The following is a 41,658-nucleotide window of genomic DNA, read 5'->3' on the forward strand; positions in this document are numbered from 1 at the left end:
GCGTTGGCGCCGGAGAACGGGCAGGTCTTGCGGCGGCGATGGAACGGGCGCCGGGTCGGGATCTGGTTGATGTCGACCATTATTCTGCACCCCCTTCAACAACGTTCTCGCGCGGACGGCGCGGACCACGGTCGTCGCGGTCGCCGAACGAACGCGGGCCACGGTCGCCGCGGTCGCGGTCGCCGAACGAACGCGGGCCACGATCGCCACGCTCACGATCGCCGAAGCCACCACGCTCGGAGCGCTCCTCGCGCTTCTGCATCATGGCCGACGGACCTTCCTCATGCGCCTCGACCTTGACGGTCAGGAAACGCAGGACGTCTTCCGACAGGCCCATCTGGCGCTCCATTTCGTTGAGCGCGGCCGGCGGGCAGTTGATGTCCATCAGCGTGTAGTATGCCTTCCGGTTCTTCTTGACCCGGTAGGTGAGGGACTTCAGTCCCCAGTTCTCGATCCGGCCGACCGATCCGCCATTGGCGGCGATGACGCCCTTGTACTGTTCGACAAGCGCATCGACCTGCTGCTGCGACAGGTCCTGCCGGGCAAGAAACACATGTTCGTAAAGAGCCATTATGTCCTAGTGCCTTTCTTCGTTTCTCTGGACCGGCCCTCGCGGCTAAGCCTCTGCAACTTGTCTGACCCGGCAAGGCGGGGAAGAAAGGAGCATCGCGAGACGGTCGAGAGCGGAGACACGGGAGGCGGAAGCGCTTCTGGCTTCGCGGCATGGCCTTTGATAAAAAGCCACGGCCCTCCGTTCAGCCCCCAGCAAGGACCGGCAGATTGCGGGCGTCTATACAGCAATTCCCGTGGAAGGCAAGGCGCAAGGCAGGAGCAGCGGGCCGAATACGCGCTCCACGGTGTCGCAGCCCAGGATGCAAGGGGCTGGCGACGCCGCTTTCATCGGTTTCCCGGTAATCCCGTTTTAACCACCATGCAAGGTTGCATCCGGTTGCAACCACTCATTTATCATGGGTGGCGCATCAGGGTACGCGTGGGGCCGCGTTGCGGTTGAAGGTCGGGCAATTCCGGGGGTAGGGAATGCTTCTCAGGCAGTTCTGGCGCTCAAAGAGCGGCAATTTCGCATTGATGCTGGCGCTCGGCGTGCCGGCGGTCCTGACCGCGATCGCCTTCGCCACCGACGTCTCGACGCTGATGCGGGCCAAGAACAACCTTCAGAACGCGGTGGACGCCGCCAATCTCGCCTCCTCGCATCTCGGCGATGCCGACGCGTCGCGCACCGATGTCTTCAACCGCTACTTCCAGGTCAACGTGGCGAACCATGGCGAACTCGCCAATGCGCAGGCCACGCTCACCGTCGACAAGGGCATCAACTTCGTGAAGACCAAGGCCGTCGCCTCCGCCGACGTCAATCTCAACTTCGCCTTCCTGTTCGGCGGCGAAAAGCACATCACCGTCAACGCCTCGGCGGTCGAATCCAACAATCAGCTCGAAGTGGTCCTGGTGCTGGACAATACCGGCTCGATGGCCGGCGCCCGCATCAGCGCGCTCAGGCAGGCGACGAAGTCGCTGCTCGACCATCTCGAGGCGGTCAAGTCGCCGACCCGCCTGGTGCGGGCATCGCTGGTGCCCTTTGTCACCGCCGTCAATGTCAACGGTTCCGGGTTCGATCCTGCCTGGATCGACATGGACGGCAAGTCGTCGACCAACGGCATCAATTTCCCCGTCGTCGACGGCAAGCGGCCGAACCACATGGCGCTGTTCAAGCAGCTAGGCCTGAAGGGCGGCTGGAACAACACGGGCTGGAAAGGCTGCGTCGAAGCCCGGCCCGGGACGCTGAACATCGCAGATACGCCGCCTGACCCGTCCAAGCCAGACACGCTGTTCGTGCCCTATTTCGCGCCGGACGACCCCGATGTCGCCAGGAAGCCCTCGGCCTCCTATGGCAATTCGTCCACCGGCTACAACAACTCCTATCTCGACGACACCATCGACAACAGCAAGCTGAACCGCAACATACTGGGCATCGATCTCAGCGGCTTGCTGACTGGGCTGCTCAATGCGCTGCAGACCGCGGATCTGAAGACGATTGCGAAATACGTCGCCTCGACGAGCCAGGTGATCACCGAGACCGGCAACCCGGTCACCATCGGCCCCAACCGCGCCTGTCCGACGCCGATCGTTCCGCTGTCGGATGATTTCGACAAGCTGCGCACGGCGGCCGCCCAGATGACCGAATGGAATGGTTCCGGCACCAACGTGTCGGAGGGGCTCGCCTGGGGTATGCGGGTGCTGTCGCCGCAGCCGCCTTACACCGATGCCGCGCCATGGAAGACGCCGGGCGTCACCAAGGTCGTCATGCTGCTCACCGACGGCGAGAACGTCGTCTACGGCGCCAGCAACACGCCGCAGAAGTCGGACTACACGTCTTACGGCTACCTTGCCGGCGGCCGCTTCGGCTCCACCAGTCAGACGGCCGCGGCGCGCAACGTCGACGGCTGGACCAAGGATGTCTGCACGCAGCTGAAGAACCAGGGCGTGCAGCTCTATACGATGGTGCTGCAGGCCGACACGGCGGCCAACCGGTCACTCTACAGCGCCTGCGCCTCCAACCCGAGCGACTATTACGCCGTGGAGGATCCGGCCAAACTGCCGAACGTCTTCCAGGCGATCGCCGACAAGTTCTCCAGGCTGCAGCTGACGAATTGAGGGCGCCAAGGTCACCGGGCGCTTTGCTGCCCGGTCGGGCCCCCTTCAATACGCCAGCTTGTAGAGCGTCCCTGCCAGCACCTTTATGGCGTCGACGATGTCGTCGATCGAGGAGAATTCCTCGGGCGTATGGCTTCTGCCGTCCTTGCTCCTGACGAATATCATTCCCGCCCGGGCGATCCTCGACATCTGCTGCGTGTCGTGGCTGCCGCCGCTGGGCAGCGCGCCGAGCCTGATGCCTTGCTCCTCGGCGGTAGCCTTGATCGCCGCCACGACCTCGGGGTGGCAGATCAGGGGCGCCTGGTTTTCCAGCACCGTGATCTTCACGCCGAGGCCACGGCGGTCGGCGACCTCGCGGATCAGATTTTCGTGCAGGGAATAAAGCCGCTGCACGGCGTCCGGATCGGGATGCCGGGCATCGATCATGAAACTGACCTTCGCGGGAATGATGGCCGGCAGATTGGGCTCCACATTGACCTGTCCCACGGTCGTCACGGCTGGCCGTCCCCAGCGCTCGGCCGTCGAGATGACGCCGCTGGCGATTTCGGCAAAGCCCGCCATCGGGTCGCGGCGCGCGTCCATCGGAAACGCGCCGGCGTGATTTGCCTCGCCGGTCAGCTCGACGCGGTAGTGGCGAAGGCCGTTGATCGCGGTGACGAGACCGACGCCGAGCCCGGCGGCTTCGAGCACGGGCCCTTGCTCGATGTGCAGCTCGACGAATGTGTCGATGTCGTCGCGCTCCGCCGTCGCGAGCGCGTTCGGATCAAGCCCGGCGTCCTGCATGGCCTGGCGAATGGAGACACCGTCGTGGTCCAGCAGTTCGTCGAGTTCGCGCGGCTCGATACAGCCGGTGATGGCGCGCGAGCCCCAGAGGCTCGCCGCGGCGAAGCGGCTGCCTTCCTCCTCGCAAAGCGCCAGCACCTCCAGCGTGCGGCGCGGCTTGCCGAATTGCCTGGCAAGCGCGTCGATCGCGACCAGCGCGGCGATGGCGCCGAGGGCGCCGTCATAGCGGCCTCCCGGCTTCTGGCTGTCGATATGCGACCCGGACACGATCGAAGGTCCGGCCTCGCGGCCTTCAAGCCTTCCCCACACATTGCCGACCGCGTCGTGATGCACGGCCAGGCCCGCTTCTGCGCACCAGCCGGCGAAATGCTTGGCTGCCGCCACACACTCCGGCGAATAGACCGTGCGCCAGACGCCGGTGCCGCTATGCGCGCCGAATTCGCCGAGGTCGAGGATCAGCCGCTCGACATGTTCGGGGTCAATGTTGATCGGTTGCGCCACGGCGTTCTCCCTTGCATCCCGTTCAGCCTGCACGGCGGTACCTGAACCGTCGTTTCTCTTTTCCTAAAGGTCAGTTTCCACATCTCATAACCAATGGCGAGCCGCCGGTCTTATGAATGCGTTGCTGGTATCGACGCAGATCGGGGATTGAGCACGATGATAGAATTCATTGCGGGACCCAACGTGGAAGGGCTTGCGATTTCGGAGGCCGTCCGCGCCGGCGATTTCGTATTCCTGTCGGGTCTTGCCGGTTTCGGTCCTGATGGAGAGATCGTCAGCGGCGGCGTGGCGGCCGAGACCGATCGCATCATGCTCGAGGTGAAGGACATCCTGGGCAGGGCGGGCTTGCGCCTTTCGGACATCGTCAAGATCAGCGTCTATCTGCGGGAGGCAAAAGACGCCGGCGAGTTCGAAACCGCCTACGCGAAATATTTCCCGCAATCGAAGCCGGCGCGGATCGTCACGGTCGCCGAGTTGCTCTATGGCGGACTGGTCGAGCTGGAGGTCGTCGCCTATGGGGCGGAGGCGGGAGGCCGCGAGGAGCCGTGAGGCTCAGTTGAACGACCGCTCTTCGCGCAGATAGTCGTCGATACCGGCCAGGCCGCTTTCCAGGTGATGCGGGTCGACGCCGAAGCCGACACGGATATGGCCCTCGATGCCGAACCAGCTACCGGCGCAAACGAAGACGCCCTTGGCCCGGCGCAGTCCGTCCACGAAAGCCTCCGACGGAACATCCATGTCGTAGCGGAGGAATGCCATGCCGCTTGCCTGCGGCACGACCCAGGACCAGCCGTCGCGCCCGTCGAGCCATTTGGCCACCCGCTGGCGGCCGGCAGCGAGGATATGGCGACCGCGCGACAGCAATTTGCCGCGGACAGGTTCGCGCAGCGCTCTTTCGGCAATGAATTGCGAGACGACGCCGGTGCCGATGCTCGTATAGTCCTGGAATCGGTGACACTCCGCCACCAGGGCTTGCGGGCCGATCATCCAACCCATCCGCAATCCCGGACAGCCGAACGATTTCGCCAGCCCTCCGGTCACGATGACCCGCTTGCCCATACCGTAGATCGTCGGCGCGTCGACGGCGTCGATCTCCGAGCCGCGATAGATTTCATCGACATGCAGCCAGACCCCCGTGCGGTCGCTGAGTTCCGCGAGCGCCCGCCGGGACGATTGCGTGAGCGTCGTGCCTGTCGGGTTATTGGGATCGCACAGGGTGATCAGCTTCGTGCGAGGGCCGATTGCCGCTTCCAGCGCGGCGATATCGGGCTGCCAGTCATCGCCCGGCCGCAATGCGACCTGCGTGACGTCGATGCCCAGGCTGTGCGCAAGGCCATCGATCTGCATGAAGTTCGGCACGACGACGATGATGTGGTCGCCGCGTTCGGCAAGTGCCATCAAGGTGAGCAGGTTCGCTTCCGACGAGCCGTGCGCGATCAGCACGTTTTCCGAACCCGCTCCGGGATACCAGGCGGCGACGGCGTCGCGCAGTGATGGTGTGCCGTCCGTATAGCCATAGCCCAGGGGCAGGGCGGCGAGCTCGGCCAGTTCGGCTTCGGACAGGATGTCGGAGATGGCCGCGGGGTGAACGCCGCTCTCCGTCAGGTTGATGGCGACATCGTTCTCGTAAAGCGTTTGGCTTCGCTCGAGGATGAAGGTCGGAATTCGCATGCGGCACCCCTCAGTTTGTTCGCGCGACGACCGCTTTGGCGATCATGATGTCCTGCACGGCGACACCGGTCAGGTCGGCCACCGTGATGTCGTCAGGCGAGCGACGGCCCGTCTTTCCGGAAATGACGTTTCCGAGCTCGACAATGCCCTCGCGCCGCAACACGCCGGCGGTTATCGCGGCGCGTATCTCTCCACGCAACTGGCATTGCTGTATGCTGTCGGCGACCACCATGCCAGCCGACTTCAGGATCATCGGATCGATCTCGTTTTTCTCGGGCGTATCCGATCCCATGGCGGTGATATGCGTGCCGGGCTTGATCCAATCGGCGAGCAGGTAGGGCTCGTGCGCCGCGGTCGTCGTGACGATCAACTGCGCCGACGCGGCAACCTCTTGCGGGCTCGCCGCGACGCGCGCGTCGTAGCCCATGCGTGCGATATCGCGCACGGCTTCTTCCGCCCGACCGCTGTCGCGCGCCCACAAGACGAGGTCCCGGCATTGCGTCACGCGGCGCAGATAGTCGGCCTGCAGGCGCGCCTGCACGCCGGAGCCGCAGATGCCGATGGTCGCCAGCCGCGGTGGCGCCAGGTGACGCGCTACGACCGCGCCCGCGGCGGCGGTCCGGTGGTTCGTGAGCTCGCCTTCCTCGAGAAGGATGCAAACGACCTGTCCCGTCTTGGCGGAAAGCACCAGCATGCAGCCTGAGAATGGCGGCAGTCCCAATTTCGGATTGTTGAAAAACCCGGTTGCGAGCTTCACGACGAACACATCGTCGCCGCGCACGGCGCCATATTTGATGTGAAGCTCGCCGTTTTCATCCGGGAACAGCAGTTCGCCCACCGGCGGAACCTCGACCTTTCCCTCGGACAAGGCGACGAAGCCGCGCTCGATCTCGCCGATAACATCGATGTCCGGCAGTGCTTTCAGGATTTGCTCGAGCGGCACGACCTTCGTCAATCTCGTCTCCCCGGGACCGATCAATTCGATAGCCGACCGCCTAGCATGGGACCGGTCGCCGGTTGGTTGCCTGATTTGGAAAGCTGGCTTGAGCATTTAGGTAACGCATGAAACTTCGGCTGCACTAATTCTGGAGCCGTAAAAGGCCGAATTTGAAGCGACGCAGTCGCGCTATATGCAAACGCTACGTCCGCTTCGGCCGGGAAAAGAAGATCGTCGGGCGGACCTGAGGGATGGCGCTTCGTCAGCTCGCGGCATTTGCCCGCGGAATACAGGGGAACAAGCTATGAGAAACAGACTGCTTGGTTTGATCGGCGCGCTGGGTATCGCCCTGACGCCGGTCATGGCCGCTGCCGAGGACATTACATTCGCCACCGAGGCCGCCTATCCGCCGTTCAATTTCCGCGCCGCGGACGGCTCGATCGCGGGCTTCGAAATCGAGCTCGGGCAGGCTCTCTGCAAGAAAATGAACCGCACCTGCACCTTCGTGGCCCAGAACTGGGACGGCATGATCCCGGGGCTGCTGGTGAAGAAGTTCGACGGCATCTTCGCCTCCATGACCATCACCGAGGAGCGCAAGAAGCAGATCGACTTCACCGATCCCTACTATCGCACGGCCGCCTCCTTCGTCGCGCCCGACGCGACCAAGATCGATCTCGCCGACAAGGCCCTTGGCGGGCTGAAGATCGGCACCATTCCGGGCGTGGCGGAATGCTATCTGGAGAAGACCTATCCGGCCGCCAGCATCCAGGTTTACCAGAATGCCGAGGACATGTTCCTCGATGTCAGCGCCGGCCGGCTGGACGCCGTCTTCTCCGACAGGATCCAGCTTGACTACGGCCTGCTCAAAACCGAGCGCGGCAAGGGTTTCAGCTTCCATGGCGACCCGGTCAGCGAACCCGGCTGCTTCGGCGCGGGCATCGGCATCGGCCTTCGGAAAGAGGACACCGAACTGCGCCAGGCGTTGAACAAGGCCATCAAGGAAGTCCGCGACGACGGCACCTACAAGGCGATCAACGACAAGTATTTCAGCTATGACATCTACGGCAAGTGACCGGCGTGCTCGCACCCGGCCGCGTGTGATCCCCGAAATCTGGACTGACCGTGGCTGATACCCTCGCATACCTGCCTTTCGTCCTGCGGGGCATCTACGTCACGGTCGCGCTCAGCGTCTGCTCGCTCTTGGCGGCGACGGTGCTGGGCCTGCTCGGAGCCTGGGCGAAATCATCGGCATTCTCGGTCGCGCGTCGTGCGGCCGAGACCTACACCACGCTGGTCCGGGGCATTCCCGACCTCGTGCTGATGCTGCTCCTCTACTATGGCGGGCAAGCGGTCGTGAACCGGATCGGCGATGTCACAGGCCTCTGGAAGAGGATGGACCTCGACCCGTTTACCGTGGCCGTCGCCGCCATCGGCGTGATCTTTGGTTCGTACATGACTGAAACGTTCCGGGGCGCCTACCTGTCCATCCCCCGCGGCCAGGGCGAAGCCGGGAAGGCCCTCGGTCTCAGCCGCTGGCTGCTCTTCAGGCTGGTCATCTGGCCGCAGCTCGTGCGCTACGCCCTGCCGAGCTTCACCAACAACTGGCTGAGCCTGATGAAAACGACGGCCCTGGCTTCGGTCATGGGATTGGAGGATATCGTGAACAAGGCCAACGCCGCCGGTCGCACGACCCATCAGCCTTTCTCCTTCATCTTCATCGTCCTGCTCGTCTACCTCGCTCTTACAGCCCTGTCGGACGTGGGACTCGGCATGCTGGCGAAGCGGCTTCGCGCCTCGGGACGTGCCTGAGATGAACGGCGCGTGGTCCCGTCTCCAGGAGTTCATGCCGATCGATGTCGGCGTCATTATCGACAACTGGCCTCTTTTCGCCCGGGGCCTGATCAACACGTTGCTGCTCGTCTCGATACCGCTTCTGCTCGCGGGCGCGCTTGCCATTCCCCTGGCGGTGATCCGGGCGCGAAGGATGCGCGTCCTCAACAGGCTGGTGTTCTCCTACACCTATGTGTTTCGGGGCACGCCGCTGCTCGTGCAGCTTTACCTGCTCTATTTCGGCGCGGCCCAGTTCGACTTCGTGCGCCATTCGTTTCTCTGGCCCCTGCTGCGCGAGGCGTGGTGGTGCGCCTTCCTGTCCATCACGCTCTGCTCCGCTGCCTATCTCACGGAGATATTCCGGGGCGCGATCGAGAACGTGCCGACAGGTCAGGTCGAGGCTGCCAAGGCGCTCGGCCTGTCCGGCTTCCAGCAGTTCTGGCTGGTCGTCTTGCCGTCCGCCTGGCGACGCGCGCTGCCGCCCTTGTCCAACGAAGTGATCTTCACGCTGCATGGCAGCGTGGTCGCGAGCACGATCACCATCATCGACGTCCTCGGCGCGGGCAGGATGCTGAACAACAAATACTACCTCGCCTCCGAAGGCCTGCTCGCCGCCGCCGTCATCTACCTTGCGCTCACCTTCCTGATCACCGCGGCGTTTCGCCGGATCGAGCGCAAATACCTCTCGCATCTCAAAGTATCACGATCCTGAAGGAGCCTGACCTTGGACAATTTCGCGAACACCGAGAGCCGCCTCGCATCGTTGGAGGTTTTTCCGCCGGCACAATCCTACGTCTACCTCGATGCGGCATCGGTCGGCCTGACGCACAAGGGCGCGGCCGAGGCGATCAATCGCTGGCAGACTCAGCTCGCCGACGATGGAACGGTGGCCTTCGACGAGGAAGCCGAGGTCAAGTGTTTCGATGAACTGAACGCGGCCACCGCGGAACTTTTTAACGCGACGCCTGCCGACATCGCGGTGGCCTCCAGCGAGACGGTGCTGATGTCGTCGCTGGCCTGGGCGGCCATGCCTAAGAGAGGGTCGACCATCGTCGCCACGACGATCACGCATCCCAGCACCGTCTATCCCTGGATGCGGGTTGCGCAGCACACTGGCGCCGAGATGCGCTGGGTCAAGCCAGGCGACGGTCTGGCCATCGATCCGGAGGAACTGCTGGGCGCGATCGATGACAACACTTCGGTCGTCTGCATTTCGCATGTCGAGTACGGAACCGGCCAGACCTATGATCTGAAGGCAATCGCCGACAAGGCGCACCGCCATGGAGCGCTGTGCGTCGTCGACGGAACGCAGTCGGCGGGGCAGGTCGTGGTCGATGCCGTGGGCAGCGGCGTGGATGCCGTGGCGACGTCCACCTACAAATGGCTTTGCGGCCCCTTCGGCACCGGCCTGATGTATGTCTCACCGCGAATGCAGGAGATGAATCCCGGCCTGCTGGGCTGGCGATCTCATAAGGACATGTGGGATTTCCAGGCCGACAGGATCGAGCTGCCGGCAGGAGCGAAACGCTACGAGTTCGGCACCATGGCCTATGGCACCGCGATCGGCGCGACGGTCGGCCTGCGCTACCTGCTCGACACAGGCGTGCGCAAGATCCAGGAGCACAATTCGAAGATATCGGCCCAATTGGTCGAGGGGCTTCGTGAACTCGGCGCCGAGGTGCTCGGACCGACCGATCCGGCGCAGCGTTCGGCGACCGTGGCGGCGCGGTTTGCGGGCAAGAACAGCGCCGAATTTGCGAAGACCTTGAAGCAGAACGACGTGATCGCCTCGCTGCGCAAGGATTTCATCCGCTTCTCGCCGCATTTCTACAACTCCAGCGACGATATCAGGCGCGGTCTGGCTGCCATCCGCGCGGCGCTCTGAGCACCTTACGGAGCCGCTTGAAGGCGCCCCTGCAAGCCCCTAACATTGCTCAGGCGGGCGCAGACATTGTCCGCCTTTGCAATGATCAGGCATGAACTGGCCACATCGACTTTTCACCGGTGAGATCGGCGACGCCGAGATCAAGTTGCTCCGCATCTTCCGCACCGTCGTCGATTGCGGCGGCTTCTCGGCGGCCGAGGTCGAGCTGGGCGCGTCCAAATCCGCGATCAGCAAGCAGATGAGCGACCTGGAGATCCGCCTCGGCATGCGGCTTTGCAACCGTGGCCGGTCGGGCTTCAGCCTGACGCCGGAAGGCGAGCGGGCCTATGCCGCAACGAGCCAGTTGCTCGCCTCGTTGGAGATATTCCGCTCCCAGATCAACGATACGATGGCCGGGCTGACCGGCACGCTGTACATCGGCCTGGTCGATACGATCGTCACCCAATCGGACTCGGCGCTGCATCGCGCGATCTCAGCCTATTGCGGCAAGCACAAGGATGTCGGCCTCAGGGTCATTTCCGGATCCTCCGCCGAGATAACCCGCTCCGTCCAGGAGATGCGAATCCATGTCGGCGTGACGGTGCTGGAATCGGAGCATCCCGACATCTCGGCCGTGACCCTCTTCGAGGAAGTAAGCCATCTCTATTGCGGGGCAGGGCACCCGCTGTGGCCGATCGCTGACAGCGGCATCCAGATCGCCGACCTCTCCGGACGGGCGTTCGTGCAGCACGGCTATTCCGAGGCGGAGCGATCCTATGTCGATCGCATGAACATGTCCCTCAAAGCGATTTCGCATGTGACCGAGGGGGTGCTGTTCCTTATCCTGTCGGGGAGCTATCTCGGCTTTCTCCCGACCCATTTCGCGCGGATATGGGAGGAGCGGGGAGAGATCCGGCCGATCCTTGCCGGCGACGTGGTCAAGAAGACGAAACTCTCCGCGATCGCCAACCGCAAGATCGTCAAGAACGCGCTGATAGGCAGCTTCCTCGATGAAATAGCGCGGCAGTAGGCGCACCGCGCTTGGACGCAACCGTCCGAAGCTGCGCCTGCAGGCGACTCAGTTTGTATGTGTGGTAATGCGCTGGCCCCTCCGGGGAAAACCAGCATGCTCTCCAAGGATGCGGCTTGTACTGAACTGCTCCGGCTCATGATTCAGGGAGGCTCGCCCCGTCCGGCGCAAGCATTGCCTTGATTTCCTTCTTGGCCACCTTGCCGTAGCCCGACTTGGGGAGCGCGTTCCAGAACCGAATAAGCTTCGGCTGCTTGTAGCGAGCAATCCTTCCCGTCAGCCAGTTGTCCAGTTCCGCAACGGTAATCGACGAGTTCGCCTTCGTCACGCATACCGCCACGCCAATTTCTCCCCAGACGGGGTCTGGCATTCCGACAACCGCGACTTCGTGAATGTCGGGGTGGGCAAGGATCTTTTCCTCGATTTCGCGGGGATAGATGTTCGACCCGCCCGATATGTACATGTCAGACGCCCGGCCGGTGATATAGAGAAAGCCGTCGCTATCCAGATGGCCGAGATCTCCCGTACGGAACCAGCCGTCGCGGAACGCTTTCTGGTTGGCCTCCGGGTTATCGTAATAGCCCGCGAAGACGGCTGGTCCGATGACGCATATCTCCCCGGTCTGTCCCGGTGGGACCTCATGCCCTTCCGGCGTTCGAATGGAAACCTGCATGGCCGTACGCTCGAACCCGCAGGTCCCGATCCTGGCTCCGTGACCGTCGTCGATGTGGTGGTGGTTCGGCGGAAGGACCGTGATGTTCCCCGTCACCTCGCCAAGGCCGAAATATTGCACGAGAACCGGCCCCAGCTTGGCCAACGCGACCTTCTGGTCGGCGCGATACATCGGCGCGCCGGCATAGACGACATGGCGCAGCGACGAGTGATCGTAGCGATCGACCGACGGATGCTCGACCAGCAGCTTCAGTATGGTCGGAACGGTGAAGATGTTGGTTATGCGCCATTTCTCTACCAGAGCCCATGCCGCTTCGACGTCGAAACGGTCCGTGTCCAGGAGCACGGTGGCGGCGCCGCGGGCGACTTGCGTCAATTGGTGGACGCCCGCTCCGTGGGAGAGGGGGGCGACCACCAGCGAGGCGTCTTGCTCGGTCGTGCCCGGCATGAGGTCGCAGAGATGGTTCGTGATGACGAACGCCATCTGGCCGTGCGTCAGCACGGCAGCCTTGGGATGCCCCGTCGTTCCCGACGTGAACAGGAACCAGCACGGGTCGTCGCGGTCGACAGGTGCCGGCTCAATTCTCTTGCCGAGGTGCTCCGCGACGATGGCGTCATAGTCCGGACCGAACGAAGCGGCGCCGATGCTTACGTAGAAACGAAGCGAACCCGAGGCAGCCGCGCAGGCGGCTTGATGGCCGGCAAAGGCAGCATTGCAGATCATTCCCACGGCGCCGCTTGTCTCGGCCTGATAGGCCACCTCGGAAGGTGTTTGGCGGAAATTGGTAGGCACCCACACTGCGCCGATCCGAAAACAGGCGAACATGGACTCAAACATCTGGTTGCAATTCTGCGACTGCACCAGCACGCGATCCCCTTTGCGGACTCCAAATCGATCGACCAGGGCCGAGGCCATGGCGTCGATCCGCTGGTCCAGTTCTTTCCAGGTCAGGATTCGCGCCCGGCTCACAAGCGCGACGCGATCAGGGTGGCGGCGTGCCGCCTGGGTGACGAAATGTGCGAGGTTCATGACCCGCGTGGAGACAGGTTTCACGGTGCCGATTGGGTTTTCGCTCATCTTGCGCGTTCCAGTATCGAGACATAGTTGGTGACCGCAGCGCCGCCCATGTTGAAGACGCCGGCAATGGCGGCGCTGGGTATCTGCATGGCGCCTGCGTCGCCCGTGAGTTGCTGCGCCGCCATCACATGCATCGAAACGCCGGTGGCGCCGAGCGGATGCCCTCTTGCCTTCAGGCCGCCGGAAGGATTGACCGGAAGCCGTCCCGATCTCTCGGACACGCCATCCTGGATCACCTGGTGGCCCTGGCCGCGCTCTGCCAGTCCCATGGCCTCGTACTCGATCAGTTCGGCGATGGTGAAGCAGTCATGCGTCTCGACGAGATCGAGATCGTCGAGGCATAGGCGCGCTTCGCCCAGCGCCTTCGCCCAAGCGCGCCTGGCGCCTGCGAATTCGGTCGGGTCGCGGCGGCTCAAAGCCATGAAGTCGTTTGCCTGCGAGCGTCCTCGAAACGACAGCGCCCGTTGCAGGGCCGTTGCCGTAGCCTGATCCGCGATGACCAGCGCGGCGGCGCCGTCCGACACAAGCGAGCAATCCGTTCGCCGAAGCGGTGGCGCAACGAGCGGGTTCCGCTCCGAGACGGTGTTGCAGAACTCGAATCCAAGGTCCGCGCGCATATGCGCTATCGGATTGTCCATAGCGTTGCGATGGTTCTTGGCGGCTATCGCGGCCAGCGCCCCCGACCGGTCGCCGTATCGCTGGAAATAGGACTGGGCGATGCGCCCGAAGACCCCGGCGAAGCCACCTTCGATTTCGGCTTCCTCCTTCCGATAGCAGCCGGACATCAAGACATCGCCGACCTGGTTGGACGGAAGGCTGGTCATCTTCTCCGCGCCGATGACCAGCGCGATCCGTCCACGCCCGGCCTCCACGAAGTCGAGCGCCCCAAACAACGCCGCCGAACCCGTCGCGCAGGCGTTCTCGAACCGGGTGGCAGGCGTTTCCGCGAGCGCCGGGTGGTTCATGCCGACCAGCGCCGCCTGGAAGTCCTGGCGCGAGAAGCCGTTGTTGTAGACGCCGACGAAAATGGCATCGACATCGGTAGCCTCGATACCTGCGTGGCGCAGTGCCGGTCCCGCCACTTGCGCCATCAGCGTTTCGGTGTCAGGGGCGGCCGACTTTCCGAAAACCGAATGAGCCCAGCCGACGATCTGTGCCTTGGTCATGGTTCGTCCTCCGGCCGCCGCGTCGGCGCCGTTGAAAGCTTCAAAACGAGTCTTGTCCGGCTAAGCCGTCGCGCGCAGCACAGGCTCCTGCGCCACCTCATTCTCGAAAGCGCGAATGCCGGCCTCGAACGATTCCAGCATTTCCTCGATCTCCGCTTCCTTGATCGTCAGCGGCGGGCACAGCATCAGCCATTCCCCGAACGAACCGCCGGCGGTGCGGCGAGAAAAGAGCAGCAGCCCATGCTCGCGGCAGATCATCCCGATCCGCTCGCCAGCTTTGATATGCCCCGGAAACGGCTCCTTGGTGACGCGGTCCGCGACGATCTCGACCGCCATGTGCAGCCCCAGCCCGCGGATGTCGCCGATGACGCCTGTCTTTTGCTTCAGGGCCTCAAGCCTGGAACGGATCAAGGCGCCCAGCCTGGTCGCCCGCTCCATGAGGCCGTCTTCTTCAACGACACGGAGGACCATGTCGGAGGCCGCGCAACTGACCGGGTTGGCCGAATATGTATGACCGTGCTTGAATCCGCCGGCGCGGCGAACATCCTGGACCATGTCCGTGGATGCCAGCACAACCCCCAGCGGCGCGTAGGAGCCGCTGACGCCCTTGGCCAGGGTTACGATGTCGGGTCGGCAATCGGGCCAATGATGCCCGGCCAGGAACTTGCCGGTGCGGCCAGCCCCGCTCATGATTTCATCATAGATCAGCATGACGCCGTGTCGGTCGCAGATCTGGCGGATCCGGGTGGAGTAGCTGTCCGGCGACACCAGCGCGCCGGTCGACACGCCGCCGACGGGCTCGATCATGAAGGCAAGCACGGTCTCCGGGCCTTCGCGAAGGATTGTTTCCTCCAACTGTCGCACACAGCGATCGACGACGTCCTGTTCGGATTCGCCGTTCGGCCGCCTGTAGGTCAGCGGGGCATCGACCTTGGGCATGTCGACAAACATCGGCTTGTAGGCCGCGGCATAGTCGGGGTCACCCGTAATACCCAGCAGGGCCGTAGTGGCGCCGTGATAAGAGGGAATGCGGCTGATAATCTTGTAGCGCGACGACTGGCCGCGAGCGACAGCGACCTGTCGTGCGAACTTTATTGCTGCCTCGTTCGCCTCGGATCCGCCAGAGACGAAGAACGCGGCCCCATAGCCCCAGTCGCTCATCCGTTCCAGGCGCGCTGCCAGCCGCTCGTTTGGATCGTTGTCCCAGCGCATGCTGTGGGCATAGACGATGCGGCTCATCTGATCGCGCATGGCCTCGAGCACCCGGGGGTGAGCATGGCCGACATTGACCGATATCGCGCCCGACGAACCATCGAGAAGGCGGCGGCCGGTGCTGTCCCAGATGTAGACGCCCTCGCCACGAACGACCTTAGGGAACTCCATGCTGCCCTCAGGCGTGATGAAATGCTGATAGCGCAGTGTCATGGTTGGTTCCTCACAGTCGTCATAGGGTGCCGACCGGGCGCAAAGGCGAAGTCGCATTCAGAAGCGCAGGGTCGGGATCGTTGCCGAAGAGCATGCGGTGGCGGGTGAAAGCGAGCAGCTCGGCGACATGCCCGTCATTGTTGGGGTCTTCCGGAAATGCGCTGCCGAAGATCTCGTCCACGTAGATGCGCGTCATGATCTCGTCAGCGAAGGCGCTGGTTGCATGTCCCACGAACCGGTCGAACGCGGCTGGCACCGGGCGCTTCGTATGCTTCATGGCGATTTCGGACAGGACGTCGGCCCATTGCGCCGTCAATCGCAGCCAGACTTCATTGGCTTCCTGATCTTGCCTGCGCATTTGAAACAGTGAGCGGAACAGTTTCCTGCGGCGGCGAAAGGCCCCCACGATTTCCAGGAACGTCGCCTTCATCCGCGAGAACAGATCGTCGAACTCGTTGCCTTCCGGAATAGCCGGGGCGATATCGACCGCGGCGAATTCCGAAAAGACCTCGATTGCCAGTTCACGGATGCCGGCGAAATGCAGGTAGAAGGTTCCGGCAGCCACCTTGGCTTTGCCAGTCACCGCGCTGATGGTCAGGTTGGAAAGGTCGTTTTCTGTCAGGCAGTCGACTGCCGCGCGTTTGAGCTTGGCACGGGTTCGAGCGCTTTTGCCTTCGCCATTGCTGCCTGTGATCTGCGCATTGAGCTCCGCCACATAGCGATCGCCGAGCGCGATGGACGAGCCGGCAGAGTTCGTTGTCGATGGGTGGGGCGTATCCATGATCGCTCGCTTCATCGGTTCAGGAGGCAGCCGCAAGAAGCGTTCGGTCGGGAAGCGCCTCGCCGACCAGAACCTCGAATTTCGCCGCAAGTCCGGCCAGATCCAGCTCGGACTTCTGCTTGCCGGACAGGTCCATGACCACTTTTCCCCTGTGCATCATCAAGACCCTGTCCGAATGCGCCAAGGCATGACCGAGATCGTGGGTGACCATGATGGTCGTTATGGCCTGCGCCCGGATGATGTCCTCGGTAACCTCGGCCACAAGCTTCGCCCGCTTTGGGTCGAGCGCGGAGACATGTTCATCGAGCAAAAGCACGCGCGGATTGCGCACCGCCGCCATTGCCATGGCAACGGCCTGGCGTTGCCCGCCGGAGAGTGTGCCGGTGGATTCGGTGAGCCGGTCTTCCAACCCCATGCCGAACTTGCACAATGCCTGGGCAGCCGCCTCTCGCACAGCTGCGCGGTTGTAGCGCCGCAAGCCGAAAGCACGCTCGCGTCCCATGATCGCCAGCGCAAAATTCTCCTCGATGCTGAGTGATGAAAGGACGTTGTGCTCTGGATTCTGACGCACCAGGGCAATGCGGGAAGCACGCTTCCAGGAGGGCTCTTCGCTGACATCCTTGCCGTCAATGTGCAGCGACCCCTCGTCGAGCAATTGCGTGCCCATCAGGATGGAGAGCAACGTCGACTTGCCTGCGCCGTTCGAACCGATGAGGGCCACACAACTGCCGGGCGCCACATTGACATTCAGCCCGTCCAGCGCCGTGAAGACCTCCCGCTTGCCCAGCCCGGCGAAGCGCTTTGTCGCATTCGAGAGCCTGATTGCGGGAACCGGCGATCGCGTTTCAAAGAAGGCTTGAGACACGGTCATTCTCCAGAAACTGCAGGTGCTTGCGGCGGCGGCTGCGCCAGCTTTCGAAGCCGGCCTGGCCGAAACTGCCTTTGGCGTGAATACGCGCCGCGATGAAGGCGAAGACCAACATGGCCGTGATCAGGCGCACGGAATTGGGCGGCACACCAAGTCTTAGGCTGAGCGCAACGATGCAACGATAGATAACGACGCCGACGACGACGGCGGCGATGCCGACGGCAACCTTGTCCGAGCGGATCATGCTTGTGCCGATCGTAAGCGCGGCCAGTCCGACAACGATGACGCCGCCCTGGATCGAGACGTCCATGAACCCCTGGCTCTGGGCCACCAGCGCGCCTGATGCGGCCGCGAGCGCGTTAGCCATCATCAAGCCGAAGATCTGGTGCTTTTCGGTGCGGATGCCCATCCCGCGAGCGGTCTGGATGTTCAGCCCGGTGGCACGGGTGGCCAACCCATACCCTGTGTGAAGCAACCATATCAGGAAGAGCGCCAGAACCAGGGTGACGGCCCCGGCGACGAGAATGGTCGCCAGCTGATTTCCGAGCCCGCCATTTTCGACCCAGGTGAACAAGGTCTCGAAACGAACCAGGGAAACATTGCCCGTTCCCATCACCGCGATGCTGACGGACCATGCCGCGGTGGTCATCAGAATTCCGGCGAGCAGCACATTCATCTGGAGCACTACATGGAGCAGGGCGGTGATCAGCCCTGCAATCCCTCCCGCGCACATACCGATCGCTAGCGAAGACAGTGGATCGAAGCCCATGATGAGGCTGCTTGCCGCAGCAGCCCCTCCAATGCCGAACGAACCTTCGAGCGTCAGGTCCGGCAGGCTAAGCACGTTGATGGCGAGGTAAATTCCCAACGCCAGTGGAGCGTAGAGCAGCCCGATCTGGGTACCGATCAAAAGCACGTCCAAAATCATGGTCGCCTCAATAGGTCTTGACCGCGGAAGAAAGCATGCCGGCCGGTATCGTCAACCCGAGCGCCGCAGCCTCGGTCTTGTTGATCTCGTAGCCAGCGATCTTCGGCACAATGACAGGCATTGTCGCTGTGTCACGACCTTTGAGCACCGCGATCACCTGCTTGGCCGTTTCAGTTCCCACGTCCACATAGCTGTAGCTCCCCGCTAGAATTGCGCCACCTTTGACCGCATCCGAGGTGCAGCCGAACACCGGCAGCTTCGCGTCCTTTGCCACTTTCAGCGCGCCGGCCATGCCCGAGATCGTGGTCGTATCGCACGGAAACTCGATTGCCTGCACGCGACCAACCAGCGACTGTGCCGCTTGCGTGGTCTCGCCCGCATTTGCAATGCCGGCGGTTATATGCTTGCGGCCCTTGCCTTCGATATGCGCGGTTGCGCGGGCCGCGAGCGGGTCGCCCGCGGGATCGCCGACCTTGTAGATCAGGCCAATGGTCTGGATGGACGGCAGGATGTCGAGCATGCCGTCGATCTCGGATTCGACTGGGAGCGGATCGGAAACCCCCGTCATGTTGCCACCCGGCTTGTCGAGCGCCTTGATCAATCCCGCTTCTACTGGAGTGGAGACCCCAGCGAACACGACTGGGACGGTCTTTGTGGCTTGCTGGATCGATTGGGCTGCGGCAGTGCCGACTACGACGATCACGTCGCATCCGCCGCTGGCGAACTGCTGGGCGATCGTCTGCTGCGTCGCGGCATCGGCCTCGGGATTCTGGATGTTCTGGACGATCTTCTCGCCGCCGGCAGCCTTGAACCCAGCGTCCATGCCTTTGAGAATGTCATCAATCACCGGGGCGGAGGCGTATCTGTTAACGCAAACGGTTTTGCCTGACAGGGCGGAATCCTCGGCCAGCGCATTGGCTGAAAGGGCTAGAACCGTGCTGCTAGCCAACGAAAATGCCATCAATATCTTCATTTCGGTTCCCCTTTGGTTCGACGTATTCGTCGTTCTTTTTAGTCTCAAGAATGAAAATGAATTCAGTTTCAGTTTTTGTCAAGCGCGAATTCCCGGCAGAGACGGCTCGAACGCCATTCGGTCGCGGGCCGTGCTCGCTACGCCCGCTGCAATGTGGACTAAAACCGCCAGAGGCTCAGCTCGTATGGGCGACGAGCGGGGCCACCGTTTCGGGGAAGAAGTCGGGCGCTGCCTGGCGCTTGCCGAACATCATGTCGTACTGGATCAGGCGGAAATCGTTGATCCCTGGATCGATCTGCTTCTGCCTCGACCAGTCCGGCGTCGCTTCGCCGGAAGGCGACAGCAAGAGGTTGCGGTCGACCACGCGATAGTGCTGGCGCAGCGTGCCGAGGAAGCCGGTGTAATAGGGGTGCGTGATGCCGGCTGTGGTGAGGATGTGGTAGGGCAGGAAGGCCGGGCTCACTGCTCCCATGTTCTGGACCAGGCCGGAGCGGTTCGACCAGATGACCAGCGGCGTATTGTGGTGATCGAGCGCCGCTTCCGGCGTCGGCTCCTTGCGCGGCGCGACATTGTCCTTGAGGAAGCCTGTCTCGACATAGACAGGGCCGAGCGGCGGCAGATGGTCGCCAAAGAAGGCCACGATCGTCGGCCGCTGGCGCTTCTTGGCCCACTCGACCAGCCGCTGCAACCCGCGGTCGGCGTCGGCCGAGCCTTCGGCGTAGGAGAGCAGCGATGCTCGCGCCCATGCGCTGATCGGGGCATCGACGGTATGGGTCGGGTTGGGATAGCGGTTCGGCTCGTAAGGCCCGTGGTTCTGCAGGCTGACGGCGAACAGGAACACCGGATCGTCGCCGGCGTCGGCCTCGCGGATTATCTCGTCGGTCATCGCCGCGTCGGAAGCCAGCGGCCCGCGCTTTTCCATCGGCGGCAGCGTCTCTTCCGAGCGGAAGTCGTTGAAGCCGAAATCGGCATAGACCGCGCCGCGGTTCCAGAACCAGTTGGTGCCCGGATGGATGGCGCGCGCCCTGTAACCCTCGCTCTTCAGGAAGGTCGCCAGCGACGGCGTCGGCGTGCGCACATATTGCTGGTAGGGGATCGAGCCTGCCGGCAGGAAGGCGTTGGAGAAACCGGTCAGCGCCTCGAACTCGATATTGGCGGTCATGCCGCCGAATTCCGGTGAGAACATCGAGCCTGAGCGCATCGCCCTGGCGGTCGGGATGGGATCGGGGCTGATGGTGACGCCGGGCAGTTGCGTCGGATCCCAGAAGGATTCGCTCATCACGACGATGATGTCTGGCTTGTCGTTGGGCACCGAGGCGGTGACTTCCGGCCGCTGGATGGCGGCCATCGTCTTTTCCGAATAGCCCGCCGGCGCTGAGACATGCGCCATCGGCACGTTGAGCGCGAAGGCCAGCGCGAAGCCGTTGGAGGCGTAGTTCTCCTTCTGGTCCCACATCATCGGGATGATTTGCAGGCGGTCGCGCGTCCACGAGAAAGTTGCGTAGTCCATGATCGAGACGAAGCAGGCAAGCACCGGTACCGCCAGCATCAGCCGTGCCAGCCGGCCCTTGCGGCTGAGGATCGGCACCCGACGGCGCCAGTAACGCCAGCCATGGACGAGCAGAGCGAGGCCACCCACGATGGCCACCGCTAGCAGCGCCGCCGTCCACGGCCGCTCACGCACCAGGAGCGGCATCAGCGCCATGATCTGTCGGGCAAAGAGAAAATCCGTCGGATAGAGCGGATCGCCGAGATAGTGCGATTTCTGGTGACCGACGAAGGCCAGCGCCAAGGTCAGCGGCGCGACGATCATCAGGCTCTGGTGGCTGCGGCCGAGTATGGCGTCGAGGCCGATCAACACCAGCGCGAAGACGATGATGGTGGTCCAGCCCGGCTTGAACGGCTGCAGGAAAAAGCCGACCGCGCCGGAGAAGTCGCCGCGAAAAATCCACTCGATGGCGAACACCAGGAGCGCGGCGGTGAGAAGCGTTACGAGGCCGTAGCGTATGGTCGGCCAGGCCCGCCCCGGCAGATAGCCGGTGGATGGATCATCTTCCAAAAACTGCGGCGCGGGTTTGGCCGCGCCTTTCCTGATCCTTGCCAACGTCACTTCCCCCAAACCCGCCACGCGTCTTCTATTCGCGTGAAGCGCGTCTTCCACACGCGCGTCACGCAGCTGTCATTAAACTGTCACGCAAAGCTAGCGCCTGTGGCGGAAATAAGAAGAGCCAGCAAACTAAACGTGAGCGTTTGTTATCAGGTGTGATTGTAAAAAAGCCTTCTGGAACAGGGAGTCAGCCGCGTTTTTCGGCTGAAAATAGCGGCTGGACGGGCGTTCGCGGACTTGACTTGGCCGTCCGCCTTGCGCAGAGGCAGGGAAAAACCTGCCGTTGGAGTGCCCAATATGGCCGTTGCATTCACTTTCCCGGGACAGGGCAGCCAGTCCGTGGGCATGGGCAAGGACCTTGCCGATGCCTTTCCCGAGGCGCGCCGCGTCTTCGAGGAAGTCGACGAGGCGCTTGGCGAGAAGCTGTCGAAGTTGATCTGGGAAGGGCCGGAAGAAACGCTGACCCTGACCGCGAACGCGCAGCCGGCGCTGATGGCGGTGTCGCTCGCGGCGCTCAGGGCGCTGGAATCGCGTGGCTTCTCGCTCAAGGACAAGGTGGCTTACGTCGCCGGCCACTCGCTCGGCGAATATTCGGCACTTGCCGCGGCGGGCTTCGTGTCAATCGCGGATGCCGCGCGGCTGTTGCGCATACGCGGCAATGCCATGCAGGCGGCGGTGCCGGCGGGCGAGGGTGCCATGGCGGCGATCATCGGGCTGGAGCAGGCCGACGTTGAGGCGGCTTGCGCCGAAGCGGCCACGGGTTCGGTCTGCCAGATCGCCAATGACAATGGCGGCGGCCAGCTGGTGATTTCGGGCGCCAGGGCCGCGGTCGAGCTGGCGGCCAGGCTCTGCACCGAGAAGGGCGCCAAGCGGGCGCTGATGCTGCAGGTTTCCGCACCGTTCCATTCCGCGCTGATGGCGCCGGCGGCCGACACGATGCGCGAGGCGCTGGCCGCGGTCACCAAGACCGCTCCGGTCGTTCCCGTCGTCTCAAACGTCACCGTCACGCCCACCACCGATCCGGACGAGATCGCCCGCCGCCTCGTCCAGCAGGTGACCGGCCGCGTGCGCTGGCGCGAGACGGTCGAGTGGTTCGGCGCCAACGGCGTCTCGACCCTCTACGAAGTAGGCGCCGGCAAAGTGCTGTCGGGCCTCGCCCGGCGCATCAACCGCGATATCGCGACCAGCGCTGTCGGCACGCCGGCGGAAGTCGAGGCGGCGCTCGCCTCGCTCGGCTGAGACTGGCGATTTGATCGCATCCGTGCCAAGGGTGCTCTCTGAGATCGGGAGATAGGAATGTTCGAACTGACCGGCCGCAAGGCGCTCGTCACCGGCGCATCCGGGGGCATTGGCGAGGCGATCGCCAGGGTGCTGCACAGCCAGGGCGCGATCGTCGGCCTGCACGGCACCCGCATCGAGAAGCTGGAGGCGCTGGCAGGCGAGCTCGGCGACCGCGTAAAGCTCTTTCCGGCCGATCTAACCGATCGCGACGCGGTCAAGGCGCTCGGCCAGAAGGCCGAGGCCGACCTCGAAGGCGTCGACATCCTGGTCAACAATGCCGGCATCACCAAGGATGGCCTGTTCGTGCGCATGTCCGACGCCGACTGGGATTCCGTGATCGAGGTGAACCTTACCGCCGTGTTCCGGCTCACCCGCGAGCTGACGCATCCGATGATGCGCCGCCGCCATGGCCGCATCATCAACATCACTTCGGTGGTCGGCGTCACCGGCAATCCCGGGCAGACGAACTATTGCGCCTCCAAGGCCGGCATGATCGGCTTTTCCAAGTCGCTGGCGCAGGAGATCGCCACACGCAACATCACCGTCAACTGCGTCGCCCCGGGCTTCATCGAATCGGCCATGACCGACAAGCTCAACGACAAGCAGAAAGAGGCGATCATGGCCGCCATCCCGACAAGGCGCATGGGCACCGGCCCCGAAGTTGCTTCCGCGGTTGCCTACCTCGCCTCTAATGAGGCGGCTTACGTCACCGGCCAGACCATCCATGTCAATGGCGGCATGGCGATGATCTGACGGGCGCTGATTTGCCGGACCGGGATCGGGCGCCTGTGAAAACAGCCATTTCGGCTTGGACGCCCGCTATTTTTCGTGTAATGCGGCCGGCAACCCGGCGGTTCGGGCAAAAACCGGCCCTGTGGCGTTGCGTTTCCCACAGGACCATCTTTCAGCTTGATTAGCGGCATTCCGCCCGCTAACGAAGACAACACAATGTAAGACGAGGATGCCCCAAATGAGTGACACCGCAGAGCGCGTCAAGAAGATCGTCATCGAGCATCTCGGCGTCGATGCCGACAAAGTGACGGAGCAGGCGAGCTTCATCGACGATCTGGGCGCGGACAGCCTCGACACGGTGGAACTCGTCATGGCGTTCGAAGAAGAATTCGGCGTCGAGATTCCGGACGATGCCGCCGAGACGATCCTGACCGTCGGCGATGCCGTGAAGTACATCGACAAGGCCTCGGCCTGAGGCTTTCCGCAGGCATTATTACCGGGGAGGACCTGCGATGAGGCGTGTCGTCGTCACGGGCCTTGGCCTGCTTTCGCCTTTTGGCATGGGTGTTGAATACAGCTGGAAGGGACTTCTTTCCGGCCGCAGCGCCGCCCGCCGCGTCACCGAATTCGAGGTGGACGACCTTGCCTGCAAGATCGCCCACATCATTCCGCGCGGCGACGGCTCCAACGGCACCTTCAATCCGGAGGCCGTGCTTGAGCCGAAGGAACTGCGCAAGATCGGCGACTTCATCCTCTACGGCATCGCGGCCGCCGACGAAGCGCTGGCTGATTCCGGCTGGAAACCCGAAACCTACGAGGATCAGTGCGCCACCGGCGTGCTGATCGGTTCAGGCATCGGCGGCATCGACGGCATCGCCGAGAACGCGATGATCCTCAAGGAGCGCGGCCCGCGCCGTATCAGCCCCTTCTTCATCCCCGGACAGATCATCAACCTGGTCTCCGGCCAGGTTTCGATCCGGCATGGCCTGAAGGGCCCCAATCACGCGGTCGTCACAGCCTGCTCGACCGGCGCGCATGCCATCGGCGATGCCGCCCGGCTGATCATGTGGGGCGATGCCGACGTCATGGTGGCTGGCGGCGCCGAGGCGCCGGTGACCCGGCTGTCGATCGCCGGCTTCGCCGCCTGCCGCGCGCTCTCCACCGAGCGCAACGATACTCCCGAGACGGCATCGCGTCCCTATGACCGCGACCGCGACGGCTTCGTCATGGGCGAGGGCGCGGGCGTCGTCGTGCTGGAAGAGCTCGAGCACGCCAAGGCGCGTGGCGCAAAGATCTATGCCGAAGTCACCGGTTACGGGCTCACGGGCGACGCCTATCACATCACCGCGCCGTCCGAGGATGGCGATGGCGCCTTCCGCTGCATGACCGCCGCGCTGAACCGGGCGAAGCTCTCGCCTGCCGACATCGACTACATCAACGCTCACGGCACCTCGACCATGGCCGACACGATCGAGCTCGGCGCCGTGGAGCGCCTGGTCGGCAACGCCGCCTCGAAGATATCGATGTCGTCGACCAAGTCATCGATCGGTCACCTTCTGGGGGCGGCGGGTGCCGCGGAGGCGATCTTCTCGATCTTGGCCATCCGCGACAACATCGCGCCGGCCACCATCAATCTCGACAATCCGGAACGCGAGACGGCGATCGATCTCGTGCCGAACAAGCCGCGCCAGCGCCAGATCGATGTGGCGCTGTCGAATTCCTTCGGCTTCGGCGGCACCAACGCGTCGCTCGTCTTCCAGCGTTATGATGGCTGAAGGGCCAGCAGGAGCAGTTCCAGGAAGAGCACGCGGTGGTTTTCCATCAAGAATTGTCCGGACACAGATAGCTAACCGGCAGTCCCGCCACCTGCCGTCATTTTTGCCAAATTCTCCTCTAGCCTTTCGCTGGGGGATTCGTTGCGAGATGAGACGGTAGGGCGCCATGAATACAAATACGGGCGGCGGTGGGGAATTCGGACAACGTCAGACCCAAGGCCCAATCGTGCCCAAGACGGCGGCCGAGGCGCTGCGTCCGGAAGCCGGCACGCCGCCGCCACTGTCGAAGCGCTCGCGCGCTTCGCGCAGCCAGATCGTCGTCTTCCTGAACTTCTTCCTCTCGGTGGCGATCCTGTTCGTGCTGGCCTCCGGGGCCGCGCTCTATTTCGGCATGGAGGCTTTCGTCGAGCCGGGGCCGTCCGCCAACGGTGATACCTTCCTGATCAAGCCGAACACCGGCGTGCAGGAGATTGCCGATCAGCTGGAGCGCCGCAACCTGATCAGCGATGCGCGCATCTTCAGGCTGGGCGTGCGCGCTTCCGGCAATGATCAGAGCCTCAAGCCCGGCGAATACGCCATCAAGCCGCACGCCTCGATGCGCGACATCATGGATCTGCTGAAGAGCGGCAAGTCGGTGATGTACTCGCTAACCATTCCCGAAGGGTTGACGGTCGAGCAGGCGCTTGAACGCGTAGCCGACCAGGAGGCGCTGACCGGCGCCATGCCGGCGGCCATGCCGCCTGAAGGAAGCATCGCTACCGACACGCTGCGGTACCCTCGCGGTTACACCCGCCAGCAGATCGTGGACAAACTGCTCGCTGACCAGAAGAAGCTGGTCGAGGAAGTCTGGGCACATCGCGCGCCCGACCTGCCAATCGCCAATCAGCAGGATTTCGTCACGCTGGCCTCGATCGTCGAGAAGGAGACTGGCAGGGGCGACGAGCGCTCGCGCGTGGCGGCCGTGTTCCTCAACCGGCTCGCCAAGGGCATGCGGCTACAGTCAGACCCGACCATCATCTACGGGCTGTTCGGCGGCAAGGGCAAACCGGCCGACCGGCCGATCTATCAGTCGGACATCGACAAGCAGACGCCTTACAACACCTATTTGATCAAGGGCCTGCCGCCGACGCCGATCGCCAATCCGGGCCGCGCCGCGCTGGAAGCCGTCGCCAATCCCTCCAAGACCGACGATCTCTATTTCGTCGCCGATGGCTCGGGCGGCCATGTCTTTGCCGCGACGCTCGACGAGCACAACCAGAACGTCGCCCGCTATCGTGCTCTGCAGAAGAAGCAGGCCGACGCGGCAGCGAAGGCATCCGGCCAGACCACGGCGCCGGCCGCACCCGATGACAACGCCACGGGCGGTACCGACGGTGGCAGCACGGGGGTCGGTCCCGGGGCCGCCGGAGAAAATGGCGACGCGGGCGGCGACGACGCCCAATAAGGGGGCCGACGCCGAGCGTCCTTTGACGTCGGGCCATATTCATGTTTTGAGGGGGCAGGCGGCGCCAGGCCGAAGGTCTCGCCGTTTTCAGTGGGCACGCAGGATTCGGGGCACGAAGCGCCCGATCATGTGGCAGGGGTGGCATAGATCATGAATGTGCAGAGCATGACCGGTTTCGCGCGGTCCGTCGCCGAATGCGACGGCACGTCGATCGCCTGGGAGGTGAAATCGGTCAACGGCAAGAGCGTCGAGGTGAGGCTGAGGTTGCCGCAGGGCTTCGACCGTCTGGAGACCGCCGTCAGGCAGACCGTGCAGAAGCGTTTCGCGCGCGGCAATTTCCAGGCCACGCTGACGGTCGGCCGCGCCGCCGCGCAGCAGGCGCAACCGGTGGTCAATGAGGCGTTCCTCAAGGATCTGGCGGGCCTCGCCAAGCGGCTGCAGGAGCAGTTCGGTACCCAGCCCGCCACCGCTGACGGCCTCTTGTCCCTGCGTGGCGTCCTCGACATTCCGGAAGCGCTGGAGACCGAGGAGGAGCGGGCAGCCCTCGACGCCGCGATCATGTCGGCGCTCGACACCGCGCTCGCGGGGTTGGAACAGGCGCGGCAGAACGAGGGAGCGGCGCTGCGCTCGCTGCTGTCCGGCCACATCGACGCCATCGAGGCGCTGACGCTGAAGGCGGAGGCCGACCGCTCGCGCGAGCCGGCGGCGATCCGCGAGCGTATCTCCGAGCAGGTGCGCCTGCTGATGGACGCCTCGGCCAATCTCGATGCCGCGCGGCTGCATCAGGAAGCGGCCTTCCTGGCCACCAAAGCCGACATACGCGAGGAGATCGACAGGCTGAAGACGCATGTCGCGTCGGGCCGTTCACTCCTGCAGGGCGGTGGCGCAATCGGCCGCAAGCTCGATTTCCTGGCGCAGGAATTCAACCGCGAATCGAATACCTTGTGCTCCAAGTCGAACGCCGCCGCGGTCACCGCGATCGGTCTGGAGCTCAAGGCGGTGGTCGACCAGTTTCGCGAACAAGTGCAGAATCTGGAGTGACGGGAATGGTTGCCAAGGAGCCGACGGCCGCCAGGGATCTGGGGTCCCGTATCCGCCGCCGTGGACTGATGCTGGTGCTGTCGTCGCCATCCGGCGCCGGCAAGTCGACGATCGCGCGCAATCTCCTGGAAAGCGATTCGAGCCTGGAACTGTCGGTATCGGTCACAACCAGGCCGCGTCGAGGCTCCGAGATAGAGGGCGTCCACTATCATTTTCGCACCATGCGTGAGTTCGAGCGGCTGCGCGATTCCGACGCGCTGCTCGAATGGGCCGAGGTGCACGGCAATTGCTATGCGACCCCGCGCGAGCCGGCGGAGATAGCGCTTGCCGAAGGCCGCGACATGCTGTTCGACATCGACTGGCAGGGCGCCCAGCAGCTCAAGGAGAAGATGCGCGCCGACATCGTTTCGATCTTCATCCTGCCGCCGTCGATGAAGGAATTGAAGGCGCGCTTGAAGCGCCGCGCCGAGGACCAGGAATCCGTCATCGAGACCAGGCTCAAGAACGCCCGACTCGAGATCGAGCATTGGAAGGAATACGACTTCGTCATCGTCAACGACGATCTGGACCGCGCTTTCGCCGAAGTTCGCGCCATCGTCACGGCGGAGCGCCTGCGTCGCGACCGCCGGCCCGGCCTGTTCGATTTCATCTCGGGATTGCTAGACGAGAAGACGCAATAGCAGAGGCGATGCTTCCAACACCGTTGGGCCGTCACTACTAGCATCAGCCGTCCGGCAGATCGTCCGGCCAACGTTGCGCTCCGTGAAGCACACGCAAGATCCGTATTGTGCTCTGCGTCAGCTGGTAGGCCGCGACATAGGGCGTCCCGACGATGACAAGCTCTCGGGTCCCTGCAAGTCTGCCGGGGCGGCCGCTCTCGGGAAAGTCGCGAAGCCGCTTGGTCGAGGCGGCGATCCGCTCATCGACGGCAATCGCGGCCGCGGGATTGTCGGTCTCGATATGCGAGAAAATCCTGTCCCGATCCGAAAGCGCGAGGACCGACCAGACGATCTTCAAGGCCCGGTTCCACCGGCCTTGCCTCGCGCTGCTGCGCGCCGCTCGGCAAAATGCGCTTCGGCTTGATCGTCAGGAATATCGGGTCGGGTGTCGTCGAGCGCCTCACGTACCTTGGCGCGAAACCACAGATCGTATGCCTCACTGTTCGTGACCAGATCGATGGGCAGGGCGCCCTCGTTGGCAGTACGGGTGAGGAGTATCCGCACCGCATCCGAAACCGTTAGTCCCATGCTCTCAAGCACGGCGGAAGCCCGATCCCGGATATCGGCGTCAATACGCGTCTGGATGAGTGCGTTCATTGGCATGGCAGTTTCCTTCATTGCGAATGTAATGCATTTGAATGACAGGCGCCAGCCCTGCCATGCTCCTGTCTCATCTTGTAGTCATAAGGAAGTTGAAAGCGGCTGGGCGCCGTGCCGAAGACTGGGACCTTGACCTTCTCGCCGCGACGGTGAGAAGACGAGCTACACCGCGTTCGTCAGCCGCACGAACTCTTCCACGCTGAGCGTCTCGGCGCGGCGCGTCGGGTCGATGCCGGCGCGGGCGAGCAGCGCCTCGCCGCCCAGGCTCTTGACGCTTTGCCGCAGCATCTTGCGGCGCTGGCCGAAGGCGGCTTCGGTGACGCGGCCGAGCTTCCTGCCGTCGGCGGGCAGGGGAGACTGGCGCGGCACGAGATGCACGACCGACGAGGTGACCTTGGGCGGCGGCGTGAAAGCCTGTGGCGGCACGTCGAAGGCGATCCGCGCCTCCGTGCGCCAGCCGGCGAGCACACCGAGCCTGCCATAGGCGTCGCTGCTGGGGCCTGCCGTGATGCGCTCGGCCACCTCGCGCTGGAACATCAGCGTCATCGACTGGTAGAAGGGCGGCCAGTCGGCCACGGTCAGCCAGCGGATCAGAAGCTCGGTGCCGATATTGTAGGGCAGGTTGGCGGCGATCTTCACCGGCCCGCCATTCGCCTTGGCCGCGAGTGCGGCGAAATCCGTCTTGAGCGCATCGCCGGGAATGACCTCGAGGCGACCGGGATAGTGGCTGGAGACTTCGGCCAGCGCCTCGAGGCAGCGTTCGTCGCGCTCGATGGCGACCACGCGTCTGGCGCCGTTGAAGAGCAGCGCCCGCGTCAGGCCGCCGGGGCCTGGCCCGACCTCGATCACCGTCGCCTCGGTGAGGTCGCCGGCGGCGCGCGCGATCTTGCTGGTCAGGTTGAGGTCGAGCAGGAAATTCTGGCCAAGCGCTTTCTTGGCCTGCAGGCCGTGGCGCTCGATCACCTCGCGCAGCGGCGGCAAGCCGTCGATGGTCACGCGCCTTTCACTCACCTCAGGCCTCATGCAGCGGCGGCCTGGCGGCCGCTGTCGGCCAGCCGCCGCGCCAGCCTCAGCGCGGCGATCAGGCTGTCGGCGCGCGCAATGCCCTTGCCGGCGATGTCGAAGGCCGTGCCATGGTCTGGCGAGGTGCGGATGAAGGGCAGGCCGAGCGTTACGTTGACGGCCTCGTCGAAGGCGAGCGTCTTGGCCGGGATCAGCGCCTGGTCGTGATACATGCAGAGCGCTGCGTCATAGCCGGCACGGGCGCGTGGATAAAACATCGTGTCGGCGGGCAGCGGCCCGAACGCATCGATGCCTTCAGCCTTGAGCATCTCCACGGCCGGCCGCACGATCATGATGTCCTCAGTACCCATCGAGCCGCCTTCGCCGGCATGCGGGTTGAGCCCGGCGATGGCGAGCCGCGGCCGGGCGATGCCGAAGCGCGCCCTTAGATCCGAGGCGGTGATGCGGGCCGTCGTGACGATCAATTCGGTCGTCAGCACCTTCGGCACGTCGGCCAGCGCGATGTGGATGGTGACCGGAACGGTGCGCAACTCCGGGCCGGCAAGCAGCATCACCGGGCTGACCTCGGCGCCGGTGTGGCGCGAAGCCAGATGCGCCAGATATTCGGTATGGCCGGGAAAGCGGAAGCCGGCGTCGTAGAGCGGCTTCTTGGCGATGGGGCAGGTGACCACCGCGGCGGCGCGTCCGGCAAAGCAGTCGGCGACGGCGCGGTCTATGGCCTCGATGGTGCCCGCCGCATTGGCGGGATTCGGCTCGCCCGGGCTGTCGAGATGGCGCGCGTCGAGCGGCACGACCGGCAGGGCGCGGGCAAAGTGGTGCGCCGCCTGTCCGGGCAGTGTTTCCACGATCGCCACATTGGCGCCGATCTCGCGCGCCCGCGCTTCGACGAGGGCCGGATCGGCGATGAGGTAGAAGAGCGGCACGCCGGCGCTGTCGCCGGCCTGCCAGGCGGCGATCGCGATCTCAGGGCCGATGCCTGAGGGATCGCCGATCGTGAGAGCCAGTGGTGTGTCGTCCTTGCGCATGCTCATGCCAACCGGTCCGGACGGCGGCGGGAAAGACATCCGGTCCGGTCGCGCGCCTCGATCCAAACGTCGTCCTAGCGCTCGACGATCTTTGCCTTTTTGTGCAATTCGTCGAGGTATTTCTTGCTGAGCTCTTCGGCGTCCTTGTCGTTGCCGCCCTCGGCCTGGAAAACCATCTGCGCGGCCTTGTCGTCGGAAACCTCGCGCGAGGAGCAGATGCCGATGAACTCGATGCCGCGTTCGGTCTCGCGCGTCGGCGTGGCGCCGCCGACCTTGGTCGCCTTGATCTGCTCGGCCCAGTCCGACGGCAATTGCGGCGCCAGCACGCGGCCGAGATCGCGCACGGTGACGTCGAGCAGACCCTTTGCGAATTCACGCGTGGTGTTGCACCCGTTGAAGCGGGCGCGCATGGCGTCGGCCTCGCGCTTGCGCTTGGCGAGCGTTGCTGAGCGCTCGGACGCCGGAACCACGAAGATCACCTGCTGCAGCATGTATTCCATGGCCGTTGGCTTGGCGCCGCCCTTGTCGAGCATACGGCGAACCGCGTCTTCCTCGGTTACCGCGCCGCCTTCACCGGAACGGTAGCGGGCGCTGAGCGCCTGGCCCCAGGCCATCTGTGCGCGGATGAACTCCTTGAAATGCTCCTTGGTCACGCCCGACTGCGACATGATGGCGTCGAGCTTCGCGAGTGGCATCTTGTTGTTAGAAGCGAAGCGCTGATAGGCGGCGTCGACCTGCTGGTCCGTGATGCGGATCCCGAGTCGCTTGACTTCGGCCATGCGCAGGGTCTGGTCGATCATTTCCTGCTTTGCATCGCCCTTCTTGTGCTGCAGCTTGAAGAACGCTGCCCTGTGGGCGATGTCGTCGCTGGTGATCGGTATGCCGTTGACGATATACTTGACCTGGCTGGCAAAAGCCGGCGGCGTCATCACCGTGATCGAAACCGAGGTCGCCGCCACGAGCAGCGCGAACCCTGCCGAAAACAGGTATTTCCTCATCTCACCTTCCCAAATTCTGGTCCGCCCCTGTAGCGCCTCCGATCCGCGAGGGACATGAAAAATGCGCCACAATACCCAATCCTACTCACGATCCGAATCCATCCGGATGTCAGGATCATGCGCGATAGTCTCAACCCCCGTGCCCACTCTATGCGGCGAAACAATGTCGCCGGCTCACGATCCCCGCAATCGCGTCTATTTTCGAGGGATCGCACATCAAATCAAGGCCGCGCCTCATCCGGCACAGGAGCGACGCACCTCGCCGCCCGCTTACTGGATGGTGTCGACCGAACTGGTCGAGGAGCCGAAATCGCCGAGCGTGCGGAACGAGAGGTTGAAGCCGACATTCTGCGACACTTCCTTGGTGATGGTGTCGCGCGATTGCGAGAACGTCATGACATAGGTGAAGCAGGAGTCGTTGTAGGCGAAGCCGACACCGTCCTTGACCAGCACGTTCTGCTGGATGTCGTAGGTGCTGGTACCGAAGACGCGCCAGTTCTGCGCCAGATGCGTCGACGCGCCGAGCGTGACCTCGTGGCGATCGGTGGTGAAGCCATAGAGTGGCTGCGCCTCGATGAAGGCATATTTGGCGCTGAGCGAGACCGGCAGGCCTGAATAGGCAGCCTTGATCTCGGCGCGCCTGACCTCGAAGGTCTGCTCGTCGAACCGGCCGCTGACCGAGCCGGAGAAGCCGCTCGGGCTGTTGAAGCCGACGAGGCCGACATAGTCCGACTTCGAGGTCTGCAGCCCCGAATAGGCGCCGACATTGACGAGGTCCGGCGCGTCGAACGAGTTCAGGCCGGCCAGCTGATAGGATTGGCCGAAGATGGCGTTGGTGCCCCAGCCGCTGTCGAAGGCGCCAGAATACCGGAAGCCGACATTGGCTCGCGAGCCACCTTCGATACGGTCGTAGCCGGAGAACTTGTCGCGCTCGAACAGCGTCGTGGCGTCGAAGACGAAGCTCTGCGCGTCCTCGTTCGGAATGGCGAGCCCGCCGACATACTGCTCGTTCGGGCGCAGGAAGACCTGCGCCGTCGGCTCGAGGATATGGCTGGAATTGGCCATCGAGAACAGGAGTGGCCACCGCATCTCCAGGCCCAACGTGGCCATGTAACGGGCAACCGAGGTGCGCATGTCGTCGGCGGCGCCTATCGCCGGATTGGCGGCCATTTGCTGGATGGCTTGCAGCGAAGCCGAGTCCGCGTTGACGTAGGAGGTGTCGCCGCGCAGCGCGAGCAGCGGCGTCAACTGCAGGCCGCCATCGGTGGTGAAAGTGCGCTTCCACTCGGCCTCGGCGGTGAAGCGGCCGTTTTGTCCCGCGATGCCGGCAACACGCTGCACGGGAGTGCTCGCGTCGTAGGGCGTCTCGAAGGACTCATCCAGCGAGTTGCGGCTGATGACCCGCGCATTGACGTTGATCGACAACTGCCCGCCGGCCACCGCCATGTCCGGGATATAGGCGTAGTCCAGGGACGGCAGCACCCAGGGCTGCTCGCCGCCACGTGCCGAGGGGTCGCCGGAGAGCGTGTTTTCCTGCACCTGGAAGCGCATGGCGCGCACGTCGAAATAGTTGCGACCGCTGAGGCCCGTCAGATAGACTGACGACTGATGGACGAGGTCGCCATAGCCGTCGATGTTGTAGGTGCGCGAGAAGTCCTTGTCGGTCTGCAACAGCACGTCCCAGCCGAAATTCCAGCGCTCGTTGATGGCGAACTGGCCCTTGGTCCCCATCATGCCGCGGAACTTGGTCGGGTCGCCGCTCGCGCCGGAATCGACATTGTGGCCGTTGTCGAAGTTGGCGGTGTTCGAGTTGATGAAGGCGTCCGGATCCTGCTGCTTGATGCCGGCGATCTTCAGGCTGTACTCGCCATTGTTGAAACGCTGGCGCCACTCGGCCTCGCCGAGGAAACCCTGCTTGGTGTAGCCGGTGCCGCTGACCGTGAGGTCGTAGGTCGGCGACAGCGCGAAATAGTAGGGGACTTTGACGCCGAGCCCGAGATTGGTGTTGTAGGTGATGCTGGGGATCAGGAAGCCGCTCTTGCGCTTCACCGTCGGGTCGGCGATCTCGAAAGCCGGCAGATAGGCGAGCGGGAAGCCGAAGAACTCGAAGTTCGCGTTCTCGAAGCGAACGGTCTTCTTCTCGCCGTTCCAGATGATCTTGCGGGCCTTGACGCGCCAAGTCGGCGCGCTGTCCGGCTTGTCCTCGCAGGGCTCGCAGGCGGTGTACACGCCGTTGTGGAACGTCGTCAGCACGCCGCCCATGCGCTCGCCGCTCTCGGAGGCGAAATAGGCCTTGTTGACGGTTTCCACGCGCAACGCGTTGACGAAGCCGTCGGCGAAGTCGTCCGTGATGTCGATATGGTCGGAATTGATCTTCGTGCCGTCGCTGTTGATCAGCTCGACGGCGCCGGTGGCGACAAGCCGCTTGGTGTCGCGATTATACTCGACGCGCTGGGCCACGAGCTTGTTGCCGCCGTAATCGATCTGCACGCTGCCGACGGCGGTCACGGTGTGTTTGTCGTTGTTGTAGACGAGCGTATCGGCGGCCAGCAGCATCTGCGAACCGGACGGCACCTTCTGCGCCATGGTGTTGACATCCTGCGCCAGCGCGGAGCCGAACGGCACCGCGCAAGCGAACAAGCATGCCAAGGCGGTCGCCCCATAGAGGCGTGCCAAACCGGCCTGCCTATGGCTGCGCAAAACCGCCTCCCTCACTAGCCGTCTTCCTTGTATAGCAGAAATGTCACCCCGAAGAACATAGCCACGACAACCGGAACCCATGCAGCCACCACCGTAGGCACGAATCCGGCGACACCGAATGCCTTGACCAGTACCGAAACGACATAAAGCAGAAAGCCGGCCACGACGCCACCCAGAATCATCGTTGCCGACTGCCCCATTCGCGCAAATCGCATTGAAACTGTTGCCGCAATCAGCGTCATGGCGACGAGGAGGAACGGCAACGCCACCAGCGAATCGAACTGCATGGCAAATGCATTTGCCTTGAGCCCGAAGGAGCGAGCAACCTCGATCTTGGCCGGCAGCTCGTAGAAGGGGATCGTTTCCGGGCGCGCGAGTCGCTCCTGCACGAATTCGGGCTTGAGGTTCGTCGGCACACGGTCGGAAGCCTCGGCCCGGATATTGCCGTCCTTGAAGACCTTGACGTCCTGCAATTCCCAATAGCCATCGCGCAGGAAGGCCTTGGCGGCGTCCTTGCGCTCGGCGATGTTGCCTTGCTTGTCGAGGGCGAAGAACACCGCGTCCGCCATCTCCAGCCCCTGGTTGAGGATGGCGCGGGCGCCGATGATGGTGTCACCCGAATCGGTCTTCTGCCGGAGCCACGGCGTCCCATCCGTGGTCACCGCGTTGGATTTGCCGGCCCGCAGCTGGTTTTCCATCTGCTCGGACCAGGAAAAGCCATGCGCGGCGATCGGGTTGAGCACGCCGACCGAGATCACGCCGAACATCAGCGCGCCGACGCAGCAGGGAAACAGGAACTGCCACGCCGAAACGCCGGCGGAACGCGCGATGACCAGTTCGTACCTGCGATTGAGCGATACCAGCGTGGCCATCGCCGAGAACAGCCCGACGAACGGCACCGTCTGCAGCATGATCATCGGCATCCTGAGCGCCGAAATGGCGAAGGCGGTGCCGTAGGTGAACCCCGGCAGCCCGGTCGTGCGGCCCGAAAGCTCGGTGAAATCGATCAGGAACACCAGCGCCAGCAGGCCGAGGAAGAACCAGATGGTGATCGACACATAGCGGAAGAAGAAATAGCGGCCGAGCGTCCAGCCCATGGTCAGGCTCCCTGACCGGACGTGCCGCGCCGGGCAAGCCTGAGCTTCAACGCGTTCCAGCCCTCGCCGATTCGGCCGGCGAGATTCGCCAGGCCGTCCGCCCAGGCGACAGGCAGTTCCATGGTGCGCGCGGTGACGATGAACCAGATCGAGATCGCGGAGGCCACTATCGGTATGGCGTAGAGCAGATAGATGTAGTTCAAGCCCTTGTCGGCGTTACCGGCGGCGAAGAAACCCAGCCAGCGCACGAACAGCGAGATCGAGATGGCGGTGATCAGCGGGTGGATGCGCGCCTCGCGGTGCGAGCGCGCGTCGCCGGCGACGGCAAGCGCGATCAGCGCGAACACCAGCGAATAGGTCCATTCGGCGAAGCGTTGGTGAAGCTCGGCCCGGTAACTGCCCGGCTCGCGCTGGAAAAGCTTGTCGTTGGGATCCGGGTTCATCAGATATGCCGTCGTACGGTCCTTGGGCAGGAGCGAGATCTCGTTGCTCGCCGACATGAAGGCGGAGAGATCGAAGGCATAGGAGGTGAAGCGGATGACGGAGAGGTCGCCGGTCACCGACCTGCGGTTGATGACGCCGTCGTTCATCATCAGCACCTTCTCGTCGCCCTTTTCGACGATGCTGCCGGTTTTGGCGTAGTAGACCAGACTGGCGCCTTCCTCACGCGAGTCGGCGACGAAGATGCCGCCGAGCCTGTTGCCGGGAAGACGTTCGCCGATCTGCAGGAACAGGCCGTCGTCGATCTTGCGGAATGTCCCTTCCTGGATAATCAGCGACACAAGATCGGCCCGCGAGGCCGCCACCAGCTGGCGGTTCTTCTGGCGGGCATAGGGGTCGATGCCGTTGTCGACGGCAAAGGAGAACACGCTGGCCGCCAGCGCGAGCAGGAGGATGGGCCGCGCGATCGTCCAGCGCGAGGCGCCGGCGGCGTTGATCACCGCGAGTTCCGAATCGGTGTTCATAGCGCTCAGCGTCTGCGCCACCGCGACCACCAGCGCGAAAGGTATGACGATCGGCACCACCGAAGGGATGATCAGGGCCGCGACCTCGAAGAAGGTCAGCATGGACTGGCCGTTGTCGGTCACGAGGTTGATCTTGGCGAGCACCTGCGTCGTCCACACGATCGCAAGCGTCCAGACCAGCGATGCCAGAAACATCGCCGTGGCGCGACGCATGATGTAGCGTTCAACGACCTTCATGAAGGCTATTCTCGATTTTGCCGAACGGCATCATGCCCGTCGACAAGGTAGTCATCCGACGACGCCTGCACAACTGGGTCCATCGGCGGCTCGCTCCGGTTTGTCGCCCCACGCCACATGCCCAGGCGCGGCGGAGTTTCCGCGTCAATGGATAAGAAATGCAAAACATTGATGGTTAACAACGGGTTGTGGCGGAAAGCTTAGGCTGCGCCGCGCCGAATCTTTCGCTGGTTTCGCCGCTGGTATAGCCGGCTATTTCGGGCAAAGTCTTGCCAAATGGCTGAAAACGACCAAATGTCGCGCACGCTTGAACGACCCCAGCCGTCACCCCACGGCCACCCCCGAAAGCAGGATTTGATGACCCCGAGACCTTCGATTGCCTTCGCCAAATTCGCAGCGCCGAAAAAAGGCAGCGCCTTTGTGTTCGCGGCCGAGGGCGGCGGGCTTGGCGAACAGGCGAAGGCCTGCGATCCGGCCGGCGCATTGGCGCGCGCTTTTCCGGTCGCCGATTTCTCCGGCAAGTTCGCCAGTTCCGTCGAGGTGCTGGCGCCGGAAGGGGCGTCGGTCGACAGGCTCGTGGCGATCGGTGTCGGCAAGGTCGCGAACCTTGATGACCAGGCCTGGCTGAAGCTCGGCGGCGCCGTCTCGGCCACGCTGCGCAAGGCAACGGAAGTCGCCGTCATCCTCGACCTGCCGGAACTCCAGCAGGATGGCCGGCAGGCGGCCAGCCTCGCCGCCGGCATCCTTCTGCGCAGCTATTCCTTCGATAAGTACAAGACCCGCAAGGACAGGGACGACAACCACTCCGATGCAAAAGGGGCCGAGGCCAAGAAGGCCGAGCCGCCCAAGCCGGTCAAGGTGACCATCCACTGCGCTGACCCGGCCGCGGCGAAGAAGGCTTTCGCCGACGAGGGCGCGGTGATCGACGGCGTGCTTCTGGCGCGCGACCTCGTCAATGAGCCCGCCAACGCTTTGGGTCCGGTGGAGTTCGCGGAGCGTGCAAAGCAGTTGGAGGCGCTCGGCGTCGAGGTCGAGATCTTGACCGAGAAGGAAATGAAGAAGCTCGGCATGGGCTCGCTGCTCGGCGTGGCGCAGGGCTCGCCGCGCGGCGCGCGCATGGCCATCATGCAATGGAAGGGCGGCAAGGCCAAGGACGCGCCGCTCGCCTTCATCGGCAAGGGTGTCACCTTCGACACCGGCGGCAATTCGATGAAGCCCGCCTCCGGCATGGAGGACATGAAGGGCGACATGGGTGGCGCCGCCGCCGTCACCGGGCTGATCCATGCGCTGGCCGCGCGCAAGGCGAAAGCCAATGTGGTCGGCGTCATCGGCCTGGTCGAGAACGCCGTCGACGGTTATGCGCAGCGTCCCGGCGACATCGTCACCTCGATGTCGGGGCAGACGATCGAGGTGCTGAACACCGACGCCGAGGGCCGCCTCGTGCTGGCCGACGCGCTTTGGTACACCAACGACCGCTTCAAGCCGAAATTCATGGTCAACCTGGCGACGCTGACCGGCGCCATCATGGTCGCGCTCGGCCAGCATTATGCCGGCCTGTTCTCCAACAATGACGAGCTTGCCACGCGGCTGGCCGACGCCGGCCAGTCGACGCAGGAACGGCTGTGGCGCATGCCGCTCGGCGCCGAATACGACAAGCTGATCGATTCCAAGAACGCCGACATGAAGAATATCGGCGGCCGCTATGGTGGCGCCATCATCGCCGCGCAGTTCCTGCAGCGCTTCGTCAAGGACACGCCCTGGGCGCATCTCGACATTGCCGGCACCGCGATGGGCGCCCCGGCCAGCGAGATCAACCAGTCCTGGGGCTCGGGCTTCGGCGTGCGTCTGCTGGACCGGCTCGTCCGCGACAACTACGAGGGCTAGGTGGCCGACATCCTGTTCTACCACCTGACGGAATCGACGCTCGAGGAGGCGCTGCCCGGCCTGCTCGAGCGCAGCATCGACCGCGGCTGGCATGTGGTGGTGCAGACCGGTACCGAGGAGCGCCGCGACGCGCTCGACCAGCATCTGTGGACGTTCCGCGACGATTCTTTCCTGGCGCACGCCACCGACCGCGAGGCCTATCCGGCCGAGCAGCCGATCCTGCTCACCACGGGCGAGGGCAATCCCAACGCGGCGCAGATCCGTTTCCTTGTCGACGGCGCGAGCCCGCCCGAGCTCACCGGCTACGAGCGTGCCGTGTTCCTGTTCGACGGCCACGATGCCGCGCAGGTTGAAGGCGCACGCGGCCATTGGAAGACGATGAAGGAAGCCGGCCACGCCGTGACCTACTGGCAGCAGACGCCGGACCGTCGATGGGAGCGCAAGGCATAGGCTCGGGCCGAGCGCGTCTCAATCCCCGGCCTGGAGATAATGCCACAAGGCGTCGGCCACCGGCCCGTGCTGCCGGTCGCGCCGGCGCACTGCCGCGACTGTCTCGGTGCGTCCGGGGATGTGCTTGCCGGCGATCGAGATCAGCCGCCCGTCGTGCAATTCGGCCTCGATCAGCCATTCGGGCAGATGGCCCCAGGCCAATCCGTGCAGGATCAGCTCCTTTTTCATCATATGGTCCGGCGTCGAGCAGGAATGCGCGCCGTCGAGGACGAAAAAGCTCTCGGAAGACGGACGTCGCGCGGTATCGCGGATCACGCATTGCGTGAAGGACCGCATCGCTTCCGGGGTGATGTCGCGCCCATCGTCGAAAGGCAGGAAGCCTGGCGCGACCACCGGCACGAAGCGGACCTGGCAGAGATCGATCCGCTCGAGCCGCGGATCGGACGGGTTGGCGCGGTGGAAGATCAGCTCGGCCTCGGCATCCATCAGCCGTTCAATCGGACCGCTGATCGCTTCGTATTCGAGATGCAGGCGCGTCCTTTTGTGCTCGGCGAAGAAGCGGCTGAGCAGGCCGAGGATCCTTGGCCTCGGGCAAACATCGCCAATGACGACACGCAGAATGGTCTCCTCGCCGCTGGCGAGTTGGCCGGCAAAGGCTTGCAACTGCTCCAACTCGCGGATCGCCAGTTGCGCGCGGCCATGGAACAGCCGGCCTTCCTCCGTCAGGCTCACCCGATAGCCGCTGCGGTCGAGAAGCGTGAGGCCGAGCTGCGCTTCCAGCCGCGCGACTGCGGCGAAAACGGATGGATGGGTCCGGTTCAAGGCTACGGCAGCTGCCTGGAAACTGCCTTCGCCGACGACAGCGTCGAAACATCTAAGGTCGTGAAGCTTGAGGCCATCCACTGTCATTGTTTCCTACAGAGATAGTTAAATCATAGTAATTTTCTTCGATAGGCACCACGCCTAACTTTTCCTCATTGAACGCAGCGGAAAGCCCTCCGCCAGACAGAAATGAGGACCAAAATGACCGACTTGCTTTATTTCATTGCCGGCGACGGCAACCGCATCGCCTATCGGTTCGATGGCCCGGAAGACCGGCCGGTGCTGATGCTCTCCAATTCCATCGCTACGACGCTCCATATGTGGGATGGCCAGGTGCCGGAGCTCGCCAGATCCTTCCGCGTATTGCGCTACGATTTTCGCGGCCATGGCGGCTCCGATGCCCCGGCCGGCGCCTACTCGCTCGACCGTCTCGGCCGCGATGTGTTGGAACTGCTCGACTTTCTCGGCATTGCCCGCGTGCACTTCCTCGGCCTGTCGCTCGGCGGTTTCGTCGGCCAATGGTTGGGCATCCATGCGCCTGAGCGCATCGACCGCCTGATCCTCTCGAACACCTCGCCGCACCTGGGGCCGGCATCCTATTTCGACGAGCAGATCCGCAATGTGCTCGCGGCAAGCGACCTGTCGGCGACGGCGGACATGTTCATGCGCAACTGGTTCCCGGCATCGATGCTTGCCGGTTCGAACAAAACCGTGGATGGATTCCGCTCGGCGATCCTCGCCATGTCGCCACAAGGGCTGGCGGGATGCTTCGCCGCCGTGCGTGACAGCGACCTGCGCCGTTCTGTTTCCCTGGTCACAGCGCCGACGCTGGTGATCGGCGGCGAGGACGACAAGGTGACGCTTGCCAGCCACAGCGAGGCAATCGCCGCGGCGATCCCCGGCGCCGAACTTCTGCTCCTGCCCGGTGTTCATCTGCTCAATGTCGAACGGCCGGTGGAGTTCATGGACGCGGTGACAGGGTTTCTTCGCAACAGCTGATCGGAACGCACCGAGCCGCGCGAGCTTCGCGAACATCGCTATCGACTACCTTTTGGTTTAGATAGTCGCGAGCTCACGCGGTGGGGAGAGGATGCGCGTCAGGATCGTCGGAACCGGCAGGGCGGTGCCGTCCCAATGCGTCGCGACGCGCACGCTGGAGGGGCGGCTGGGCCTTTCGCAGGGCACGCTCGAAACCGCAACCGGTGTCGTCGAGCGCTATGTCTGCGAGGCCGAATCGCAGATCGACCTTGCCCATGCCGCGGCGCGGCTTGCGCTGGAGGACGCAAAGATCGAAGCCAGTTCAGTCGATCTGATCATTGGCGGCTGTGGCGTGCCCTACCAGCCCCTGCCGGCGACGGCCCCCTTGCTCATGCAGCGCCTCGGCCTCGCCGACGGCTCGGCCGCCGCTTTCGACGTCAACAGCACTTGCCTCGGTTTCCTCACCGCTTTCGAGACCGCCGGCCGCATGATCGAGGCGGGGCAATGCCAGACGGCACTAGTGTTCTCGGCCGAAGTCGCCTCGCGCGCTTTGCCGTGGCGGGACGCGCCCGAGATCGCCGCATTGTTCGGCGACGGCGCGGCGGC

Annotated in this window: 38 protein-coding genes and 2 pseudogenes; 18 read left to right on the top strand and 22 right to left on the bottom strand. The window is 63.8% G+C overall.

Annotation, left to right across the window (positions count from 1 at the left end; translation table 11 throughout):
• A pseudogene (locus Q0L57_RS10345) lies at window positions 1-80 on the bottom strand (30S ribosomal protein S18); the annotation flags it as partial.
• Window positions 80-571, bottom strand: coding sequence for a 30S ribosomal protein S6 (rpsF, locus tag Q0L57_RS10350; RefSeq protein WP_296742135.1), 492 nt, complete (start codon window positions 569-571; stop codon window positions 80-82). The pseudogene Q0L57_RS10345 and the gene rpsF, both read right to left, overlap by 1 nt.
• Window positions 572-1,038: 467 nt before the next feature.
• Between rpsF and Q0L57_RS10355 the strand changes: the two genes are divergently transcribed.
• Window positions 1,039-2,667, top strand: a complete 1,629-nt coding sequence (locus tag Q0L57_RS10355; protein WP_296742138.1) for a pilus assembly protein — start codon at window positions 1,039-1,041, stop codon at window positions 2,665-2,667.
• A gap of 45 nt (window positions 2,668-2,712) precedes the next feature.
• Here the strand turns inward: Q0L57_RS10355 and Q0L57_RS10360 are convergent, their stop codons facing one another.
• Window positions 2,713-3,951 (bottom strand): Zn-dependent hydrolase, encoded by a 1,239-nt coding sequence (locus tag Q0L57_RS10360; RefSeq protein ID WP_296742141.1) that lies wholly within the window; start codon window positions 3,949-3,951, stop codon window positions 2,713-2,715.
• 156 nt (window positions 3,952-4,107) lie between these two features.
• Between Q0L57_RS10360 and Q0L57_RS10365 the strand changes: the two genes are divergently transcribed.
• On the top strand, window positions 4,108-4,500 hold the full coding sequence (locus tag Q0L57_RS10365) for a RidA family protein (RefSeq protein ID WP_296742143.1): 393 nt from the start codon (window positions 4,108-4,110) through the stop codon (window positions 4,498-4,500).
• A 3-nt stretch (window positions 4,501-4,503) separates the two neighbouring features.
• Here Q0L57_RS10365 and Q0L57_RS10370 read toward each other — a convergent pair whose 3' ends face one another.
• Both Q0L57_RS10370 and Q0L57_RS10375 read right to left on the bottom strand, forming a co-directional pair.
• Complete coding sequence (locus tag Q0L57_RS10370) at window positions 4,504-5,622, bottom strand: aminotransferase class I/II-fold pyridoxal phosphate-dependent enzyme (RefSeq protein ID WP_296742145.1); 1,119 nt, start codon at window positions 5,620-5,622, stop codon at window positions 4,504-4,506.
• 10 nt (window positions 5,623-5,632) lie between these two features.
• Window positions 5,633-6,577 carry an ornithine cyclodeaminase family protein gene (locus Q0L57_RS10375; RefSeq protein WP_296742147.1) on the bottom strand — a complete coding sequence of 315 codons (945 nt, stop codon included), beginning with the start codon at window positions 6,575-6,577 and terminating at the stop codon, window positions 5,633-5,635.
• 286 nt (window positions 6,578-6,863) lie between these two features.
• Between Q0L57_RS10375 and Q0L57_RS10380 the strand changes: the two genes are divergently transcribed.
• The 5 genes from Q0L57_RS10380 to Q0L57_RS10400 all read left to right on the top strand — a co-directional run bounded on the left by Q0L57_RS10380 (window position 6,864) and on the right by Q0L57_RS10400 (window position 11,283).
• Window positions 6,864-7,631 carry a transporter substrate-binding domain-containing protein gene (locus tag Q0L57_RS10380; protein WP_296742150.1) on the top strand — a complete coding sequence of 256 codons (768 nt, stop codon included), beginning with the start codon at window positions 6,864-6,866 and terminating at the stop codon, window positions 7,629-7,631.
• A gap of 50 nt (window positions 7,632-7,681) precedes the next feature.
• Window positions 7,682-8,368, top strand: coding sequence for an ABC transporter permease subunit (locus Q0L57_RS10385; RefSeq protein WP_296742152.1), 687 nt, complete (start codon window positions 7,682-7,684; stop codon window positions 8,366-8,368).
• 34 nt (window positions 8,369-8,402) lie between these two features.
• Entirely contained in the window at window positions 8,403-9,101 is a 699-nt protein-coding gene (locus Q0L57_RS10390) for an ABC transporter permease subunit (RefSeq protein ID WP_296742154.1), read from the top strand.
• Between the two features lie 12 nt (window positions 9,102-9,113).
• On the top strand, window positions 9,114-10,274 hold the full coding sequence (locus Q0L57_RS10395) for an aminotransferase class V-fold PLP-dependent enzyme (RefSeq protein WP_296742158.1): 1,161 nt from the start codon (window positions 9,114-9,116) through the stop codon (window positions 10,272-10,274).
• Window positions 10,275-10,365: 91 nt separating this feature from the next.
• A complete protein-coding gene (locus Q0L57_RS10400) occupies window positions 10,366-11,283 on the top strand; it encodes a LysR family transcriptional regulator (RefSeq protein WP_296742160.1) in 918 nt (305 codons plus the stop codon).
• A 136-nt stretch (window positions 11,284-11,419) separates the two neighbouring features.
• Here Q0L57_RS10400 and Q0L57_RS10405 read toward each other — a convergent pair whose 3' ends face one another.
• The 8 genes from Q0L57_RS10405 to Q0L57_RS10440 all read right to left on the bottom strand — a co-directional run bounded on the left by Q0L57_RS10405 (window position 11,420) and on the right by Q0L57_RS10440 (window position 21,278).
• Window positions 11,420-13,033, bottom strand: coding sequence for an acyl-CoA synthetase (locus Q0L57_RS10405; protein WP_296742163.1), 1,614 nt, complete (start codon window positions 13,031-13,033; stop codon window positions 11,420-11,422).
• Window positions 13,030-14,199, bottom strand: coding sequence for an acetyl-CoA acetyltransferase (locus Q0L57_RS10410; protein ID WP_296742165.1), 1,170 nt, complete (start codon window positions 14,197-14,199; stop codon window positions 13,030-13,032). Before Q0L57_RS10410 ends, Q0L57_RS10405 begins: the two co-directional genes overlap by 4 nt.
• Before the next feature lie 60 nt (window positions 14,200-14,259).
• Window positions 14,260-15,624, bottom strand: a complete 1,365-nt coding sequence (locus Q0L57_RS10415) for an aminotransferase class III-fold pyridoxal phosphate-dependent enzyme (protein WP_296742167.1) — start codon at window positions 15,622-15,624, stop codon at window positions 14,260-14,262.
• A 19-nt stretch (window positions 15,625-15,643) separates the two neighbouring features.
• On the bottom strand, window positions 15,644-16,405 hold the full coding sequence (locus tag Q0L57_RS10420) for a TetR/AcrR family transcriptional regulator (protein ID WP_296742169.1): 762 nt from the start codon (window positions 16,403-16,405) through the stop codon (window positions 15,644-15,646).
• A gap of 19 nt (window positions 16,406-16,424) precedes the next feature.
• Window positions 16,425-17,276 (bottom strand): ATP-binding cassette domain-containing protein, encoded by an 852-nt coding sequence (locus tag Q0L57_RS10425; protein ID WP_296742171.1) that lies wholly within the window; start codon window positions 17,274-17,276, stop codon window positions 16,425-16,427.
• A complete protein-coding gene (locus Q0L57_RS10430; protein ID WP_296742173.1) occupies window positions 17,251-18,201 on the bottom strand; it encodes an ABC transporter permease in 951 nt (316 codons plus the stop codon). Before Q0L57_RS10430 ends, Q0L57_RS10425 begins: the two co-directional genes overlap by 26 nt.
• A gap of 7 nt (window positions 18,202-18,208) precedes the next feature.
• On the bottom strand, window positions 18,209-19,174 hold the full coding sequence (locus Q0L57_RS10435) for an ABC transporter substrate-binding protein (RefSeq protein WP_366940888.1): 966 nt from the start codon (window positions 19,172-19,174) through the stop codon (window positions 18,209-18,211).
• Between the two features lie 175 nt (window positions 19,175-19,349).
• Window positions 19,350-21,278, bottom strand: a complete 1,929-nt coding sequence (locus Q0L57_RS10440; protein ID WP_296742178.1) for an LTA synthase family protein — start codon at window positions 21,276-21,278, stop codon at window positions 19,350-19,352.
• Between the two features lie 300 nt (window positions 21,279-21,578).
• Here Q0L57_RS10440 and fabD point away from each other — a divergent pair, with 300 nt between their 5' ends.
• From fabD to gmk, 7 genes are all read left to right on the top strand, one after another.
• Window positions 21,579-22,520: an ACP S-malonyltransferase gene (fabD, locus tag Q0L57_RS10445; RefSeq protein ID WP_296742181.1), complete on the top strand. Its 942-nt coding sequence runs from the start codon at window positions 21,579-21,581 to the stop codon at window positions 22,518-22,520.
• A 57-nt stretch (window positions 22,521-22,577) separates the two neighbouring features.
• Complete coding sequence (gene fabG, locus Q0L57_RS10450; protein ID WP_296742184.1) at window positions 22,578-23,315, top strand: 3-oxoacyl-[acyl-carrier-protein] reductase; 738 nt, start codon at window positions 22,578-22,580, stop codon at window positions 23,313-23,315.
• A gap of 217 nt (window positions 23,316-23,532) precedes the next feature.
• Window positions 23,533-23,769 carry an acyl carrier protein gene (locus Q0L57_RS10455; RefSeq protein WP_006203723.1) on the top strand — a complete coding sequence of 79 codons (237 nt, stop codon included), beginning with the start codon at window positions 23,533-23,535 and terminating at the stop codon, window positions 23,767-23,769.
• Window positions 23,770-23,806: 37 nt separating this feature from the next.
• A complete protein-coding gene (gene fabF / locus Q0L57_RS10460) occupies window positions 23,807-25,069 on the top strand; it encodes a beta-ketoacyl-ACP synthase II (protein ID WP_296742186.1) in 1,263 nt (420 codons plus the stop codon).
• A gap of 166 nt (window positions 25,070-25,235) precedes the next feature.
• On the top strand, window positions 25,236-26,513 hold the full coding sequence (gene mltG, locus Q0L57_RS10465; protein WP_296742189.1) for an endolytic transglycosylase MltG: 1,278 nt from the start codon (window positions 25,236-25,238) through the stop codon (window positions 26,511-26,513).
• A 150-nt stretch (window positions 26,514-26,663) separates the two neighbouring features.
• Entirely contained in the window at window positions 26,664-27,554 is an 891-nt protein-coding gene (locus Q0L57_RS10470; RefSeq protein WP_296742192.1) for a YicC/YloC family endoribonuclease, read from the top strand.
• Between the two features lie 5 nt (window positions 27,555-27,559).
• Window positions 27,560-28,234, top strand: coding sequence for a guanylate kinase (gene gmk / locus Q0L57_RS10475; protein ID WP_296742195.1), 675 nt, complete (start codon window positions 27,560-27,562; stop codon window positions 28,232-28,234).
• A 43-nt stretch (window positions 28,235-28,277) separates the two neighbouring features.
• Here gmk and Q0L57_RS10480 read toward each other — a convergent pair whose 3' ends face one another.
• From Q0L57_RS10480 to lptF, 8 genes are all read right to left on the bottom strand, one after another.
• Entirely contained in the window at window positions 28,278-28,571 is a 294-nt protein-coding gene (locus tag Q0L57_RS10480) for a type II toxin-antitoxin system RelE/ParE family toxin (protein WP_296742198.1), read from the bottom strand.
• Complete coding sequence (locus Q0L57_RS10485; protein WP_296742201.1) at window positions 28,568-28,876, bottom strand: type II toxin-antitoxin system RelB/DinJ family antitoxin; 309 nt, start codon at window positions 28,874-28,876, stop codon at window positions 28,568-28,570. The genes Q0L57_RS10480 and Q0L57_RS10485 overlap by 4 nt, the downstream gene beginning before the upstream one ends.
• A gap of 159 nt (window positions 28,877-29,035) precedes the next feature.
• Window positions 29,036-29,869, bottom strand: coding sequence for a 16S rRNA (adenine(1518)-N(6)/adenine(1519)-N(6))-dimethyltransferase RsmA (gene rsmA, locus Q0L57_RS10490; protein WP_296742228.1), 834 nt, complete (start codon window positions 29,867-29,869; stop codon window positions 29,036-29,038).
• A gap of 23 nt (window positions 29,870-29,892) precedes the next feature.
• A complete protein-coding gene (pdxA, locus tag Q0L57_RS10495; protein ID WP_296742230.1) occupies window positions 29,893-30,921 on the bottom strand; it encodes a 4-hydroxythreonine-4-phosphate dehydrogenase PdxA in 1,029 nt (342 codons plus the stop codon).
• A 74-nt stretch (window positions 30,922-30,995) separates the two neighbouring features.
• On the bottom strand, window positions 30,996-31,919 hold the full coding sequence (locus tag Q0L57_RS10500) for a peptidylprolyl isomerase (protein ID WP_296742205.1): 924 nt from the start codon (window positions 31,917-31,919) through the stop codon (window positions 30,996-30,998).
• 270 nt (window positions 31,920-32,189) lie between these two features.
• Entirely contained in the window at window positions 32,190-34,634 is a 2,445-nt protein-coding gene (locus tag Q0L57_RS10505; protein WP_296742208.1) for an LPS-assembly protein LptD, read from the bottom strand.
• On the bottom strand, window positions 34,634-35,716 hold the full coding sequence (gene lptG / locus Q0L57_RS10510) for an LPS export ABC transporter permease LptG (RefSeq protein WP_296742211.1): 1,083 nt from the start codon (window positions 35,714-35,716) through the stop codon (window positions 34,634-34,636). The genes Q0L57_RS10505 and lptG overlap by 1 nt, the downstream gene beginning before the upstream one ends.
• Window positions 35,717-35,718: 2 nt before the next feature.
• Complete coding sequence (gene lptF / locus Q0L57_RS10515) at window positions 35,719-36,918, bottom strand: LPS export ABC transporter permease LptF (protein WP_296742214.1); 1,200 nt, start codon at window positions 36,916-36,918, stop codon at window positions 35,719-35,721.
• Window positions 36,919-37,275: 357 nt separating this feature from the next.
• On the opposite strand from lptF, the gene Q0L57_RS10520 reads away from it, so the two are divergent.
• Both Q0L57_RS10520 and Q0L57_RS10525 read left to right on the top strand, forming a co-directional pair.
• Entirely contained in the window at window positions 37,276-38,802 is a 1,527-nt protein-coding gene (locus Q0L57_RS10520) for a leucyl aminopeptidase (RefSeq protein WP_296742217.1), read from the top strand.
• On the top strand, window positions 38,803-39,252 hold the full coding sequence (locus Q0L57_RS10525) for a DNA polymerase III subunit chi (RefSeq protein ID WP_296742220.1): 450 nt from the start codon (window positions 38,803-38,805) through the stop codon (window positions 39,250-39,252).
• Between the two features lie 18 nt (window positions 39,253-39,270).
• Here Q0L57_RS10525 and Q0L57_RS10530 read toward each other — a convergent pair whose 3' ends face one another.
• A complete protein-coding gene (locus Q0L57_RS10530) occupies window positions 39,271-40,161 on the bottom strand; it encodes a LysR family transcriptional regulator (protein WP_296742223.1) in 891 nt (296 codons plus the stop codon).
• Window positions 40,162-40,275: 114 nt separating this feature from the next.
• Between Q0L57_RS10530 and Q0L57_RS10535 the strand changes: the two genes are divergently transcribed.
• Both Q0L57_RS10535 and Q0L57_RS10540 read left to right on the top strand, forming a co-directional pair.
• On the top strand, window positions 40,276-41,073 hold the full coding sequence (locus Q0L57_RS10535) for an alpha/beta fold hydrolase (RefSeq protein WP_296742226.1): 798 nt from the start codon (window positions 40,276-40,278) through the stop codon (window positions 41,071-41,073).
• 91 nt (window positions 41,074-41,164) lie between these two features.
• Window positions 41,165-41,658, top strand: a pseudogene (locus Q0L57_RS10540) (ketoacyl-ACP synthase III); the annotation flags it as partial.

Source organism: Mesorhizobium sp. (genome assembly GCF_024509055.1).
Lineage (GTDB): Bacteria > Pseudomonadota > Alphaproteobacteria > Rhizobiales > Rhizobiaceae > Mesorhizobium.

Excerpts from the sequence above, each read along its gene's own strand:
- Q0L57_RS10420 (WP_296742169.1), bottom strand. The coding sequence starts at position 16,405 with ATGGATACGCCCCACCCATCGACAACGAACTCTGCCGGCTCGTCCATC.
- Q0L57_RS10400 (WP_296742160.1), top strand. The coding sequence starts at position 10,366 with ATGAACTGGCCACATCGACTTTTCACCGGTGAGATCGGCGACGCCGAG.
- fabF (WP_296742186.1), top strand. The coding sequence starts at position 23,807 with ATGAGGCGTGTCGTCGTCACGGGCCTTGGCCTGCTTTCGCCTTTTGGC.
- Q0L57_RS10485 (WP_296742201.1), bottom strand. The coding sequence starts at position 28,876 with ATGCCAATGAACGCACTCATCCAGACGCGTATTGACGCCGATATCCGG.
- Q0L57_RS10470 (WP_296742192.1), top strand. The coding sequence starts at position 26,664 with ATGAATGTGCAGAGCATGACCGGTTTCGCGCGGTCCGTCGCCGAATGC.
- lptF (WP_296742214.1), bottom strand. The coding sequence starts at position 36,918 with ATGAAGGTCGTTGAACGCTACATCATGCGTCGCGCCACGGCGATGTTT.
- Q0L57_RS10435 (WP_366940888.1), bottom strand. The coding sequence starts at position 19,174 with ATGAAGATATTGATGGCATTTTCGTTGGCTAGCAGCACGGTTCTAGCC.
- lptG (WP_296742211.1), bottom strand. The coding sequence starts at position 35,716 with ATGGGCTGGACGCTCGGCCGCTATTTCTTCTTCCGCTATGTGTCGATC.
- Q0L57_RS10415 (WP_296742167.1), bottom strand. The coding sequence starts at position 15,624 with ATGACACTGCGCTATCAGCATTTCATCACGCCTGAGGGCAGCATGGAG.
- Q0L57_RS10430 (WP_296742173.1), bottom strand. The coding sequence starts at position 18,201 with ATGATTTTGGACGTGCTTTTGATCGGTACCCAGATCGGGCTGCTCTAC.
- Q0L57_RS10530 (WP_296742223.1), bottom strand. The coding sequence starts at position 40,161 with ATGACAGTGGATGGCCTCAAGCTTCACGACCTTAGATGTTTCGACGCT.
- Q0L57_RS10365 (WP_296742143.1), top strand. The coding sequence starts at position 4,108 with ATGATAGAATTCATTGCGGGACCCAACGTGGAAGGGCTTGCGATTTCG.
- Q0L57_RS10370 (WP_296742145.1), bottom strand. The coding sequence starts at position 5,622 with ATGCGAATTCCGACCTTCATCCTCGAGCGAAGCCAAACGCTTTACGAG.
- Q0L57_RS10455 (WP_006203723.1), top strand. The coding sequence starts at position 23,533 with ATGAGTGACACCGCAGAGCGCGTCAAGAAGATCGTCATCGAGCATCTC.
- Q0L57_RS10520 (WP_296742217.1), top strand. The coding sequence starts at position 37,276 with ATGACCCCGAGACCTTCGATTGCCTTCGCCAAATTCGCAGCGCCGAAA.
- Q0L57_RS10380 (WP_296742150.1), top strand. The coding sequence starts at position 6,864 with ATGAGAAACAGACTGCTTGGTTTGATCGGCGCGCTGGGTATCGCCCTG.
- Q0L57_RS10355 (WP_296742138.1), top strand. The coding sequence starts at position 1,039 with ATGCTTCTCAGGCAGTTCTGGCGCTCAAAGAGCGGCAATTTCGCATTG.
- Q0L57_RS10425 (WP_296742171.1), bottom strand. The coding sequence starts at position 17,276 with ATGACCGTGTCTCAAGCCTTCTTTGAAACGCGATCGCCGGTTCCCGCA.
- Q0L57_RS10390 (WP_296742154.1), top strand. The coding sequence starts at position 8,403 with ATGCCGATCGATGTCGGCGTCATTATCGACAACTGGCCTCTTTTCGCC.
- Q0L57_RS10500 (WP_296742205.1), bottom strand. The coding sequence starts at position 31,919 with ATGAGGAAATACCTGTTTTCGGCAGGGTTCGCGCTGCTCGTGGCGGCG.
- gmk (WP_296742195.1), top strand. The coding sequence starts at position 27,560 with ATGGTTGCCAAGGAGCCGACGGCCGCCAGGGATCTGGGGTCCCGTATC.
- fabD (WP_296742181.1), top strand. The coding sequence starts at position 21,579 with ATGGCCGTTGCATTCACTTTCCCGGGACAGGGCAGCCAGTCCGTGGGC.
- pdxA (WP_296742230.1), bottom strand. The coding sequence starts at position 30,921 with ATGCGCAAGGACGACACACCACTGGCTCTCACGATCGGCGATCCCTCA.
- Q0L57_RS10405 (WP_296742163.1), bottom strand. The coding sequence starts at position 13,033 with ATGAGCGAAAACCCAATCGGCACCGTGAAACCTGTCTCCACGCGGGTC.
- mltG (WP_296742189.1), top strand. The coding sequence starts at position 25,236 with ATGAATACAAATACGGGCGGCGGTGGGGAATTCGGACAACGTCAGACC.
- fabG (WP_296742184.1), top strand. The coding sequence starts at position 22,578 with ATGTTCGAACTGACCGGCCGCAAGGCGCTCGTCACCGGCGCATCCGGG.
- Q0L57_RS10410 (WP_296742165.1), bottom strand. The coding sequence starts at position 14,199 with ATGACCAAGGCACAGATCGTCGGCTGGGCTCATTCGGTTTTCGGAAAG.
- rpsF (WP_296742135.1), bottom strand. The coding sequence starts at position 571 with ATGGCTCTTTACGAACATGTGTTTCTTGCCCGGCAGGACCTGTCGCAG.
- Q0L57_RS10535 (WP_296742226.1), top strand. The coding sequence starts at position 40,276 with ATGACCGACTTGCTTTATTTCATTGCCGGCGACGGCAACCGCATCGCC.